The organism is Sphingobacterium puteale, assembly GCF_003627955.1.
GTDB lineage: Bacteria > Bacteroidota > Bacteroidia > Sphingobacteriales > Sphingobacteriaceae > Sphingobacterium > Sphingobacterium puteale.
Genome location: NZ_RBWS01000016.1, coordinates 1 through 57,671, shown reverse-complemented (window position 1 = coordinate 57,671; position 57,671 = coordinate 1). Strand labels below are relative to the sequence as shown.

Annotated in this window: 56 protein-coding genes and 1 riboswitch (1 of these 57 running past the window's edge); of the genes, 39 read left to right on the top strand and 17 right to left on the bottom strand. The window is 41.5% G+C overall.

Going from position 1 to position 57,671, the window contains the following annotated elements:
• The 3 genes in view from D7322_RS19805 to D7322_RS19795 are tightly spaced (at most 50 nt apart) and all read left to right on the top strand, a layout consistent with a single transcriptional unit that may run on beyond the window.
• Window positions 1-1,724, top strand: partial view of a beta-L-arabinofuranosidase domain-containing protein gene (locus tag D7322_RS19805; protein ID WP_121125968.1) — the 3' portion only. It extends 322 nt beyond the left edge of the window; 1,724 of the gene's 2,046 nt are visible here — the last part of the coding sequence; its start codon lies beyond the left edge, outside the window; its stop codon occupies window positions 1,722-1,724.
• A gap of 28 nt (window positions 1,725-1,752) precedes the next feature.
• Entirely contained in the window at window positions 1,753-3,597 is a 1,845-nt protein-coding gene (locus D7322_RS19800; protein ID WP_245971391.1) for a glycoside hydrolase family 2 protein, read from the top strand.
• A gap of 50 nt (window positions 3,598-3,647) precedes the next feature.
• Complete coding sequence (locus D7322_RS19795) at window positions 3,648-4,739, top strand: family 43 glycosylhydrolase (protein ID WP_245971390.1); 1,092 nt, start codon at window positions 3,648-3,650, stop codon at window positions 4,737-4,739.
• 109 nt (window positions 4,740-4,848) lie between these two features.
• Here the strand turns inward: D7322_RS19795 and D7322_RS19790 are convergent, their stop codons facing one another.
• Entirely contained in the window at window positions 4,849-5,796 is a 948-nt protein-coding gene (locus D7322_RS19790) for an alpha/beta fold hydrolase (RefSeq protein ID WP_121125965.1), read from the bottom strand.
• Window positions 5,797-6,104: 308 nt separating this feature from the next.
• On the opposite strand from D7322_RS19790, the gene D7322_RS19785 reads away from it, so the two are divergent.
• The 8 genes from D7322_RS19785 (at window position 6,105) to D7322_RS19750 (ending at window position 13,573) form a co-directional block, all read left to right on the top strand.
• Window positions 6,105-7,616 carry an ankyrin repeat domain-containing protein gene (locus D7322_RS19785; protein WP_121125964.1) on the top strand — a complete coding sequence of 504 codons (1,512 nt, stop codon included), beginning with the start codon at window positions 6,105-6,107 and terminating at the stop codon, window positions 7,614-7,616.
• Window positions 7,617-7,620: 4 nt separating this feature from the next.
• Complete coding sequence (locus D7322_RS19780) at window positions 7,621-8,106, top strand: DUF2271 domain-containing protein (protein WP_121125963.1); 486 nt, start codon at window positions 7,621-7,623, stop codon at window positions 8,104-8,106.
• A 6-nt stretch (window positions 8,107-8,112) separates the two neighbouring features.
• Window positions 8,113-10,311 (top strand): PepSY domain-containing protein, encoded by a 2,199-nt coding sequence (locus D7322_RS19775; RefSeq protein ID WP_121125962.1) that lies wholly within the window; start codon window positions 8,113-8,115, stop codon window positions 10,309-10,311.
• Between the two features lie 41 nt (window positions 10,312-10,352).
• Entirely contained in the window at window positions 10,353-11,339 is a 987-nt protein-coding gene (locus tag D7322_RS19770) for an FAD:protein FMN transferase (protein WP_121125961.1), read from the top strand.
• 221 nt (window positions 11,340-11,560) lie between these two features.
• Window positions 11,561-12,118: an RNA polymerase sigma factor gene (locus D7322_RS19765; RefSeq protein ID WP_220700129.1), complete on the top strand. Its 558-nt coding sequence runs from the start codon at window positions 11,561-11,563 to the stop codon at window positions 12,116-12,118.
• A gap of 10 nt (window positions 12,119-12,128) precedes the next feature.
• The gene (locus tag D7322_RS19760) at window positions 12,129-12,467 is read left to right on the top strand and encodes a hypothetical protein (RefSeq protein ID WP_077436740.1); all 339 of its coding nucleotides are present in this window, start codon (window positions 12,129-12,131) and stop codon (window positions 12,465-12,467) included.
• Window positions 12,468-12,718: 251 nt separating this feature from the next.
• Window positions 12,719-13,012 (top strand): hypothetical protein, encoded by a 294-nt coding sequence (locus D7322_RS19755; protein WP_121125959.1) that lies wholly within the window; start codon window positions 12,719-12,721, stop codon window positions 13,010-13,012.
• A 108-nt stretch (window positions 13,013-13,120) separates the two neighbouring features.
• A complete protein-coding gene (locus D7322_RS19750) occupies window positions 13,121-13,573 on the top strand; it encodes an Hsp20/alpha crystallin family protein (protein WP_121125958.1) in 453 nt (150 codons plus the stop codon).
• Between the two features lie 82 nt (window positions 13,574-13,655).
• Here the strand turns inward: D7322_RS19750 and D7322_RS19745 are convergent, their stop codons facing one another.
• Window positions 13,656-14,237: a DUF4126 domain-containing protein gene (locus D7322_RS19745; protein WP_121125957.1), complete on the bottom strand. Its 582-nt coding sequence runs from the start codon at window positions 14,235-14,237 to the stop codon at window positions 13,656-13,658.
• A gap of 268 nt (window positions 14,238-14,505) precedes the next feature.
• Between D7322_RS19745 and katG the strand changes: the two genes are divergently transcribed.
• Complete coding sequence (katG, locus tag D7322_RS19740; protein WP_121126063.1) at window positions 14,506-16,785, top strand: catalase/peroxidase HPI; 2,280 nt, start codon at window positions 14,506-14,508, stop codon at window positions 16,783-16,785.
• A 228-nt stretch (window positions 16,786-17,013) separates the two neighbouring features.
• Here the strand turns inward: katG and D7322_RS19735 are convergent, their stop codons facing one another.
• Window positions 17,014-17,754: a YqjF family protein gene (locus D7322_RS19735; protein ID WP_220700128.1), complete on the bottom strand. Its 741-nt coding sequence runs from the start codon at window positions 17,752-17,754 to the stop codon at window positions 17,014-17,016.
• A gap of 204 nt (window positions 17,755-17,958) precedes the next feature.
• On the opposite strand from D7322_RS19735, the gene D7322_RS19730 reads away from it, so the two are divergent.
• The 20 genes from D7322_RS19730 to D7322_RS19635 all read left to right on the top strand — a co-directional run bounded on the left by D7322_RS19730 (window position 17,959) and on the right by D7322_RS19635 (window position 34,606).
• Complete coding sequence (locus tag D7322_RS19730; RefSeq protein WP_121125956.1) at window positions 17,959-18,357, top strand: hypothetical protein; 399 nt, start codon at window positions 17,959-17,961, stop codon at window positions 18,355-18,357.
• A gap of 89 nt (window positions 18,358-18,446) precedes the next feature.
• Window positions 18,447-18,791, top strand: coding sequence for a hydrogenase maturation nickel metallochaperone HypA/HybF (locus D7322_RS19725; protein ID WP_121125955.1), 345 nt, complete (start codon window positions 18,447-18,449; stop codon window positions 18,789-18,791).
• 13 nt (window positions 18,792-18,804) lie between these two features.
• Window positions 18,805-19,533 (top strand): hydrogenase nickel incorporation protein HypB, encoded by a 729-nt coding sequence (gene hypB, locus D7322_RS19720; protein WP_121125954.1) that lies wholly within the window; start codon window positions 18,805-18,807, stop codon window positions 19,531-19,533.
• 99 nt (window positions 19,534-19,632) lie between these two features.
• The gene (locus D7322_RS19715; protein WP_183078777.1) at window positions 19,633-20,094 is read left to right on the top strand and encodes an urease accessory protein UreE; all 462 of its coding nucleotides are present in this window, start codon (window positions 19,633-19,635) and stop codon (window positions 20,092-20,094) included.
• Window positions 20,084-21,085 carry an ABC transporter substrate-binding protein gene (locus D7322_RS19710; RefSeq protein ID WP_121125952.1) on the top strand — a complete coding sequence of 334 codons (1,002 nt, stop codon included), beginning with the start codon at window positions 20,084-20,086 and terminating at the stop codon, window positions 21,083-21,085. The genes D7322_RS19715 and D7322_RS19710 overlap by 11 nt, the downstream gene beginning before the upstream one ends.
• A gap of 29 nt (window positions 21,086-21,114) precedes the next feature.
• On the top strand, window positions 21,115-22,098 hold the full coding sequence (locus D7322_RS19705) for a FecCD family ABC transporter permease (protein ID WP_245971389.1): 984 nt from the start codon (window positions 21,115-21,117) through the stop codon (window positions 22,096-22,098).
• A complete protein-coding gene (locus tag D7322_RS19700; protein ID WP_121125950.1) occupies window positions 22,095-22,922 on the top strand; it encodes an ABC transporter ATP-binding protein in 828 nt (275 codons plus the stop codon). Before D7322_RS19705 ends, D7322_RS19700 begins: the two co-directional genes overlap by 4 nt.
• Before the next feature lie 70 nt (window positions 22,923-22,992).
• Window positions 22,993-23,574 carry a GNAT family N-acetyltransferase gene (locus D7322_RS19695; RefSeq protein WP_245971388.1) on the top strand — a complete coding sequence of 194 codons (582 nt, stop codon included), beginning with the start codon at window positions 22,993-22,995 and terminating at the stop codon, window positions 23,572-23,574.
• A 293-nt stretch (window positions 23,575-23,867) separates the two neighbouring features.
• Window positions 23,868-26,306, top strand: coding sequence for a TonB-dependent receptor (locus tag D7322_RS19690; protein WP_220700127.1), 2,439 nt, complete (start codon window positions 23,868-23,870; stop codon window positions 26,304-26,306).
• A 157-nt stretch (window positions 26,307-26,463) separates the two neighbouring features.
• Window positions 26,464-26,829, top strand: coding sequence for a hypothetical protein (locus D7322_RS19685; RefSeq protein WP_121125949.1), 366 nt, complete (start codon window positions 26,464-26,466; stop codon window positions 26,827-26,829).
• A gap of 160 nt (window positions 26,830-26,989) precedes the next feature.
• Window positions 26,990-27,292 carry an urease subunit gamma gene (gene ureA, locus D7322_RS28985; protein ID WP_077435612.1) on the top strand — a complete coding sequence of 101 codons (303 nt, stop codon included), beginning with the start codon at window positions 26,990-26,992 and terminating at the stop codon, window positions 27,290-27,292.
• An 18-nt stretch (window positions 27,293-27,310) separates the two neighbouring features.
• Window positions 27,311-27,685, top strand: coding sequence for an urease subunit beta (gene ureB / locus D7322_RS28980; protein WP_077435610.1), 375 nt, complete (start codon window positions 27,311-27,313; stop codon window positions 27,683-27,685).
• The gene (gene ureC / locus D7322_RS19670) at window positions 27,682-29,403 is read left to right on the top strand and encodes an urease subunit alpha (RefSeq protein ID WP_121125948.1); all 1,722 of its coding nucleotides are present in this window, start codon (window positions 27,682-27,684) and stop codon (window positions 29,401-29,403) included. The genes ureB and ureC overlap by 4 nt, the downstream gene beginning before the upstream one ends.
• Window positions 29,404-29,558: 155 nt before the next feature.
• A complete protein-coding gene (locus D7322_RS19665) occupies window positions 29,559-30,143 on the top strand; it encodes a hypothetical protein (protein ID WP_121125947.1) in 585 nt (194 codons plus the stop codon).
• Between the two features lie 9 nt (window positions 30,144-30,152).
• On the top strand, window positions 30,153-30,698 hold the full coding sequence (locus tag D7322_RS19660) for an urease accessory protein UreE (protein WP_121125946.1): 546 nt from the start codon (window positions 30,153-30,155) through the stop codon (window positions 30,696-30,698).
• A 13-nt stretch (window positions 30,699-30,711) separates the two neighbouring features.
• A complete protein-coding gene (locus tag D7322_RS19655; RefSeq protein ID WP_120258490.1) occupies window positions 30,712-31,401 on the top strand; it encodes an urease accessory protein UreF in 690 nt (229 codons plus the stop codon).
• A gap of 11 nt (window positions 31,402-31,412) precedes the next feature.
• Window positions 31,413-32,051 (top strand): urease accessory protein UreG, encoded by a 639-nt coding sequence (ureG, locus tag D7322_RS19650; protein WP_077435600.1) that lies wholly within the window; start codon window positions 31,413-31,415, stop codon window positions 32,049-32,051.
• A 2-nt stretch (window positions 32,052-32,053) separates the two neighbouring features.
• Entirely contained in the window at window positions 32,054-32,845 is a 792-nt protein-coding gene (locus D7322_RS19645; protein ID WP_121125945.1) for an urease accessory protein UreD, read from the top strand.
• Between the two features lie 43 nt (window positions 32,846-32,888).
• Window positions 32,889-33,779, top strand: coding sequence for an urea transporter (locus tag D7322_RS19640; protein WP_121125944.1), 891 nt, complete (start codon window positions 32,889-32,891; stop codon window positions 33,777-33,779).
• A gap of 26 nt (window positions 33,780-33,805) precedes the next feature.
• Window positions 33,806-34,606, top strand: coding sequence for a DUF2490 domain-containing protein (locus D7322_RS19635; RefSeq protein WP_121125943.1), 801 nt, complete (start codon window positions 33,806-33,808; stop codon window positions 34,604-34,606).
• Here the strand turns inward: D7322_RS19635 and D7322_RS19630 are convergent.
• The 12 genes from D7322_RS19630 to D7322_RS19575 form a co-directional block, all read right to left on the bottom strand.
• Window positions 34,603-35,490: a helix-turn-helix domain-containing protein gene (locus tag D7322_RS19630; protein ID WP_121125942.1), complete on the bottom strand. Its 888-nt coding sequence runs from the start codon at window positions 35,488-35,490 to the stop codon at window positions 34,603-34,605. The two genes, D7322_RS19635 and D7322_RS19630, sit on opposite strands and share 4 nt — an antisense overlap.
• 426 nt (window positions 35,491-35,916) lie before the next feature.
• Window positions 35,917-36,447, bottom strand: coding sequence for a DUF1572 family protein (locus D7322_RS19625; protein WP_121125941.1), 531 nt, complete (start codon window positions 36,445-36,447; stop codon window positions 35,917-35,919).
• Between the two features lie 227 nt (window positions 36,448-36,674).
• Window positions 36,675-37,418 carry a GIN domain-containing protein gene (locus D7322_RS19620; RefSeq protein ID WP_121125940.1) on the bottom strand — a complete coding sequence of 248 codons (744 nt, stop codon included), beginning with the start codon at window positions 37,416-37,418 and terminating at the stop codon, window positions 36,675-36,677.
• A gap of 231 nt (window positions 37,419-37,649) precedes the next feature.
• Window positions 37,650-38,303 (bottom strand): thiaminase II, encoded by a 654-nt coding sequence (gene tenA, locus D7322_RS19615; RefSeq protein ID WP_121125939.1) that lies wholly within the window; start codon window positions 38,301-38,303, stop codon window positions 37,650-37,652.
• On the bottom strand, window positions 38,287-39,129 hold the full coding sequence (gene thiD / locus D7322_RS19610; RefSeq protein WP_121125938.1) for a bifunctional hydroxymethylpyrimidine kinase/phosphomethylpyrimidine kinase: 843 nt from the start codon (window positions 39,127-39,129) through the stop codon (window positions 38,287-38,289). Before thiD ends, tenA begins: the two co-directional genes overlap by 17 nt.
• Complete coding sequence (gene thiE / locus D7322_RS19605; RefSeq protein ID WP_121125937.1) at window positions 39,126-39,758, bottom strand: thiamine phosphate synthase; 633 nt, start codon at window positions 39,756-39,758, stop codon at window positions 39,126-39,128. The genes thiD and thiE overlap by 4 nt, the downstream gene beginning before the upstream one ends.
• Window positions 39,748-40,551, bottom strand: a complete 804-nt coding sequence (gene thiM, locus D7322_RS19600; RefSeq protein ID WP_121125936.1) for a hydroxyethylthiazole kinase — start codon at window positions 40,549-40,551, stop codon at window positions 39,748-39,750. Before thiM ends, thiE begins: the two co-directional genes overlap by 11 nt.
• Before the next feature lie 79 nt (window positions 40,552-40,630).
• A riboswitch (TPP riboswitch) is annotated at window positions 40,631-40,723 on the bottom strand.
• A 173-nt stretch (window positions 40,724-40,896) separates the two neighbouring features.
• Window positions 40,897-41,739, bottom strand: a complete 843-nt coding sequence (locus D7322_RS19595) for a VanW family protein (RefSeq protein ID WP_121125935.1) — start codon at window positions 41,737-41,739, stop codon at window positions 40,897-40,899.
• 54 nt (window positions 41,740-41,793) lie between these two features.
• Window positions 41,794-42,957: a hypothetical protein gene (locus D7322_RS19590; RefSeq protein WP_121125934.1), complete on the bottom strand. Its 1,164-nt coding sequence runs from the start codon at window positions 42,955-42,957 to the stop codon at window positions 41,794-41,796.
• A gap of 133 nt (window positions 42,958-43,090) precedes the next feature.
• On the bottom strand, window positions 43,091-43,834 hold the full coding sequence (locus tag D7322_RS19585) for a dienelactone hydrolase family protein (RefSeq protein WP_121125933.1): 744 nt from the start codon (window positions 43,832-43,834) through the stop codon (window positions 43,091-43,093).
• A gap of 111 nt (window positions 43,835-43,945) precedes the next feature.
• Window positions 43,946-44,800: an NAD(P)-dependent oxidoreductase gene (locus D7322_RS19580; RefSeq protein ID WP_121126059.1), complete on the bottom strand. Its 855-nt coding sequence runs from the start codon at window positions 44,798-44,800 to the stop codon at window positions 43,946-43,948.
• Between the two features lie 152 nt (window positions 44,801-44,952).
• Window positions 44,953-45,579, bottom strand: a complete 627-nt coding sequence (locus D7322_RS19575; protein WP_121125932.1) for a Crp/Fnr family transcriptional regulator — start codon at window positions 45,577-45,579, stop codon at window positions 44,953-44,955.
• Window positions 45,580-45,986: 407 nt separating this feature from the next.
• Between D7322_RS19575 and D7322_RS19570 the strand changes: the two genes are divergently transcribed.
• From D7322_RS19570 to D7322_RS19560, 3 genes are all read left to right on the top strand, one after another.
• On the top strand, window positions 45,987-48,584 hold the full coding sequence (locus tag D7322_RS19570) for a TonB-dependent receptor (RefSeq protein WP_121125931.1): 2,598 nt from the start codon (window positions 45,987-45,989) through the stop codon (window positions 48,582-48,584).
• Window positions 48,585-48,686: 102 nt separating this feature from the next.
• Window positions 48,687-49,070 carry a hypothetical protein gene (locus D7322_RS19565; RefSeq protein ID WP_121125930.1) on the top strand — a complete coding sequence of 128 codons (384 nt, stop codon included), beginning with the start codon at window positions 48,687-48,689 and terminating at the stop codon, window positions 49,068-49,070.
• 81 nt (window positions 49,071-49,151) lie between these two features.
• Window positions 49,152-50,339, top strand: a complete 1,188-nt coding sequence (locus tag D7322_RS19560) for a tetratricopeptide repeat protein (RefSeq protein ID WP_183078776.1) — start codon at window positions 49,152-49,154, stop codon at window positions 50,337-50,339.
• Window positions 50,340-50,552: 213 nt separating this feature from the next.
• On the opposite strand, the gene D7322_RS19555 is transcribed toward D7322_RS19560, so the two are convergent.
• Together D7322_RS19555 and D7322_RS19550 are read right to left on the bottom strand one after the other, a co-directional pair.
• A complete protein-coding gene (locus tag D7322_RS19555) occupies window positions 50,553-51,410 on the bottom strand; it encodes a prephenate dehydrogenase (protein WP_262707654.1) in 858 nt (285 codons plus the stop codon).
• Window positions 51,411-51,556: 146 nt separating this feature from the next.
• Window positions 51,557-52,717 carry a pyridoxal phosphate-dependent aminotransferase gene (locus D7322_RS19550; RefSeq protein ID WP_121125928.1) on the bottom strand — a complete coding sequence of 387 codons (1,161 nt, stop codon included), beginning with the start codon at window positions 52,715-52,717 and terminating at the stop codon, window positions 51,557-51,559.
• 270 nt (window positions 52,718-52,987) lie between these two features.
• Between D7322_RS19550 and D7322_RS19545 the strand changes: the two genes are divergently transcribed.
• The 4 genes from D7322_RS19545 (at window position 52,988) to D7322_RS19530 (ending at window position 57,512) form a co-directional block, all read left to right on the top strand.
• Complete coding sequence (locus tag D7322_RS19545) at window positions 52,988-54,811, top strand: ABC transporter ATP-binding protein (protein ID WP_121125927.1); 1,824 nt, start codon at window positions 52,988-52,990, stop codon at window positions 54,809-54,811.
• A gap of 133 nt (window positions 54,812-54,944) precedes the next feature.
• The gene (gene mqnE / locus D7322_RS19540) at window positions 54,945-56,144 is read left to right on the top strand and encodes an aminofutalosine synthase MqnE (RefSeq protein ID WP_121125926.1); all 1,200 of its coding nucleotides are present in this window, start codon (window positions 54,945-54,947) and stop codon (window positions 56,142-56,144) included.
• A 17-nt stretch (window positions 56,145-56,161) separates the two neighbouring features.
• Entirely contained in the window at window positions 56,162-56,788 is a 627-nt protein-coding gene (locus D7322_RS19535; protein WP_121125925.1) for a histidine phosphatase family protein, read from the top strand.
• Window positions 56,781-57,512, top strand: coding sequence for a menaquinone biosynthetic enzyme MqnA/MqnD family protein (locus D7322_RS19530; protein WP_121125924.1), 732 nt, complete (start codon window positions 56,781-56,783; stop codon window positions 57,510-57,512). Before D7322_RS19535 ends, D7322_RS19530 begins: the two co-directional genes overlap by 8 nt.
• Window positions 57,513-57,671 lie beyond the last annotated feature (159 nt).

The following is a 57,671-nucleotide window of genomic DNA, read 5'->3' as shown; positions in this document are numbered from 1 at the left end:
AAGTTCCTTACTGGTTAAAAGGCTACGCAAATCTGGGCTATATTCTGAAAGATCCAAAAATAATCGCGGAGTCAAAAATATGGTTGGAGGCAGCCATGAAGAGTCAACGGCCAGATGGCTACTTTGGCCCCCTGATCCTGCGCAACAATAAACCCGATTTATGGGGAAATATGATTATGCTCTGGTGTCTACAATCCTATTACGAATATAGTGCTGATCAACGTGTGCTAACCTTAATGACAAACTACTTTAGATGGCAGGCGAGTTTGCCCGATAGCTTTTTTCTAAAAGACTACTGGGAAAATAGTCGCGGTGGGGATAATTTATTATCAGTCTATTGGCTTTATAATCGGACTCAAGGGAATGAATGGTTGATGGACCTCGCCGATAAAATCCATCGTAATACGGCCAACTGGAGGCAAAAAGATGACTTGCCCAACTGGCACAATGTCAATGTTGCACAATGTTTCAGGGAGCCGGCGACTTATTATCTCAAAAGTCAGTCCGCTGAAGATCTGAAGGCGACTTACAATAATTTTCACTTTGTCAGACAGGTATTTGGCCAAGTGCCGGGCGGAATGTTCGGTGCCGATGAAAATGCCCGTCCGGGATATACCGACCCTAGGCAAGGAGTCGAAACCTGCGGTATGGTCGAACAGATGGCCTCCAATGAGATCCTTCTGGGAATCACGGGCGATCCTTTTTGGGCAGATCATGCGGAAGACGTGGCCTTCAATACGTATCCGGCAGCGGTAACAGCTGATTTCAAAGCGCTACGTTATATCACTAGCCCCAATATGAGCATTAGTGATAGTCACAATCATGCTCCGGGCATTGATAACAACGGCCCGTTTTTGATGATGAACCCTTTTAGTTCACGCTGTTGCCAGCACAACCATAGTCAAGGATGGCCATACTATGCAGAACACCTGTATATGGCAACAAACGATAATGGCGTTGCTGCGGTACTTTATGCTGCATCCAACGCGGATATCAAAGTCGCAGATAACAAAAAAATTCAGATTCAACAAAGCTCCAATTATCCATTCGAAGAATCGATCCGTTTCGCAATAGGAACGAATGGAAAGGCTATTGATTTCCCATTCTACTTGCGGGTTCCTGCCTGGGCAAAACAGGCACAGGTCAAAATTAATGGAAAGACACAGAACGTAGCAGCTGGCGCGAAGTATATTCGGATTGACAGAAAATGGAAAGATGGAGATCAGGTTGAGCTTTTGTTGCCAATGTCCATTGAGTTGAATACCTGGACAACGAATAAAAATGCCGTGAGTATTCAACGGGGCCCATTGACCTATGCCCTAAAGATTAAGGAAAATTACGTACAAAAGGATAGTAAAGCTTCGGCAATTGGTGACTCAAAATGGCAGGAAACTGCTGATCCGACCAAATGGCCTTCTTACGAGATCCTTCCGGCAAGTGATTGGAATTATGGCCTTGTTCAAGATCAATTGCTTGCTCCGGATCAATTGAAAGTAGTCAAACGGGCCTGGCCAAAAGATGCCTTTCCATTTGAAGCAGATGCGGTGCCCATTTCTATTTTGGTAAAAGCGAAACGAATTGATGGTTGGAAAATAGATGAAAATGGATTGACAGGGGTATTGCCCTTGAGTCCGGTCGAAAGTCAGGCAGCCGTAAAAGAAGTTGAATTGATTCCAATGGGGGCAGCCCGTTTGCGTATCGCCGCATTTCCGACAGTAAAGTAATAAAGATATAAATGATATAACGATTTTTATGATGAAGAAAACATTGTTTTTTGCCAGTTTGATGATGGCTGCACAATTGAATTTTGCACAGGAATGGAAACCGGCTGGGGATCACATATTGACCTCATGGGGTGAAAAAGTGACTGCACATCAACCCCATCCGGAATATCCGAGACCACAACTGGTACGAACAAATAATTGGCAAAATTTAAATGGTTTATGGAAATATGCCATTACTCCTGTCAATGTGAAGGACATACCTCAACAATGGGATGGAGATATTTTGGTTCCCTTTGCGATTGAATCCGCACTTTCTGGAGTCGGTAAGGAAGTGGGTAAGGATAAGGCATTATGGTATACCAATACCGTTACCTTGGACAAGTCGGTCAACAAAAATAATGTCTTGCTGCATTTTGGAGCCGTGGACTGGCAATGTGATGTGTATGTAAATAGTCAACTGGTCGGTAGGCACGAAGGCGGTTTTGATCCTTTTTCAATGGATGTAACCCGTTTTCTCAAAAAGGGAGCCAAACAGGAAATCGCTATACGTGTATGGGATCCTACGGACGATGGTCCACAACCTAGGGGTAAACAGGTCAATCGTCCGAATGGTATTTGGTATACACCAGTTACCGGGATATGGCAAACAGTATGGCTGGAAAGTGTACCACAATCCTATATTGTGACTACAAAGCAGACGCCGTACTTGGATGAAGGAGTACTTGCCTTTCAAGCAACAGTAGCAGGTAGCCGGGCCGGAGATGAAATTAAAGTGCGGGCACTAAACGGGACTCAGGTTATTAAAGAACAGGTGGGGCAACCAAATACGCTTTTCGAGCTTGCCGTACCGAATTTGGTTGCCTGGTCGCCCAATAATCCGAAGCTTTATGATTTAGAAATTCAGTTAGTCCGGAAAGGGAAGGTCATTGACCAAGCAAGAAGCTATTTTGCGATGCGTAAAATTTCAATGGGAAAAGATGAAAACGGAATACAGCGGCTCCTATTGAATAATAAGTTTACCTTTCAATATGGACCACTTGACCAAGGCTGGTGGCCCGATGGCTTGCATACAGCACCTACGGATGAAGCGTTAAAGTTTGATGTGATCAAGACAAAAGAAATGGGTTTTAATATGATCCGTAAACATATTAAGGTTGAACCAGCGCGTTGGTACCGCTATTGTGACAGTATCGGTATGCTTGTCTGGCAAGATATGCCAAGTGGTGACCTGGGGGGAAATCATTGGGATATGCAACCAGGAAAAATATCCGGTGGAAATCGGGACAAAATACGTTCGCAGGAGTCTGAGGGCTACTATAGAAAAGAGTGGAAGACCATCATGGAAGTTTTGCATAATTATCCGAGCATTGTGATTTGGGTGCCTTTTAATGAAGCTTGGGGCCAGTTTAAGACAAAAGAGATTACCGAATGGACCATGGCTAATGACCCATCCCGATTGGTAAATAGCGCGAGTGGTGGTAATTTTATGGAGACGGGTCATATATTGGATATACACAATTACCCGGATGCAGCGATGCCAGACCCAAAATTATTTGGGGCTAACCAAGTGCTGGCACTTGGAGAATTTGGTGGATTGGGCCTTCCGATTGATGGCCACTCCTGGCAGCAAAAAGACAATTGGGGGTACCAGAGCTTTAAAAATAAAACAGAACTTCTCGAACGATATAAGCAACTCATCCGTGATCTGACACGACTTATTCCAATGGGACTGTCGGCAGCAGTTTATACACAGACGACAGATGTTGAGGTGGAAACCAATGGTTTAATGACTTATGATCGTAAGGTGGTAAAAATGCCTGAAGCGGAATTAAATACAGCCCATCAGCCCTTATACCATGCACCAACAAAATAGTATTAAATGGACGCAATGAATGGAAATCGGGATAACATAAAATTGATGAAATGCTGCAGTCGACCTCATTAAAATATTGGAGTGGAGTTTTGTGCCTGTGCCTGTTGAACTCATGTAGAAGTTCTTCAGGTTCAGTCACACAAACTGTTCAGACCATGCGGTCCTCCGTTAAAAACAAGATTTACATAAATCCTGTCTTTGAACCGATACTTGCAGACCCTACAGTTATACGTAATCCACAGAATAAGTTATTTTATGCTTATGGAACAGCTGACAATTGGGGGGATGGTAAGGGGCAGCGTTTAGTTTCTATTTTGCAGTCAAAAGATCTGGTGCATTGGACCTGGATAGGGACGGCATTTTCAGTCAAGCCAAACTGGAAGCCGGAAGGTGGGATTTGGGCGCCGGATGTAGTGTTATTGAACGGGAAATATATGATGTACTATGCTTACTCCACCTGGGGCGATCCTAATCCCGGTATTGGGGTGGCAGTAGCGGACAAACCCGAAGGACCATTTTTGGATCAGGGCAAACTGTTCGATAGTAAATCGATCGATGTCCCCAATTCGATAGACCCCTATTTTTTCAGGGTAAATAACCAGAACTACCTCTTCTGGGGAAGTTTTAGCGATACCGCTGCGCAGGGGACCTATGGTGTACCTTTGGATGACAATGGTATGCAGGTACCCGATCTTAACAAGAAATTTAAGGTTGCAGCCGGTGATTTTGAAGCTGTGGTAATCCACAAAAGAAAAGGTTATTATTACTTTATCGGCTCAAAGGGCTCCTGTTGTGAAGGCGAAAAAAGTACTTACCATGTCCTCGTTGGCCGATCAAAAACTTTGAAGGGCCCTTACTTGGATCAGGAAGGCCGTGATTTGAGACAAAGGGGAAGTGGAACATTATTGCTGAAAGGGAATGATAAATTTGTGGGCACGGGGCATACCTCCCGGATTATAAGCGACGAGCAGGGCAATGACTGGCTACTTTATCACGCCATGGACCCCAAGCGGCCCCGTGTTTCTACAGGGGGAAATCGCCGCATGTTATTATTGGATAGGGTAATATGGAAAGAGGACTGGCCAATGATTGAAGGAGCAACAAGTAGTGTTGTGGAAAAGATCGCCCCTGTCTTTAAATAGTTCTTATTGACATTTGAAGGAAATAGGATTAATATTGCTAATGTATTTCCTCTCTACTAGAAATCCGTGGAGCTACAGTAATGGCTTAGCCCAAATACTTAGGCCACAATTAATGTAAATGCTGGTCAAGCCATTGATCAATGCATTTAAAAACATCTTCTCTGCAATCCTCGTTGAGTATTTCGTGGCGCATTCCTTTGTACAGTTTGATGGTAATATCCGTCTGTCCCTGCGAGCGCAGCTGAGTGGCCGCCTGTTCCACTCCCTTCCCAAAATCGCCAATAGGGTCATCTTGTCCGCTAATAAATAATAAGGGCAAATTTTTCGGAATACCTTTTGTCAGCTTATTGTCTGTCGCACGTAGCGATAGACTCAATACCGTATAAAAGCCATTGTTGGTAAATAAGCCACCACATAGCGAATCTTCGATAAAAGCAATTCGATTCGCTTTGTTGACACTCAGCCAATTGCAGTTATTTTGATTGGGCTCATTTTTAAATCCGGCATTATTACGCTGATCAAATATGCTGTTAATCAATCGGCTTCGTTTTTTAGGTGCAAAGGAGTTGAGAACTGCCAACAGCATACGAAAAGCGGTGGATCCCTTTTGTCGCGCGCCCGTCCCAACGATTATTGCCCCTTTAAAACGATCTCCTGCTTCTTGTAAGGCGCAACGGGTAACAAAAGATCCCATGGAATGCCCTAAAATAAAATGCGGTTGATCGGGATAGCTTTGTTGCAATAAAGTGCTCATTGTTAGCGCATCCTGCACGAGTTGTTCCGCTGGATCAGATTCTTGAAAATAACCTAATCCATTCGCATTCAAGGCCGTTTTCCCATGTCCCAGCTGATCATAGGTGAGTACAGCAAAACCACGGTTAGCCAGATGATCGGCAAGCATTTGATACCGGCCACTATGTTCCTGCATCCCATGAACAATCAATATTGTCCCTCGTACCTTTTGATTCTCAGGTTTAAATATATTATAGAAGAGTTTATGGCTTGGTTTACCCTCAAAAGAACTTATTGGAAAAAGATTGGACGATACCGTATTCATTCTGTTGCTTCCTTAGTGTTAGCTTAAACTAAGATAATTTTGTTGGATTTGCAAGTTGGGCTTGTCGGGTTTGGAAAAAAAGCCTAAAGAGGTATACGATGGGGAAATTTAACCCGTATTAATTTTTTAGTACCGGAATATTTTATAGATTTGCAGTAATTTAGAATTAATTTAAATAAGAGGTTGGTTCTTCGGTTTAATAATAGCATTTAGCTGAGGTTAGCAAGAGCCATCCGATATTCACAAACAGCTAGCGGGAATAGCTATTGTTCATGATGACTTCATTATCAATAAAAAATACGTTTCTAATGAAAAAGACACTTTTAGCAGCTTTACTTTTAGCGGTATCTTACGCACAAGCACAGACAAATTCTTTGATGAATGGTGAGTTTTGGAAAGGTAAACCTACTTTGGCTATAGTTAAGGAGGAAATTACAAAAGGAAATAGCCCTTCACAACCGAATGCGGCATCTTTTGATCCCGTAACGATGGCTATTTTAAATGCAGCTCCGACAGATGTTGTCAAATTCATGATTGAGCAAGAAGGAAATAGTGTAACGAAGAAAACCCACCATAGCCGGAGTTATCTGCATTGGGCTGCTTCAAGTGGTAATGCTGAGTTGGTGGATTATCTCATTGCAAAAGGTTCCGATGTCAATTACCAGGATAGCCATGGCTACCCGATCGTCGCCTATGCTGCGTCGACAGGAAATACCAATACCGCTGTTTATGATGCTTTATTTAAAGCTGGTGTAGACCCAAAACAAAAATATGAAGGTGGAGCTACGTTAATGATGCTGGCTGCTTCTGCGGATAAAGATCTTGCATTGACAGATTACTTTACCAAAAAAGGACTTTCTATACAAGATAAAGATGAATATGGACGTACAATAACAGATTATGCGGCGAAATTAGGTAACATGCCGTTGGTCGAAAAGTTTATCGACCGTGGTGTAAAACCGACAAACAATGCGTTGTTTTTTGCTACACAGGGATCTAGACAAGCATCAAATGGACTGGAGACTTATACTTATTTGGTGGAGAAACTTAAATTGGACCCTAAATATATCAATAAAGACGGTGCGACTTTATTACACACGCTTGTACGCCGTCCAGATATGGCGGTGATCGATTACTTTTTAAATAAGGGAGTTGATGTTGCAAAAGCGGATAATGAAGGCAATACAGCGCTTATGGTTGCGGCGAATGGCAAAGACGCAAAATTAGTGGAATTGCTACTTTCCAAAGCAAAGAATGTGAATGCTGTGAATGAAAAAGGTGAATCTGCATTGACCAAGGCGGTGGGTAATGGTACAGCTGAGATCGCAGCACTCTTGATTAAAAACGGTGCGGATGCCAAATTATTGGACAAGGATGGTAACAACTTAGCTGTTTACTGGTTCAATTCTTTTAGGGAGGCTCCGCAGAGTGGACGTCCGCAACAGGCTACGCAATCCAATAGCCCACAGGTAGATGATTTTAAAGAAAAGTTAGCTGTGCTTAAAGCGGGTGGACTGGATGTGGTCGCACCACAGAAAAACGGTAGCACACTCTATCATCTTGCCGTTGCTAAAGAAAGCACAAACCTCATTCAGAAAGCAAGTGAACTGGGGGTAGATATCAATGCTCAGGATAAAGAAGGAACCACAGCACTACATAAAGCAGCTTTGATTGCCAAAGACGATTCATTATTGAAAACATTGGTCGCTTTGGGAGCAAAAAAAGAACTGAAAACCGAATTTGATGAAACCGCATACGATTTGGCCAAAGAAAATGACTTTTTGTCAAAAGGAAATGTACAGTTGGACTTTTTAAAATAATAAGATGAATACTATAATTAAGATCGCACTGACCACACTTTTGTTTTCTGCAGTTTCTGTCAGCACATTTGCCCAAACAGGTAAGTATAAATGTATGATCCAGATGAACGCCTATCAAGGAGAGGGAGCCTATGTCGTTATTTCACTCATAAACCCGAAGGGAGCGTACGAAAAAACACTTTCCGTATTGGGGCCGGATAAACAATGGTATAATACATTGAAAGAATGGTATAAATTTCAGGCTAAAACCAAAGAAAAGCTGAGTGCAGTGACCGGTGCTTCCGTTGGTGGAGGCGATCGTGCGATGCGTACATTGGAAATAGACGAGTCTAAATTCAACAAAGGGTATAAACTTCGCTTTGAATCTGCTGTCGAAGAACAGAAATATCATACCACAGATGTAGAAATCCCATTAACAAAAGAGGCGATCACTGAAAAAGCGAATGGTAAGGGATACATTAAGCTTGTCAAATTAAATAAAGTACAATAAGAAAAAATGTTGGTATCTGTCTGGAGGTATGCACATTTAGCCTTAGCTCTTGTTTCTTCTGTTTTTTTACTTTTATTATCGGTCACGGGAGTAATTTTAGCCATTGACGCCGTCAATGAAAAAATACCACCCTATCGAATAGAAAATATAGATTCTTTGGATCTTTCGCAGACTATTACTGGTCTGCGAAAGGTTTATCCCGAAATTATTGAAATTTCGGTTGACCACAATGAATTTGTGAGCATTGATGCCATAGATGCTGAGGGAAATACTGTAAAAGGATATATTGACCCGCAAACCGGCAAATATCTGGGTGCGCAAAAGAACAAAACACAGTTTGTTCAATGGACTACGGCCCTGCATCGTTCCTTATTCTTAAAGGTGACAGGCCGAATTATTATTGGCATCGCTTCTTTTCTGCTATTTTTGATTACAATCTCAGGTTTGGTGCTGATTATCAAACGTCAACAAGGCGTTCGACATTTCTTTGCCAAGATCAATCGGGATTTCTTCGCACAATATTTTCATGTTGTTTCAGGGCGGTTGTTTCTGATACCCATTTTAATTTTGGCTTTGACGGGGACCTATTTATTTATGGTCCGAATCGAACTGTTGAAGAAGACAAACCAAACAGTTGAATATCCAGTAAAGGAAAATGAGACCGAGGAACGGACGATATCCGATTTTCCGATCTTCAAGAAAACGAAACTTAACGATGTCGTGAAGGTAGAGTTTCCTTTTATGGAAGGAGATCCTGACGAGTATTATATCCTCAAACTGAAAGACCGGGAGTTGACAGTAAATCAATTGAACGGTGCTGTACATAAAGAAGTCAAGTATCCCTTTACTGCACTTGCAGAACAATTTTCGCTCGATCTTCACACGGGTAAGACCAATATGATATGGGCCATCATTTTGGGGCTTGCATCATTGAATATTGTGTTTTTTATTTATACAGGTTTTGTCATTACCTTCAAACGTACACGAACAAAGATCAGGAATAAGTATCAGGTGGCCGACGCTGAAATTATTATTCTGGTAGGTACTGAGAATGGAAGTACCTTGTTTTTTGCCAATCAGATTCACAAACAGCTGTTGGCGGACGGTAAAAAATCACTTTTGCTCGGGATGAACCACTATCAGTGCTTTCCAAAAGCAAAACATCTTTTGCTGTTTACGTCCACCTACGGTCTAGGGACAGCGCCTTCCAATGCGACTCAGTTTGAAAGAAAGCTTTTAGCCTATCCACAGCAGCAAACGATTAATTTCTCTGTGCTCGGTTTTGGATCGAAAGCATATCCTGATTTTTGTGCTTATGCGTATACGTTAGACAAGTTGCTCGGCGAGCAAGCATGGGCGTCCCGACTGATAGACCCACATACGGTCAATGACAAAAGTGTTGATGAACTGATTTCATGGGTACATCATTGGAGTGAATATACCAATATTGCCTTGGCTTCTGCTCCAGCGATATACAGCTCGAAAGTTGTTGGATTGAAGAAATTTAAAGTGATTGCCCGATCAGCTGTTTCGGAGAGCAACAGTACCTTTACACTTTTATTAAAGCCACTTGGAAAAATGAAAGCACAGTCCGGAGATTTGTTGGCCATCTATCCGGCGCAGGATCAACGGGAACGTTTCTATTCCATTGGATGTAAGGATGGGATGGTTCAATTAGTCGTCAAGCTATTTCCTGATGGTTTTGGTTCGGGATTTCTATACCAACTAAAAGCTGATCAGGTTCTGGAGGCACGTGTCATGGTCAATCCAAGTTTTCATTTTCCAAAGGCAGCACCTGCTGTGGCCTTGATTGCAAATGGAACCGGTATAGCACCATTTTTGGGTATGATTGCGGAAAATCAGCATAAAATACCTGTCAAACTCTATGCAGGCTTCCGCAAAAAAAATGAAATGACGGCAGAATACCTGGAATTTACCGACAAACAAAAAAAACTGGGGCAACTGAACGATGTACAGCTGGCTTTTTCACGTGAACAGCCGGGGCAGTACGTGATGGATCTGATCCGTCAGGATGGTAGATATTTTGTTGAATTGCTCGAACAGCAGGGTTGTATCTTATTATGTGGTTCACTCCGTATGCAACAGGATGTCGAAGCAACGTTAAACGAGCTACTGCTGGCAAGTGCAGGCAAATCGATCAGCGTCTACAAAGAAAATGGACAGATCCTGACAGATTGTTATTAAACATGACAATCTTATGCTATCATTTATTTTGACAATGTGTAATGAATTATTATAAGCAGTATCTACTGATTTCAATATTTTGGTTGATAGCCGCCGCTAACGGTTTTTCACAGGTAAAGCTCAAAAAGCAGGTGACCCTTATGGGGTCTGTTTTTGAGATCACCCTAGTTGATCGGGATAGCGTACAGGCTAACCAGCATATTGTCGAAGTCATTGCAGAGATTGAACGTATCGAAAACCTGATTTCGGAGTGGCGTCCATATACGCAGATTTCGGAGGTCAACCGCAATGCAGGGATTAAACCTATTAAAGTTGACCGCGAAGTATTTGACCTGACCAAAAGGGCAATTCAATACAGCCGGAATTCACAAGGAGCCTTTGATATTAGCATTGTTGCTTTAGATAAAATATGGAAGTTTGATGGCAGTATGGATACGATGCCTTCTGCCGATGTGATCAGAAGTTCGGTTGCCAAAGTTGGCTATAAACATATTGTTTTGGATAGTGCTGCTTCGACTATTTTCTTGGAACTTCCGGGTATGAAGATTGGCTTTGGCTCAATCGGAAAGGGGTATGCGGCGGATCGGGGAAGGGAGATCATGAAAGCCCGTGGAATCACTGCCGGAATCGTCAATGCTTCAGGAGATCTATCGACCTGGGGCAGCCAACCCAATGGTGAGCCCTGGAAGATTGGAGTGAATAACCCCTTCAAATCACATCAGATGGTCCGGGTTCTTCACTTAAATGAAATGGCGGTAGCGACCTCAGGCAGCTATGAAAAATATGTCGAAATCAATGGGAAACGTTATTCCCATATTATTAATCCCATCACCGGATATCCAGCTACCGGACTGACTTCGGTAACAATCTATGGACCATCGGCAGAAATAGCCAATGCCCTGAGTACGTCCATTATGGTACTCGGTGAAAAAGAAGGGAAAAAATTAATCCATAATTTTCCAAATTATCGTTTTATCTTTATTACAGACAAAGGGAAGGTTGTCTGGGATAAGCGGAAGCATGAGTAAATGAGTTCAGGAACACAGCTAAAAAACAAATTGTGAATGAATAATCACAAAGAAAGTGAATAACCGAGCGAAACTAGTTTATGAATGCCGCTTAAAACATACAGGCGATGAATAAATCTGATAGCTGTATCACAGGAACAAAATATACAGATGCAAATAATTTAGAGTAAAAGCGTTGTTGGTTCGTCTATGTAGCTATGGACATTGCATACCAAAATCATATGGCAGAAAAAAACTCCAGATCATTTACAGACATCGTCAAGACTTATGGGGGGCAGTTACTGCGTTTTGTAAAAGGAAAGGTCAAAAAGACCGAAGATGCCGAGGATATCTTGCAGGAGGTCTGGTATCAATTCAGCCGTTTGACCAATATGGACGAACTTGAAAATGCGGGGGCATGGTTGTATGCTGTCACGCGAAACAAGATTACCGATAGCTACCGAAAAAAGAAAGATGAATCGCTTGATGATTTAATGGGGGATGGAGAGGAAGCTGACACTGCTTTCCCGATACGTCAGTTTTTGCTGTCCGATGATTCGAACAATCCTGAACTTAAATTATTCAAAGACATTTTCTGGGATGAATTAATGAAAGCCCTCGAAGAATTGCCCGAGAAACAACGTCGGGTTTTTATGCTCAATGAAATTGAAGATAAAACCTTACAGGAGATTGCCGACATGGAAAATGAAAATCTGAAAACGATCATAAGCAGAAAGGGCTATGCTGTAAAACATCTGCGTTTACGTTTGCGGAACTTGTATGAAGAATTAAAATTTTAAAAATAAAGCTATGAATAGAAGAATGAGAAGACAGGGAAAAGGTAAATTTGCTTTCGTATTTGTTGCCATTATCATTGGAGTTTTCTTGCTGGTAGCCTTGTTGCAATATCTGTGGAATACATTGATGTGTGATATTTTCAGTTTAAAGGCAATCACGTATTGGCAGGCGTTCGGCCTGTTTGTGCTATCACGCATTCTATTTGGACGTGGATTTGGTAAGCCGGGAAGAGGCGGGTTCCGTAAAAATTTCCCCCCTGATATGGGCCGCCATGAAGATCTTTCAGAAGAGGAAAGGGAGCGCTTGCGGGAGGAATGGAAACGTCGTTTCAGTGGACGATGCGGATTCTAAAAAAAAGTAAATTTTTTAAAGTAAAAACCTGATACAGGCGTCTTCTTCTATAAAGGCGCCTTTTTTTATGCCAAAAGCTAAAGAAACACTGTAAAGGTAATGACAGGACGCGATGATCTGTTACTAGCGATATACAACAATTATACGGGTTGAGAAATTGACAACGAAAGAAGTATATCGGATAAGGAATAGGATTACCAATAGGTGGATTGACAGATTTTGGGTTTAAAGAACAATTTAATTAAAGAAAAATGAAAAATAAAATTCGATTTATATTACCACGCTTGATTGCATTGACGGTAATAGTGGGTTTAGCCAGCTTGATTATGGGAGCGATCTTTAAGCTGTTGTTGGTTGCAACGATCTTATTCGGAATAGGAAGCTTTGCAATGGCCAAAATGCGTAGGAGAGAAATGCATTCATTTAAAATGGACAGGGCTCCGGTCCATCCCGGAATGTACAGTGCGTCGAGGACGAATACTGCAATCGTTCCTTTACACAAACAACAACGCGTTAAGAATGCGACAATTGTTCCGGTATACTAATATCAGGACTTGGTATAAAACCAAATAACATAAAATAGCGGCAATAGTGAAGTCCCTTGGACTGCTCATTGCGCAATACACAATATTCATTACTTAAAAAATAAAGACATGTTTAAAAGAGATCATTATTCCAGCAGATATTCAAATCAAAATAGATTTTGCGGTCAACATTTCAAAGACCGTTTTGAAAAATTTCAACAGCATTTTTTTGAAGGCGAAGCAGGACAGCGCGGAGAGGGGCAGCAATTTGTTCCTGTAAATATTTCTGAAAATTCTGAGTTCTACGAAGTTCAGGTATTTGCTGCCGGCCGAAAGAAAGAGCAATTTCAGGTGAGTATAAATGAAGGAATCTTAACGATTTCCTGTACAGAAAATACAAACGATGCGACAGCTTATATCTATAAGGAGCATTTGGGTACTGCATTTGAGCGTGAATTTCAATTAAATGAACAAGTGCTTACAGATAACGTACATGCCAGTTTCGAAGATGGTGTATTAACTGTCATTCTTCCCAAGGATCTTGACAAGGTAAAAAGACCACAAGAGGTTATCATTGACTAGGTGAACAAACTATAACGGCTGATAACAGCCAAAGCAAGGTCCGGATTTTTTGGAAACCGGACCTTTTGTATACCAGCTAATCTCAACTCTTTTTGAACTTCTTTTGCAATTGTTTTTTTCCAAACTTCCCGAAGAAATAGAATAAGGCGAAAACGACCAAAATAGCCATAAAAGGAACGAATACAGCCAAAATGGTTAAGACTGAGGAACCAATGGTCTCCATAGTCGAAATAATGAAATTTCCAAGACCTGCCGTACCGATTGAGGAAGCTGCCCTCGTACCAGCCAGTACGGTACTGATCGTTGCAGCGGTTCCTCCGCCAGCAATAATGGAAGCTGACCAACGAAAAAATGGAGAAATATCGGTAAACTGTATGGCAAAAAGCAGGGTGCCTGCAATCATTGCCAAGGGGATAGAAATTGTGTCCAGGATATTGTCCACACCTGGGATGTAGTAAGCAGCAATTTCAATAATCATTGCTATACTTGTCGTAATCAGGACCAAATTAGAACCTGCCCAAGCCCATTCATTACCTACCTGAAATAATTCCAGACGACAGCCCAGGCTGAGCAAAAACAGAGGCATAAAAACTCGGAAACCTGTTGCCGCAGCCAGACTTATACCGATAAATGCACTGACTAGGTATGTGGATAATTCCCCCATGACAAATGAATGTTAGTTCTTTCTATTTGTAGAATAAAAAAAGCGTGTTTTTTGTTTTTAAAATTCTAGTGAACGGTCTGAATAAATGGGTATCCTGTGTTCGTTGTAACTGTTTGTATTTATAATGTTTAGTTATGTTTATAGATTTTGATTATATTATATCGAGTGATTCGATGAGCAGGGGATCGTGTATTTGTTTAATTTTATGAAAGTAAAAGTCAAACAATTTGATCATTTAAGGTATTATATAAATAAACTTTCTTTTAATATGGACAACAACGAAAAAGACATTAGCAAATGCCCATTTCACAATGGAACTATGCGCAACGCCGTTGCGGGAGGGGGAACCCAAAATCAAGATTGGTGGCCAAATAGACTTCGTGTGGATCTTTTGAGACAGCATGCGACACAATCAAATCCAATGGATGAAGGGTTTGATTATGCTGAAGCTTTCAAACAGTTGGATCTGGAAGCCGTTAAGAGAGATTTGCATGCATTGATGACAGATTCACAGGACTGGTGGCCGGCAGATTTTGGACATTATGGCCCCTTATTTATTCGAATGGCCTGGCACAGTGCAGGAACCTATCGTGTAAGTGATGGCCGTGGTGGTGCTAGTACCGGACAGCAGCGTTTTGCTCCTTTAAATAGTTGGCCAGACAATGTGAGCTTGGATAAGGCCCGTCGATTATTGTGGCCGATCAAACAAAAATATGGTAAGAATATTTCCTGGGCAGACTTATTGATCCTAACGGGAAATGTTGCATTGGAATCAATGGGATTTAAAACCTTTGGCTTTTCAGGAGGGCGTGTGGACGCTTTTGAACCAGAATTGGATGTATACTGGGGATCGGAAAAGACCTGGTTAGGTGGTGATGTACGTTATGCACATGGCTCTGAAGGGGTTGCTGAATCGCATGGTGTTTTATCAGCGGACGATGACGCAGATGGCAAACAACATTCCCGCAATCTCGAAAAACCTTTGGCAGCCGTCCAGATGGGACTGATCTATGTTAATCCAGAAGGGCCAGATGGAAATCCCGATCCTATAGCAGCGGCAAAAGATATCAGAGATACGTTTGGTCGTATGGCGATGGACGATGAAGAGACTGTTGCGCTAATTGCAGGTGGACACACTTTTGGAAAAACACATGGTGCAGGACCAGCCGATAATGTTGGTAAGGAGCCTGAGGCTGCTGGGATTGAACAACAAGGGCTCGGATGGAAAAGCAGCTATGGTACAGGGGTCGGTACTGATGCCATTACCAGCGGCCTGGAAGTTATCTGGACTCAGAAACCCACAGAATGGACGAACCTCTTTTTTAAAAACCTGTTTGAAAATGAATGGGAGCTTACAAAAAGTCCCGCCGGCGCACACCAATGGGTAGCCAAGGGAGTGGAAGCCACTGTTCCTGATCCTTTTGATCCAAATAAAAAACGTAGACCGACGATGTTGACAACAGATCTGTCTTTGCGCTTTGATCCCATTTATGAAAAAATTTCCCGTAGATTCTATGAAGATCAGGATGCTTTCGCGGATGCTTTCGCTCGTGCCTGGTTCAAATTGACACACCGTGATCTAGGTCCACGTGAACGCTATCTTGGAGCTGAAGTGCCAAGTGAAGAATTGTTATGGCAAGATCCTATTCCAGCTGTGGACCATGTCTTGGTCGATGCACATGATATTGAAGATTTAAAAGCGACTATTTTGGCTTCAGGTCTTAGTATCTCTGAGTTGGTGACGACGGCATGGGCTTCGGCTTCAACATTCCGGGGATCTGATATGCGTGGTGGCGCAAATGGAGCTCGAATTCGGTTAGCGCCACAACGTTATTGGCAGGTTAATAACCCAACCCAATTACAAAAAGTGCTAACTGTACTGGAAAAGATCCAACAGGACTTTAATGGTAAGCAACAGGGGGGTAAAAAAATATCTCTAGCCGATTTAATTGTCCTAGCCGGTGCCGCAGCAGTCGAGCAAGGGGCAAGAGCTGGTGGACACGCGCTTAAAGTTCCGTTTAATCCGGGACGTATGGATGCTTCTCAAGAACAAACTGATGTAGAATCAATGGGATATTTAGAACCTATTGCTGATGGCTTTAGAAACTATCGGAAGGGTTCCTACACAGTCTCTACAGAATCATTATTGATTGATAAAGCACAATTACTGACCTTATCTGTTCCTGAATTGACCGTTTTAATCGGTGGTATGCGTGTACTTCAGGCTAATTTTGATGGCTCTCAGACAGGTGTGCTGACCGAACGCCCTGGACAGTTGACCAATGACTTTTTTGTGAACCTATTGGATATGGGGACAGCTTGGACCGCAATTTCTCAAGATCGGGAGCTCTTTGAAGGAACAGACCGTAAAACGGGCGCAAAGAAATGGGTTGCTGGACGCGCAGATTTGGTATTTGGTTCTAACGCTGAATTAAGAGCTGTTGCTGAAATCTATGGTAGTGCTGATGCGAAAGAAAAATTCGCTAAAGATTTTATCGCTTCCTGGAATAAGGTGATGGAGTTGGATCGTTTTGATCTCCATCGGTAGTCAGTATGGCAATTGACCCATGAGGTAAGTTAAAAAAACAGAAATGGAAGCTTAAAAACCGACAGTAATAGGAGGGGTTGTACTTTTTAATAGGTGCAAGCCCCTTTTTTTGTTCGGTATTTGATGTGAGAGATAACACATCTTTAGATAGAAAATATAAATCTCTCCCTCGAGGTTTGCATTTCAGTAGATTAATTTGTCCAGAAAACGTGAATGTAGGTACTAATGTTATCGTTGCTGAGGCTTGATTGTTACAGCATCCCAAGCCAGGACTTGTACACCTGGAGAGTAGTGTATCAACGCAATATTTTCATTATGGAGATGAATACCTCCTATCGTATAGCCCAACTGACATTCTTGCAATTGTACTGAAAACAAGGGCCATTCCGGATGATGGATGTCAAAACAATATATCCCATCGCCTTTGTCCAGGTAAAGGCAATAGCGTTCGGTGAGCCAGCTGTCAAGACTTGATTTTATTTTAATCTCATCGGTCACCTCAAATATCGTTTTCAACCTAAATCCCTTTCCTTGGTTAAGATTCTGGTATCCTTGTGCATCCCTTAGTATCGTGGACTTTTCGTAAGGTAGACCAGACAATTTCTTTGCAACCAATGCGGACAAGTACTTACTTGCTTCAATATTGATGAAATAAACACCCTTTTTACCATCCTGATCGATATAGGTACGTACGTTGATCTCATAAAAGTCCGAGAGCGGTGGGAATGCAGGCAAATTTCTGGGGCGGATATTTTTCATCTTGAAAGCAACCAAAGAGACATAATAGCTCCCTTCGTGCTGATCGATTTTCAAGTCGGCAGGCACTAATGACCGGAGTAGATCATAATCGACTTGGAAATGTAAAAAAAGTAGATCAAGCCATTCCTGATAGTATCGCCAAGGGCGAGTTGGTATAGGCCATGGACGATGATTATAATCTCTTAAAATTGCTTTAATTTTTTGCGCCAAAATTGTCAATTTATGCCTCTAAGATCATTTTAATCTTGCTTTAACCAAATTTTAATTTAATATATGAAGAATTATGGAATTTTCTTTGGGGTTTTCCTATTTTGTGAAATAAAATTCAAGATTTGTGCTACTTTTTGTTGTTTGATCGGTAGTAACTTTGTGTTGTTTTCAAGGGGAAACTTGTTACTTTGTTAGTTTACAGCTATGTGGAAGCACTTTATTTTTCTAATTACAGTTCTGTTTGTTTCATTTAAAAGTTTAAATGCAAACAGTATTGTACCGAAAAGTGATAGTTTTCACTGCGAGATTTCTTCCCTAAGAACCGAACCAAATAAGGCTGATTTCCCGCTTTCAACCTTATTAAAAATAGACAATCCAGATTTAGATCCTTTATATCCATCGATGCAATCTATCGCCGAATTGGACGTCGAGAATAATCAGGATTGGTTGACAGATCGCTGGGTAGTTATCGTCGATTTGCTATGGCACGAATTACTGCCTTCAGCATCGCAGAATGACTACCGTTATCTGCATATTTTGGATATTGAACCAGTTCCCATAGCACGGTTCCTGCTTTTTGAGCAAATAAAAATTCCATTTTAGCAATTTTGAGCTTTCATGCTTCACGGAAATTGAACAAAAAACCGTATTGCTTTTCTAAATTTATTTTATTGATTTCTTAAAATATACCCATGCACGAGCTAAGTATAGTAAAAGATATCTTCGATACCTTGACCTCGCATTACGAGACTAGAGTGGAGGATATCCAGAAAATCCAGGTGACAGCGGGACTATTGTCCAATGTACAGCCTGTGTTGATCCAAAATGCTTTTGACGCATTTATCACTGAAAATACCCATTATAGGGATATGGAAATGGAGGTTGTGGTAAATGATATCATCGCCTATTGTGAGCACTGTCAGAAGAATTTTCCAGTTCATTTTCACCGATTTGTCTGCGGTTGTGGGCAGCCTTCGAGTACAATTGTTCAAGGAAATGAACTTTATATTTCCAAAGTAATTTTTAAACACGATTAAAAAATCATTTATTATGTCAGACAATACTCAAAATCCTAAAAGTCTAGGTAATCGCGTCGGTTCGGTTCAATGTGAAAATACAACCCTACATTTATTAAAAGCCAATGATTTTGTCGCCAAAAGTATCCGCGACAGACTAAAAGATGTATGTGTGGTTAATGTATGCTCTTCCCCGGGTTCCGGTAAAACAACGCTGATGCAAGAGACTGGAAAGCGCCTTTCCAAAGACCTAAACATTGCCGTGTTGGTGGGGGATCCTGAAACCGAACGTGATGCTGTCCGTATGCGAGAGGTGGGAATCAATGCTTTGCAGATTGTTACCGGCGGTATGTGTCATATTGAAGCTCAAATGATTCTACAGGCACTGGATCACATCGATATAGAAGGCATTGATTTGTTATTTATCGAAAATGTCGGAAACTTACTTTGCCCTTCGGCTTTTGATCTAGGTGAAGACTATCGGGTCACTTTATTAGCAACTACAGAGGGTGATGATAAGCCAAAAAAATATCCACGTATGTTTTTGACCAGTGAGTTGATGCTTGTTTCAAAAGCAGACCTATTACCTTATGTTCCATTCTCCGTAGACGCTGTGACAAAAGATGCACGTGAAGTCAACCCAAACCTGGAGGTGATCACGATCAGTACTTTGAATGGAGATGGCTTAGATAGCTGGTGCGATTGGTTGAAAGAGAAAGTTCAACTGAAAAAGCAACAACATAAAGTAGCTGAAGCGAAATAGTAAATGCACGAAGTCAATCAATCATCAGTCAGAACGATGATTGATTTCAGCGCAGAGTGTGATAACATACACTATATGACAATGAATAGATTGCCTATAATGATAGATACGATTGTGCCTCAGTCGCAAGTCAGCACTGATCAGGTAGATCGGGTGTACATCGAATGGTTTGAAATAAATAAACGTCGTTTGACCAGAGATACCTCGTCAGGTAATGCGATACTGATGCAATTGGAGCAGGGGCAGGAGTGGCATCATCGAGATGCCCTATATCACAATGGGCAACTACAGGCAATCGTCATTGTTAAGCCGACCTTGGCGATTAGGTTTAACCCTTCGGATTTTGTCCAACTGGCAGATTTTGGTTATTTCGTTGGTAATCGACATCTACCGATATTCAAGGTGGATCAGTTAGAATCTCTCCATTTGCCCTACGATGGTCGACTCTATGAGCAAATTGCAGCAAAATATGGTGCATCTATCCAATTGGAGGAAGCGATATTGCTATCCGAGAATCGAATTCGCCAACAGTTAAAGAATAGCAGAAAGCATGAAAATTAGAATATATACATTGCTGTTGCCATTGGTCTTTTTAGTATGCTTACAAGCCTGCCAAAACCAACAGGCCAATGCAAGTAAAAATGGGGTGAAGGCCATGGATAGCCGCGGCAAGGAAATCACATTGGAGCGACCGGCCCAACGTGTTGTTGTCCTGTATCCCTCTTTGGTGGATGAGGTTTATATGCTACAGGCTGGCGACCGATTGGTGGGCATTCCTGAGCAAGTCTATCAAATGGAAGATACCTATGCTTTTTTATCGAAATTGGACCCACGTATCGTTCAGAAAAGTATCGCTACACCAACTTTTGGTGGTCAGGCCAACAATGTAGAAAGCATCGTAAGCCTGAATCCCGATCTTGTTCTGACATTCAATACCGATCAGGATAATATCACACAGCTCGAAAATTTGGGTATTCCTGTCTTTACTTTTTCATCGAAAGATGAAACCAGTATCTTTAACGAATTGATCGGAATGGGAACGCTTTTGGACAAGAAAACTCGGGCTGAGGAAATTGTGAAATTTGTCGGCGATGAGGTCAAAAAGATGGCCGTTCCGCTCGATCAACCACAAAAGAAGGTCTATTATGCCTGGTCCAAAGGACGTGTACTTTCGACCTCGGGAAGAGGTAGTCTCATCGATATGGCCATCCGCCTATCGGGGGCGGCAAATGCCTGTCCCTTGGAAATGGAAGCGCCAAATGTAGGGGCTGAAACGATCTACAAGTGGAATCCCGATCTCATGATTCTATGGAATTCCAAAAGTTCTGATGTTTATAATCTGAAAGAATTGGCCGCACTGCCTGCCGTAAAAAATAAACAGGTATTTGTGATGTCACCGTCCTTTCCTTTTGATCCACATACCGTGAAATTTATGCTCTTCGCCAAACAGGTGCGGCATTGGTGTTTCCCGAGTTTTACTAAGGAGCAGCTCGATCAGGATATGACAATGGCTTTTGAAAAATTATACGGAAAAGCGGGGCTTCTGCAATGATACTTCAATTAAAAAAGCTTTTATTGTTGGTGATATTGCCACTAGTGCTACTCCTGCTTTCGTTATTGATTGGCTCAAGTCAGCATATCGGTTTTATTGAACTCTGCCAACGTATCGGATTGGAATTAGGGCTTTATAAAGGGACTGATACGACGGTATCGATGGGCAGCATGGATACCATTTTGTGGCAAGTACGTTTGCCACGGATTTTATTGACCTTTATGGTTGGTGCGGCTCTAGCCTCATCAGGGGGGACTTTACAAGCTATTTTTCGGAATCCTATTGTAGATCCATTTACGTTGGGAATATCTTCTGGTGCTGCTTTCGGTGCCGCTTTAGCCATGCTGTTTCCACTATTGTCTGTCAATGTTTCGGCATTCCTATTTGGTGTCTGCGCTGTGGCCTTGACTTACTTTGTATCCAATGCCGGTTTAAAAACATCGATCATTGGGATGGTTTTGGCAGGAATGGTTATTTCAGGGGTATTTACAGCAATGCTTACGCTGTTACAATATATCAGTGATCCGTATAAGTTGCAGGCTATTGTGCAGTGGACGATGGGAAATCTCCATACTGCATCCTGGTCAAAAGTGCAGAACGCCTTTTTACCCATATTGATCGGATTGATCATATTGGTCTTATTGCGATGGAAATTAAATTTGTTGGCATTGGGAGATCAGGAAGCAATTGCGGTGGGTGTAAATCCAAAACTATTGAAATTTGTGATGATCGGGGTTGCGACAATGATCACCGCATCAGCTGTTGCTGCAGTAGGCGTGATTAGCTTATTTGGTCTTATTGTCCCACATATCAGCCGCATGATTTTTGGACCCAACAACAATATTGTCGTATGGGCGAATATCAGTGTCGGTGGGTCATTTCTGTTATTGATTGATGATTTTTCACGTGCAGTCATGCCTTTCGAAATTCCGATAGGGGTATTTACAATGATTATTGGCGCTCCACTCTTTATCTACCTGATGCGCCGGAACGAAATTAACTGGAACTCATGAGCAAATCCATCCATATCGAAAATCTATTTTTTGCCTATGGTAAGGATACAATTTTACGAGACGTGAATGTGTCTTTTCCCGAAGGAAAGCTTTCGGTTATTCTGGGCCGGAACGGTAGCGGTAAGTCGACCTTGTTCAATGTTATTGCCGGATTGGAGAAACACTATCAGGGATCGGTATTGATCGGTGAAACGGAACGTAGAAACTGGAAGGTCGGTAAATCAAATACGCTTAAACTGGGTTTCTTAAACCAGTTTCATCAGACGACTTTCCCTTTTAAGGTGGCGGATGTTGTTTTAACAGGACGTGCATCGTTCTCCCGCTTTTCACCGCGCCGTGAAGATTTTGAGGCTGTGGATACAATCCTGGAGAAATTTAATCTCGCACATTTAAAGCATAAATCATATACATCCCTGTCAGGAGGGGAGCGGCAGCTGGTCTTGCTTTGTCGTGTATTGGTGCAACAGCCTGATCTGTTGCTTTTGGATGAACCGACAAACCATCTTGACCTGAACTATCAGATTACAGTTTTGCAGACTGCTAAAGAACTGGTCAAGGAGGGAACAACAGTGCTCTGTGTTATGCACGACCCCAATATGGCCTATCTTTTTGGCGATCACTTTTATTTGATGCAGGACAATACACTGGTGGATCTACAGGGGATGAACAGAGAGCAGGTTCGGAAAGTATTGGAACAGACCTATGAGTTGCCATTGATCAGTTTGGAAAACCAAGGGAAATGGATGTTTGCACCCATGCTTCATGCACATGACTGGGCTCCGATAAAATCCCTTGAACTGGAAGGCGTAAATAATAAGCTATAAAGGCTGTAAACAATGTGCGGATAAGGTAACAGATCCTAGTGGCGGCATGGACGCTAAAAACGAAAATAGTATGAATAAAATAGGCATGCAAAGGACAGATTCAATCAGAAATATCGCGATAAGTGCAGTCACTGTTCAGGATCTGGAAACGGTGTTACCTTATGTTATTGAATTTCGCAAACAGCTGTTTCCCATGCTTGACCCACAAAAGGTTCCCAGCGATTTGCTGAACTTTAAACAGCTGTATCTGGATGAAAAAGACGGGACATTTTTACAGGCAAGGGACAAGAGCGGAAAGCTGGTTGGTGTGATCGGTATGCTCACTTATGACTATCGTTTTCCGCATCTAGATTTAGACGCCAGGAAGACTGTCGAAGTCGCGCGTCTTTTTGTCGACCCCGATTACCGTCGTTCTGGACTTGGAACAGCACTTTTCCGCCAATTGACAAAGGTGGCCAAGGAGAAAGCGGTCGAAAGACTGTACTTACACACCCATCCTTTTTTGGACGGAGCTTATGAATTCTGGTTAAAACAGGGATTCTATCTCAAAGAATGCTGCGATGAATCGGGCTTCCCGACAATTCATATGGAGCAAGTGTTAGAACAGCGCACGGATCAGAAATATTTGGTGGAACAGGAATTGACAAAATAAAGGTTTTCAGTTTTGTGAACAAAATTCGCACGGAATACAAGAAATAAAATAATTCAGCAATAGAAGATAAAAATAATTCCAGAGGAACTGCTCTGTTTAGAATCTTATTTCAATAAGATCATCATAGGTGAGTTTTAAGCAGGGTATGTGCCATCTGATTAATGAACAATATACAGATGAAACCATCATGATTTATTCAGACCGAGCAAAGCGAGCTTATGACTGCCGCATAAAACATACTCTCGATGAATAAACCTGATAGCTTCATCACAATTGAAAAACAATTTATACAGATGAAAAACACAATGAAAGCACTCGCTTTCGCATTATTGGCAAGTGCTGTCACACCAGTGGCTGTTTACGCCCAACAGAGCTTTATGATTTTTGGGAAGATACAGGACGAAAACGGAAATCCAATTCCAGGAGTGACTTTGACACTTGAAAACCAGGGACAAAAGATCAGTACTGCGACGAATGGCGAATTTGCTTTTACTACCGCGACAACCTTTCCGGTACAATTGCGTGCCGAAGCGATCGGTTATAAATCACAGCTTATTCGTATTGATGAGACTACATGGAATCCGAAAAAAGGAATTCGACTCATGATGGAGGAGGGCGGGCGGACCTTGGATGAAGTATTGGTTACCGGCCGTCGTAATAATTCCTATTTGACCAACAACATGGAGTTGGGCGGTAAGTTTGCTGGAAAGCTGAAAGATCTACCGCAATCTGTGGCTGTACTGAGTAAGGAATTTATTGAAGATAAGCAGGCATTTACAACTGGAGCTCTGGTGCAGGACCTTGCGGGTGTCACTGAAGCTTCATCTTATGATGATGTGGTGATCCGTGGTTTTAAAAGCGGTTATGAAACTGGAGTCCGTTTGGTGAACGGTCTACGTTCAGGCTATGGCTACGGCAATAGTTATTATAATTCCCCGTTAACAATCAATCTCGAAAACCTTGAGGTGCTGAAAGGTCCTGGTGCTTCTCTATTTGGCGATATTGTACCCGGTGGTACCATCAATATGACGACGAAAAAACCTTTGGAAGATTTTAAAGGTCATGTCAGTTTTGCTGCCGGAAGTTTTGAAACGATGCGCACCACCGTAGATCTGGGTGGTCCGTTGGATAGTGCAAAACGAATTCTCTATCGTTTTAATGCTGGATATGAGGATACCAAAACCTTTCGCGATGTGAACCGTCAAAAACGGATGATGTTGGCACCTTCATTTACATTTAAGCCCATTGCAGGGACAACCGTAGACATCGATGTGGTATACAATCAATTCAACGGTTACCTGGATCGGGGAATGGGAATAAAGGAAAATAATTTTTATGCCCTCCCACGTTCCTTTACTTTAAGTCAGCCTTCTGATTTCTATAACTCCAAGACTTTTTCATTGAGTGGTCGACTGGCACAAAGACTGGCAGAAAATGTGAGCCTGAATCTGAGCTATATGAAATCCATCTATCAGGAAGATGTTAATGAGCATCGTACGCTTAATACTTTTGCGGATGCCCCACATAATACCATTATGAATATGCGTTTCTTCGACCGTCATGGTCGTGATTATACCGACAATATTGTCGGATATATCAAATGGGATCTGCTAGGGGATAAAGTTGACCATCATATTGTTGCTGGAGTCGACTTCGCACAGTATCGTGGTGACAAAGAAAATCAGTTACGGGAAGCCAGACAGCAAACTGTGGACGGAAAAGTGGTGCCATTGACTTTCGACATGAACAATCCCACCTATACCACACATGATCTGACTAACTACGTCTGGCGTACACAGGTCGCATATCCTTTTTTGAGCCCCTATAAAACGACCGGTAAATATATACAGGATCAGATCAGCATTGCGGATCGTCTCAAACTAATTGTGGGACTGAGACATGAACATTATGCTTCGGAAACTATTGATGGCCAGAATCGTTTTCATGCGACACAAAATGCATTATTACCCCGTTTCGGTCTGACTTATGGAATCAACAAACAGATGAATTACTTCGCAAGCTACTCGCAGGGCTTTGTACCAGTAGGCGCTAATTTTATCCAGAACTATAAAGACTATGGTGCCGATAAACCTTTTGAAGCTGAACGTAGTTTTCAAATTGAAACAGGGCTGAAAACGGACTTTTTTAAAGATCAGCTGCAAATGGATCTTTCCTTGTTTCAGATCGAGCGCAGAAATATGCTTATAGCGACAGGAGCAATCAATGACTCAGGATTACCGGAGTATAGACAATCTGGAAAAGCATTGTCACGGGGAGTTGAGTTAGATGTTCGCGGGCAGCTGACCAAAGAATTCCAGGTGATGGCAAATTATACTTTCAACCATACCGAAGTAAAGGCCTCTTCCGTTGCTTCTGAAGTCGGACAAGCGCTACCGGGAGCACCTAAAAATATGGCCAGCGCCTGGTTAAAATATGTATTCTCCAATACTTCCTTAAAAGGACTCGGCTTTGGTGCCGGTGTTTATTATGTTGATAGCAAACGTATGGACAATAGCATTGGGAAGGATAGCGAAGGAAATGCCCTTTGGGGACAATGGCCTTCATATACGACAGTTAATGCGGCCGCTTATTATCATATCGGTGCCATGAAAATGGCACTTAACTTAAACAATGTATTTGATAAATACTATTTTTTAGGGGGATTTGACTATACACGTGCCTTCGCTGGCGCGCCAAGAAACATTATGGTTTCAATTGGTTATTCCTTTTAACTAAAAAAGCAATCAAAGCAGGTCTTTCGACAAATTTAGACTATTTAATTCAAGATTTGTACTAGTGAAGTGCCTGCTTTGGTTGTAAATTTGGGCAACAAATAATAGAATTGTGAATTCAATGATTAGGCATAGTTTAGTATTTTTAGTTTTTCTTATGAGCGTCCTGCTCCTGAAAGGAATGACTATTTCTGAACAGCTCAAAGTTCATAATTCCTCAGGTACATATCTTGGTTTGTTCAGCACACATAAACAAATTGACAAAGCTGTTGATCAACCCGAAAGAGAAAATATAGTTGCTGCTATACACGATCATGACCTTTATGATGTCAGTGAACAGGTTGATCTAAAAGATGAATGGAGTAAGCTCCTTGGTTTGAGCGTATTGTATATTTGTCTTTTTATATTTTGCTATCCTGTATGTCTCAACATGCGGAATAACAGAACACCTTACATGGATCGATTGGTCCTGCCACCAAAATACATTCTTTTCCAAAGTTTAAAGATCCCATTTCAGGGATAATCTTTTCCTTTTCTTACAACGCTGAGAACTGAAACGCTATGCCGTAAGCATTTGCTATGGGCTTCGTCTATCAGGTTTTTCGAACGACTTTTTTTAAGTCGTCAGGGCTTGTACTGACTTATTTTCGACTGAAATAACAACAATTTAAATAATATTTTATATGCATTTATTACCTAGAGAGACAGAGAAGCTATTGCTTCATCTTGCCGGTGAACTAGCGAAAAAACGTAGAGCTAGAGGACTTAAACTAAATTATCCGGAGTCTATTGCATTGATCAGCAGTGAACTTCTGGAAGCTGCACGTGATGGCCGTACTGTGGCTGATTTAATGCAGTATGGCGCGACATTATTGACACGTGAAGATGTCATGGAAGGTGTGCCCGAAATGATTCACGATGTGCAGATTGAGGCGACCTTTCCGGATGGGACCAAATTGGTAACCGTTCATAATCCGATTCGATAATTGTTAAAAATAGAATTTATGATTCCAGGAGAATTTTTTATAGCGGATGGCCATGTCATCTGTAATGAAGGTAGAGAAGTTACGACGATTACCGTAACAAACACAGGAGACCGACCAATTCAGGTAGGTTCACATTTTCACTTCTTTGAAGTGAACAAGATGATGGAATTTGACCGTGCAAAAGCTTTTGGCAAGCGATTGAATATTATCGCAAGTACAGCAGTGCGTTTTGAGCCGGGAGAATCCAAAGATGTAGAATTGGTTCCTTATGCAGGTGCCAGAAGAATCTACGGGCACAACGACTTGGTAAACGGTGATACCGAAACCGAAGTCGCGAAAGAAAATGCAATGAAAAAAGTGAAAGAACAAGGCTTTAAAAACAAAGTATCATGAGTTTAAAAGTTAGCAAAGTAAATTATAGTGCCATCTTTGGTCCGACAAGCGGCGATAAAATCCGTTTAGGCGATACCGATATCATTATCGAAGTTGAAAAGGACTACGCTTATTATGGCGATGAAGCAAAATTTGGTGGTGGTAAGACCGTACGTGACGGTATGTGTCAATCTTCGGTTCACACACGTGATGAAGGTACCTTGGACATGGTAATCACAGATGCTATCGTGATTGACCACTGGGGAATTGTGAAAGGTGATATCGGTATCAAGGATGGTAAGATTGTCGGTGTCGGCCGTGCTGGAAATCCGGACACAATGGATAACATTACGCCAAATATGATTATTGGTGCTTCTACTGAAGTGCATGGTGGATCTGGCTATATCCTAACCCCTGGTGGTATAGATACCCATATTCACTATATCAGTCCTACACAGGTCGAAACAGCCTTATACAGTGGTATTACCACCATGATCGGCGGGGGTACCGGTCCAGCGGACGGAACAAATGCCACCACCGTAACGCCAGGAAAATGGAATATCCGTCGTATGATGCAAGCGGTGGAAGATCTACCGATGAACTTTGGCTTCTTTGGAAAAGGAAATGTGGGGACTGAACAGCCCATTATAGAACAGATTGAAGCCGGAGCTCTGGGGGTTAAAATTCACGAAGACTGGGGCGCAACACCCGCAACAATTGATAGAGCATTAACGGTAGCTGATAAATACGATGTACAGGTTGCCATTCACACCGATACATTAAATGAAGCGGGTTTCTTAGAAGATACGATTCAGGCAATCAACGGTAGGGTAATCCATACTTTCCATACGGAAGGTGCCGGTGGTGGTCACGCTCCAGATATTATCAAATCGGCCATGTATCCAAATGTACTGCCCGCTTCCACAAATCCGACACGTCCTTTTACAAAAAATACGATTGATGAGCACTTGGATATGTTGATGGTTTGTCACCACCTGAGCAAGGAAATTCCAGAGGATGTGGCTTTTGCCGATTCACGTATCCGTCCGGAGACAATCGCTGCTGAGGATGTATTGCAAGATCGTGGTGTATTCAGCATCATGAGTTCAGATTCGCAGGCAATGGGCCGTGTAGGTGAGGTTATCACACGTACATGGCAGACAGCGGACAAAATGAGAAAACAAGTGGGGCCGCTACCTGAAGACGAAGGAAAAAACAACGATAACTTCCGTGCACGTCGTTATGTCGCAAAATATACAATCAACCCAGCGATTGCACATGGTATCTCAAAATACGTAGGTTCTATCGAACCAGGTAAAATCGCGGATATGGTTATTTGGCGGCCAGCCTTGTTTGGTGCTAAACCGGAAATGATTATCAAAGGTGGTATGATCATCGCGTCCAAAATGGGAGATGCCAACGCATCCATTCCTACACCACAACCGATTATCTTACGTACAATGTTCGGCGGATTGGGAAAAGCTGTTCATAACACCTGTTTCAACTTTGTTTCCAAAATTTCATTCGAAAACGGCATTAAAGAGGAATATGGCTTAGCAAAAGGGGTACTTCCTGTAGAAAACTGTAGAAATATCTCCAAAAAAGATATGATCCACAACGATGCTACACCCGAAATTATCGTTAATCCGGAGAACTATGAAGTAAGTCTGGATGGAGAAATTTTGCGTTCTCAGCCAATTGATACCGTTTCTTTAGGACAGTTGTATTTCTTGTTTTAATCTGAATGGAGACTACCAGGGCTTGATCTTGCATCAGGCCATATAAATGAAAAACACATGAATAAAGCGGTCATGAGCCAAACGTAGCGCTGATGATCAATGAGCAAAGGAAGGCTCATGATCGTTTTATTGCCCTTAAAAACAACGATATATCAATGAAAAATTTAAAAACATTTTTGGGATGTTGTCTGGCAATAGCATGCTTTTCGATACAATCGGCCTCTGCTCAAAAAGGCGGAATCATGCTGTATGGTTCGCTCAATTACCATGAAACCACCGCTGGACACCAATTTAGTGCAGCACCAGTGGGCGTAGGCTATTTTTTTAATGACAACATGAATGTGGGGATAAATTATGGGTTCAACAACGCTTATACGAAGGCGCTTGACTTTACAGATCATTCCCATGAAGTTGGTCCATTCTACAGCAACACATGGCCGTTAGGAGAACATTTTATGTTGATCGGTCAAGTGGATGCACATTACATCTGGGGTGACCAGCATGTTGTTAATGCATCCGGAGGCATAGTGGATGGAAGCTACAATGGTTTCTTGTTCAGAGTGTATCCGTTGGTGGGTATTGATCTCGGAAAAGGCTGGGCTTTGAAAGCAAAAGTCGCGGAGCTCTCTTACAAGAAGAAGCATGGCAAGGATGCTGTTATTCCAGATGATCACGAAGTGATTACAGGGATCAATGGATCAACTGTGGGATTGGGATTGTCAAAAAATCTATTTTTTTAAAGCACGAAAATGATTATCACAGAAATCACAAGGAATATCAATCGCGAGCGGACCAATAAGCGTCATGATCTGCTGTCGATTGAATGGTATGAATCCACCAAACGCATTCAGCGTCTTCGTACAGCGGAGGGGATGGATATCGCTGTGAAATTATTGGGCAATACTTCCTGCTTGCAGGATGGCGATATCTTGTATGAAGATGAAGAAAAAGTTGTTGTGGTTACCATCAAACCTTGTGATGTTATCAAAGTGATGGCAATTGATTTTCTTCAGATTGCTTTTGTCAGCAGTGAAATCGGAAACAAACATTTGCCTCTATTTGTAGAGGCAAATGAATTGCTGATGCCCTACGAACGCTCCATGTACGAGTGGTTGACAAAAAATGGATTTGACCCTGTGTGCTGTATGCAGCAGCTGCTGAACCCACTCCATGCAAACGTAGACCCAAAGCCTCATCAAAAGTTGAAATTTTCGACAAAAAATATCCCGCTGTTCATTCAGGAGAAAGAGGATACTGGTATTGCGTCGACGGTCGCATCAACAAATAATGAATAAATAATTTATGTCAATGAAAAATACTTTTCTGGGCAAGTTGCTCCATCTCGCAGATCCGACGCTACCGATCGGTGGATTTACCCATTCAAATGGGCTGGAAACCTATGTGCAGCAGGGCTTAGTCTGTGATAAAGCAACTACTGACAAATATGTGCGCCATAATTTATGGTACAATCTAAAGTATAACGATGCTGCGCTGATGAAATTGGCCTACGAGGCCACCACATCCGAGGATTTAAATGCATTGATCGCTTTGGATCAGGAGTGTACAGCATTGAAGAGTCCAAAAGAGATCCGGGAAGCCAGTAAAAAACTGGGCGTACGCATTTACAAAATATTTAGCCGTTATCAACAACAGGATTTTGTTGTTGCCTGGGGCAAATTGATTCAGAAAAAGGAAGTAGATAGCCACTATTGTCTGATGTATGGTATGCTGGCTTCGTTATTGGAAATTCCTTTGGAAGAAGCATTACATGGCTTTTATTACAATGCGGCCATCACCATGGTGACGAATGCCGTGAAACTCGTGCCGCTCGGACAGCTCGATGGTCAGGATGTTCTTTTTGGCCTACACGATGATATACTTGGGCTCTGTCACGAGACTTTAGCAGTTGAACGAAATTTAGTGGGGCTGTGCAATATCGGATTTGATATCCGATGCATGCAACACGAACGATTATATTCTAGAGTTTATATCTCTTAAAATCAAATACAATGGAAAATAGAAAATATGTTAAGATCGGTGTCGGCGGTCCTGTGGGTTCCGGCAAAACAGCGTTATTGGAAAGATTGAGCAGACGTCTGGCAAATGAGTTAGATTTGGCGGTTATTACAAATGATATCTACACCAAAGAAGATGCGGAGTATATGGCAAAAAATAGCTTATTACCCCGTGAACGTATTATCGGTGTTGAAACAGGAGGTTGTCCACATACCGCAATACGTGAAGATGCGAGTATGAATCTGGAAGCTGTAGACGAACTGGCTAGCCGTTTTCCTGATCTGGAACTTATTTTGATCGAAAGTGGAGGCGACAACCTCACTTCAACCTATAGCCCAGATTTGGCAGATATCACCATTTTCGTCATTGATGTCGCTGAGGGTGAAAAAATGCCGCGTAAAGGTGGTCCGGCGATTACACGTTCGGATCTCTTATTGATCAACAAGAAAGACTTGGCACCTTATGTGGGCGCGAGCTTGGAGGTCATGGAACATGATGCCCGTATGATGCGCAAAGGTGCTCCATTTTTGTTCTCCAATTTGAAAACTGGCGACGGTCTGGAAGAGATTGTGGGCTGGATCAAAAAATATGCATTGCTTCAAGATATTGAAGAACCTAATTTACTTCGTTAATTATGATTTGTTCTTTAGCCGTCAAAATAGCACATCGTGAAGGGAAATCCTTTATGAAGGATGCTTATGTCACTCAACCTTTTCGCATTGTCCCTGTCGGTCAATATCAAAAAGACAATGCGGCTTATTTGATGATCATGAGTTCCTCACCGGGATTGTTGGATGGTGATGATCATCAGATCAAAATTGATATTGCGCCGGGAGCAAAATTACAGTTGCAGACGCAGGCTTATCAGCGTCTGTTTCATATGAAGGGGCATTCTTCGCAAACAATGCAGGTGACACTGGGCGAAGATTCCGTGTTTTCCTATGTGCCCCACCCAGTGGTGCCACAGCATTCCTCTCATTTTTTGAGTCACAACATTATCCATCTTGCTTCCAATTGCCATCTACTACTGAGTGAAATCGTGACCTGTGGAAGGAAAATGTCGGGGGAGGAATTTCAGTACAATCATTTTCAGAACCTGACGAAATGTTATGTGAATGGTCGACTGGTTGTAAAAGATAATGTGCTGTTACAACCGGATCGTATGCCCATTCAGGGATTGGGCATTCTGGAAGGATATACACACCAAGGAACACTGATCTATCTGAATAGTGCCGGGGTCAGTCCAGACGAATGGATCGAAGCATTCTATGAGAAATATGGGGAAACCAAGGATGTTGCCTTTGGTATCAGTGCTTTGCAACATGATGGTTTTATGGTGCGTGTGCTGGGCTATGGTGCCGAGCAACTTTACCTTCTTTTTAAAGAGATGCAAAGTGCTCTATGGGAAAAATTATTCCTGAATTAAATAACGGGGATTGAATACAATTTTTAAATAACAAATTATTCTAATGAAAAATAACATCCTGACTTTTGTTAAAGCTGTTTTTAAGGGATTCGGACAGATTATGTTACAGGGTAATAGCTGGACTGGAGTCCTGTTTATTGGGGCTATTATTTATGATTCCGCACTCATGGGATTTGCTGGGATACTGGCGAATCTTGTCGGGGTAATCACAGCGAAATTGATGAAGTTTGACGAGGAGCATATCAATGATGGGCTCTTTGGATTTAATGCCACATTATATGGGATTGCACTGGTCTTTTATTTTCAGGCTAATATCTGTGTATGGGCCTCCTTGATTATCGGTTCTGCATTGACTACGATTTTAATGGGCTTTGCGCTAAAGAAAAATATTCCTGTATTCACCTTTCCATTTATCATGATCACCTGGATTGCACTATATGTATTGAGTATTCCAGAATTGGCTTTACGGACGGTTCCAGAGCACTTTGTGGATATTGAGGAAATGGACGATTTCCTTATTGAGGGACATGCCTTTGGTCAGGTTATTTTTCAGGGTAGCTTAGTTGCGGGATTAATCTTTTTCATTGGTGTTTTTATCAGTAAGCCAATCGCGGCGTTATATGCTTCTGCCGCTGTAATTATTAGCGTTTATATCTCGCATCATGGGCATGAATCAACCGATATGACCAATAACGGGATCTTTAGTTTCAACGCAGTTTTATGTGGGATTGCTTTGAGCGGGCAACGCGTTAGAGATGGTATTTATGTACTCATTGCGGTTATTATCGCAACCTATTTTGACCATTTTCTGATCCACAATGGTTGGACGACGCTAACGTTTCCTTTTGTGATCGCGATGTGGGCAATTGAGCCTGTCAAACGACTGGACAATTGGTTGGTAGCTAAATTTTCCGCGACAGCGGAGACTTCCTAGTCTTTTTTTTGCTAAAATTTTATCTGATGTTGAAATTTCGTTTTATAAATCTATTCCCAATAATGTTGTTATTGGGAATCCATATAAACACTGTATATGGGCAGGTAAGTCCGCCTGGGCTTGGTAAAGCCAAAACGGCCTCCTGGTCGGTGTTGGGCCTGCGACGCAAGCTGGACAGTGCCGGAACAAAGGAAGCACTGACCTATATCGGCCTGGGAACCAAAAGTACACCCGAGGACTCTAATCCTTTTCATAAGCAGGCCATCTGGGTGTTGAATCATGAGGTCTATCACAAATTTGCGCCAAATCAGCAATATAGTTATGCGCTGAGCTACAGGCGTCAAAATGTATATGATGAAAAAGCACCCTACCACAATGAAGGAGTTGAACAGGAATTCCGATTGTATGGACGTTATGCATATACCTTTAAGCTGGCTGAGCGCTGGAAATGGAAAAATACACTACGACAGGAGTTCCGGAAATTTTTTACTGCAGACTTTCACAAAGCGGAAGAGAATTTTCAGTTTAGAACCCGACTAAAATCGCAGGTGAATTTTAAAATATCCGATAAAAATAAGCAGGAACTGGCGCTGAGTGCCGAAGGTCTTTTTGCAATCAGTAAACTGAACGAACCGGATGCTTGGTCGAGCTTTGGTTACAAGGAAACACGTTTGGGTTTTTACTATATGACAGATATCCCAAAGACGCCTTTACGACTGGATGTAGGCTACATGAATGATCTGATCAAAGGCTATGATCAAGTGGATTTTGGTGTGCATTATCTGGCGGTTGACCTCATTTGGAACCTGCCTTACCATAAACATTAGTCTGCCATAAACTTATGTTTTCGATAATCACTGGGTGAATACCCGGTGATTTTTTTAAATAGCCTGGTGAAATAGGAGGGCGATTGGAACTTCAATTCAAAAGCTATCCCCGCGATATCTCTCGTGGCGTCCTGCAAGAGGATCTGACTATGCAAGATGCTGATTTCAGTAATCCATTGCTTGGGTGGCTTATTGGTTGCCTCCTTCACACATTTGTTCAGGTAGTTTTCGGAGATATGCAATAGATTGGCATAAAACAATACATTTTTATGGTCAATATGAAACTTTTGGACATATTCCCGAAAGCGAAATGCAATATCAAGTTGCCTACTCATCGGTGCCTTGGTTTCGATATCCGATTTTATAACCTTCAATAAGATGCACTGCATCATCGAGATACATACCTCCATCACGCGGCCTTCAGTAAAAAGTTCTTCCTCCAAAAGAATCAGCATTTGCTGAATCCAATGGGCAACATGTGACTTTAGCGTAGTAAATGGATGAGAATTAAAAAATTTGATGTCATTGATTCCAAGTTCGATATCAGTAACAATTTCGTTTTCATACACCACAAAAAAACCTTCAACATCATCCGATATTGCCAATGTTGCGGTGATATTCCCTTGCTTGATATTGATGACTTGGTGTTCAGTCAGCGTATAGGAAGCTGATTCCAGATGTTGAGTCAGGGAACCTTTCGTTACGAAAATTAGAAAATTGAAGGTAGTACGATAGGGAATGACCGGCATTAAAATGCTTCGAAGATAATTTTCAATTCGATAAACCTGGATTTTACTTTCATTAAATAGATTATGTTCAGAAACATCAGGTAAGAATAACTTTTTATATTCGTAATTGTTGATGATCTTAATCGAATTTTTCATCGGTATAAATTTGTTTATTCATTAATCAATTTTCTCTTTAAGGCATTATTCATAAGCATTTATTTTCAATGGTATTCATGAGCTCGCTTTGCTCGGTAATTCAATCCCCAATGTGATTAAATAAATCATGATGGTTTCATCTGTAAATAATTATAAATTGCCTGTCTACGCTCTGGATCAATGAATTTTCCGTACTTGCTATCTGTTTTACACCTCTAAACAAACTAATCCCAATGGGATTGAATCGTAAAGGAATTAGTAATGGTAGATCACACAAATATAATCAATTCTTTGCTAAAGAACACCTAAAACAGTGCCTTGCATGTAACGTTTTAAACGGATTTGTGCGGCACGATTACAATTGAAAAATTTAGACGAAAACGCTGCCCAATCGACAATTGGGCAGCGAAAGTCGATCGCTATCAGTTATACTTTTTTGCTTTGACCAAATTTTTCCCGGTTAAAATCTGCAGATTTTCCCTTTGGAATGGATAGCGAAGTCCATTGCTCATCCTGGCACATTTTTCCGATGTAGACGATCTGTCCGACATGATAAGGGTAGTGGGCTAGCTGACGATGGATGGCCGCCAATACGCTATGGCCTTCGCCCCGGATAAAGATTGTTTTTGTCAGATCTTGCTCATTTAAAGATTCAAGTGCTTGAAATAAACAATCCCAGCCTTCGTTCCACAGTGTGAGTAGTTGTGCTCTACTCATCTCGGTATGCTCGAATTCCATGTCGCGGTTTCTTCCTTCTTTTTCACCGTCGGTATTTAAAAAATCAGTCCAACGCGAAAGCATATTCCCGTGAAGGTGTTTCACAATGAGGGCGATACTGTTGCTGGAGGAGTTGAATTGCCAGAACAATTGTTCATCCGTCAATTGAGTAAAAGTCTTGTCCCCCAAAGATTTGAATTCCCGAAATTGCTTGAGGCTACTTGCTAAAAAATTTTCCATTGGATTATGTGCTATGTATGCTTGTGTTTCTTAGCACAAGATACGAAAATACCAGGTGATATCCGTTGAATTGGCTCCCGTTAACAGGTTATTAGGGGGAGCCCAAGTCATTTTCTGGTCGATGAAGGTAGGGCAGAGAAAAAAAGGTGACACTGGGGAGGGTGCCACCTTTAGCTAACTAAACATTAAACATAAATAAACAGTCTTTTTAAAGACCTAAACTAAAATTAGATAACAATTCGGCCACTTGTCGATTTGTCAACTTGGACATTTCGTGGCTGATTTTTTAAGGAGATCTTTGCCGAGGTAGAAACTTTACCGCGCAGATTATCCTTAACACTTAGGGTTACACCTGAGGATGTGCTGGCATTGACCTCTGCATTGCTTGTTGTAAAGGAAGCCATGTCCACTGATGCGGAAGAGTTGGTACTTAAATCCAAATTCGTCGCACTTCCAGCAATTTCTTGTTTTGACGAACTTGTTGAATTTACCGTTAGATTCTTTGCACTTACCTCCGCCGTTAATCTGCTTGAGGAACTTGTCGAAAGCGCAATATCGTCGGCAATTAATTTTTTAAGCGAAATACGGGCGGATGAAGAAACGTTAACAGCTATTTTGCTAGCTTTTATGGTCTCGTTGCTGTAGATTGATCCACTCGAAGAAGCGGAAAAACTTGTCGGAATTTTACTTGAATATACCGTTACGCGGTTGTTTCTTGCATTTCTGATCTGTGAATTCCGTTTGTATTGTACATGTAATATACCATTCTTTACATTTGTTTCTATCAGTGACAGATGCTCCGCATTGTCTGCTTCAACCACAACTTCGTTTCGGTTGGAGTGAATATAGTCAACACGTAACGAAGTAGCTGCGGAAATGCCATCCGGAGCGGAAATCTTACGGATCTCACGCTCTTGAGCCTGAGCTACATACAAAAATGAAATAAAGGCGATGGTTAAGATTCTTTTCATGGTTTTGTCTATTATTAGTTTTTAATTTTAAGCAATTATAATTTCTATTTTAGTTTTCATTTCGAAAAGCAGCCTCATTTCCTGACTTACTAATATAATAGTGGTGCCAAAATGTAAAAACTATGTAAAACACTGATAGACATGCTTTTTTGTTTTATTGCATTTTTATCTATTGCCCATTTATGAACAATTGGTGTTCATTACCGAACAGTTTATTGTTGTTTTTGGTGGCTACCACATTCTCTTTTCGTAAGCTGCCTGCCAGAAATGATATTCCAATCGGGAGGCTGTTATAAATACTTGTCGCATTTTCTCCCGATTTGTTGCACTACTTTGTTCAGAAATTTGATCAACATAATTTTTGGCTTTTTTCACGCCCTCGGCGAAGTCCTCACCACTATAGGTATCGATCCATTTGGAATAGGGATTTTGGTTGCCACTGGCGATCGAAACGATGTGGTCGCCAACTTCTTTATAAATCCAAAAGCAGGGTAAAGTTGCGGCCATAGCAACTTCAATAGGTTCAAAGGCAGCTACACTTTTTAAAAAATGCACGTAATGGTGGCAAACGGGTTCTATCTTGTTGCCGTCTTCCGGATCCAGACCAAATTCTTTAAAATAGTTTTCATGCAGCGCTTTTTCGACGATAAGCGCATTGCGTCCAAATTCAAAATAATCCAGGGCTTGCTGATTGTCTGCACTCTTTGCACCGATAAAAGCTAAAACACGTCCAAATTCCTCCAGATAGAAAGCATCCTGACGCATATAGAATTGAAATTTGTCCAGCGGTAGACTGCCATTGCTCAGTTCAGAAATAAAAGGCATGGCTAGGATATCAGCATAAATTGGTCTTATAGCATCCCAGGCTTTATCGCTCCATTTCATGAAAAATAAGTTTAGAAGGGTTGTGGAAATGATTAAGTGGCCCATTTCCTTTGCCAATAACGAGGTCTTTGCTTGCCTTAATTGCCTCGTGGACATAATCTAAAGCGGTAGCGACAGCTTCAGCAAGAGGGAATCGCTGCGCTAACTGGCTCGCTATTGCTGAAGAAAGAGAACAACCGGATCCATGTGTATTTTTGCTGTCAATTTTTTGGGATTTAAATACCAATGGAGCTGTATTTTGCTGGAAAAGGAGGGTGGTCAGTTCGCTACTTTGAAGGTGTCCACCTTTGATAAGGACAGATTGACATCCTTTTTCAAGCAATGCGAGGCCTGATTTTTCCATTTCTTGTACATTGTCGATGGTGCTTCCCATCAGTACGCTTACTTCATCTAGATTGGGCGTGATAATGGTTGTTTCCGGAAAAAGTAAGTCCACGCAAGCCTGTATCGTATCATCATGAATCAATTTGTGACCACTTGTTGAAACCATCACCGGGTCAAATACGATTGCCCCTGGGTAGTCTTTTAAATAGGATGCGATCAGCTCAACAAGTTCAATGTTATGAACCATTCCGATTTTAATTGCGTCCGGATAAATATCGTCGAAAATCGCATCCAACTGCTCACGCACGGCTTGAGTCGGTATTTCATAGATATTCCGCACCCCTTGTGTGTTTTGTACGGGTAACGCTGTCAGGACATTCATTGCATAGCATCCCAGGGCCGATATGGTTTTTGTATCCGCTTGGATGCCAGCTCCGCCGCTGCCATCAAATCCCGCTATACTCAGAATGGTGGGAACTGTATATTTTTTCGTTGTGTTCATGTTAATAATTCCTTTAGTTGAGCGCTACGCTCCCTTGGTTTTTTACTTTGGCAAATTGCCGATACGACCGCTACGGAATCTGCACCGGACAGCCAGGCACTTGCGCTGGTATCCAGATTCATGCCTCCGATGGCGACCAGGGGTTTTTCGGTTAAATTCCGTAGCTCAGCCAGCCCACTGATTCCCCAAGCTGTAATGGTGTCTGTTTTCGTTTTTGTTGGAAAAATTGGGCTGACACCAAGATGGTCTACTGCGGCCATCTGTTTACTGTCAAGTTGTGTCCGATCTTCAAGCGACCAGCCAATTTGAAGACGCTGCCCGTATTTTTCCCTTATTGCTATAGGCGGACGATCGTTTTGTCCTACATGTACCCCCCATGCCTCGATTTCAATCGCAATATCCACGGCATCATTGATGACTAATGGGATTCCATAGCGATCGGTAAGCTGTTTTAGCTTCTTGGCTTTTTCCAGAAACCCTGTCGGCGTTTCGTTCTTTTCGCGTAACTGAATAATATCCACACCGCCGATTATGGCTTCTTCGGCAACATGGAGCCAAGATTGTGGGTAGCAGTCCTGTTCGGAGATAACCAGATACAAAGGGTAAGGAAATAGGGGATTAATTGCCATAATGCTTCAAGTTGAGATGCATCCGGATACGCTCTTCATTCAGTAGATAAAGCTCATCATAGAGATTCATCTGTAAGGAACCAGGACCAGCGGATCGCGTTGTTGCCAGTTCACCTGCTAGGCTCAAAAGGGACACACCGACGGTCGCTGCTTCATAAGGTTGGTCTGTGACCGCTAAAAACGCACCGATGAGTGCAGTTGCGCTACAACCAAGTCCAGTGACCTGAGTCATTAAGGGGTGCCCATTGTGTACCTCAGCGGTATGCTGTTCGGACAGGATATAGTCTACCTTTCCGGAGATGCAGATGATAGATCCTAATTGTTCTTGTAATGCTTTACCAAAGCCGACAGCGGCCTTGCTGTCGGCGGTGCTGTCTACTCCTTTGGTATTGACCTGGTTGAAATTGTAAAGGCTCATGATCTCTGATGCATTTCCCCGTATCACAGTTGGCTTTAACTCCAGGAGATTTGCCAATAGGTCATTGCGAAAAGCGGATATCCCTGCGCCCACCGGATCCAATACCCAAGGGCGACCAATGTTATTGGCGTGTTCTGCTGCCACAAGCATGGACTCGGCGGTAAGTTCACTCAATGTGCCGATGTTCAGTACCAACGACTGGGCAAGATCAACAACCTCGCGCACTTCGGATGGACTGTGAACCATGACTGGGGAAGCTCCGAGAGCAAGGAGTGCATTGGCGGTGCTATTCATCACTACCAAATTCGTAATATTATGTACAAGTGGTTTTTGCCGTCTGACCTGTGCTAACAGATCGATAATTAAATCTTCCATTCCTTTTTGTTCGCTATGTTTGTACGTGGCTTTGACAGGAAGAAATGAGACAGATGGGCTGTCCGGTATATTTCAATATACCTAAGCGGTTGCTTTTCCCTACGCCGGTATAAACCGGATCAGGTTCGAAGGGACTATCTCAATTCTATACAGAATACCCCCAAAGCCATATCAAATTTAGACAAAAAAAAGGACTTTTTATAACCCCTGTTTTATTCGGTCCCGGAATAGTAAAAATGACTGCGAGCGATTTGACCGACATTTTCAGTATGAGTAGGGAAATAGATTGAGCCGACAACGAGTAGAGGATGATGTCAAAATGATCTCGTGCAGCTAAGCTGCTTGTTAAGAATTTATATTGTCTTCAGCTGGCAATTCCGTGTAGTCAGGAGGGGTATAAGTGACGCGGGCAAAATTTTTCGTTAGGAGTTCCGTATCAACAACCTTTCCACCCTGAAATTTTAGGAATTTTTCTCGCCAGATTTCATTTTTTCGATAAAATTGATCACCTATTTTAAGGAATTGATGCTCCTTTTCAATGACGTGATAGGCAAAATCGAGCTCCTGATCGATCCTCAGTTCACCTTCAAGGCATTTTTCGGTAAACCAGAGATTGATCTGAAATGTATAGGGTGTATTGTTGGTAAACTGATAGTCGCGATAGTTGTAAAATACCGTTGCACCGCTCCCGAAAGGTAATACACGCCCATCATCGGGAAACGGATCAAAAGAATGGTGATAACGCTCCGTGACTGTTAGTGGGCTATGGATAACAAGCCAATGGATCAGATTGGAGATCTGGCAGATTCCACCACCGATACCTGCCTGTGCTTCGCCGAAAGACAATTCCATCCCTGGAAGATAGCCCTTTTTTTGTGTGGGTTGACCGACCAGTTTACAGAATGAAAAGGTTTCGCCGGGGTGGATCAGCACACCATTGATCTGCTTTGCTGCAATCTTTAGATTGGTCACTTTATTGATCTGCAGTTGCATATTGTTTTCTCCCAGCTTCTTTAATAAAACGGACTGGTGTTTTTTGATGCGGTACTGCAACGCTGTTGTAGACTTGATTTTTGTGTACTTTTTATTATCCAGTAACCAAATGGCTTTTCTTTGTGTCCTTCTTGCCCAGACTGCGAGAAAATACAGTAAAGGGTGACGTTGACTTATTAATTTCCGTTTTTTCACTAATGACAGATGATGGTTTTATTGCTTCCTTCTATTTCAGTTTGCGCGTTTGAATTATTGAGAAGTGGAGGAACTTTTCTTTGTTTGTATTGTTTTAGAGGTGATTTTATTCTGCTTATCAAATACAGTGCTCTCGTATTGATCGTCGCCTAAGTCTTTTGATACTATTTTCGTTTCCAATGTACCATCGCGATAAAATAGATAGGTCGTTTCGTTGCCCAGCACAGCTATTTTGGATTCAGCACTGAGCTTTCCCATTGCGTCAAATACCTGCCAGGAAGAGAAATTGTTTGCTTTTGGGTCATCATAATGATACAGTCTACGGTTTTCGATGACGTCATTTAACCCTGAAACTTCCTCAATAAGCTGCCCATTTTCATTGTAACGGTGGTCGACCCAATGCATCCGTTGGTAAACGAAGTGGATAGACTCCTCCCGGACCACTTGATATTGATCATTTATATGATGGATGGAGACGGACCGCCGCTCAGGGTCGGTAATGAGAATAGCATGTGGTAAGTATTGATAAATTGTACTAGAGGACCATTTGCTGTTTTGAAGCTGTTGTATCGAATCGATTAATCCCCATTTGTTGTAAAAATATTTGGTGTAAAAATTGATCCCATTAGACAAATTGTTTGCCGAGAGTTCTTTGCCTTGCTGATAAACGGTTGTTATAATGCCGCTGGGTTTTTTGAGGTTCTCCCCTGTAAAGGTCTGCGAAATATACGTTCCGTTATATTTGCCTTTTTTTTGCGTGGAGTAGATCGGAAGATTGGACCGCGAAATGATGGCGGCAGCATATTGCCTGGAGGGTTTAAACGGAATAGCAGCTATTGAATCGAAGAATAGTTTCCCATCGTATTTATGCATTTTTTGGGGTGTATTTGTCTGCCTATTATTTGTCAATATAGGCTTTGCGGCCTGGAGATAGCTTTGACTGTCATAGATCACTTTCGGTCGGCTCTGACCATCAAACAGGATCATGGCATTTCGTTGTTTGAGGGTCGGTACATCAACTGTCCACTTATGCTTGTTGACAACAAAAGTGATTTTTTGGGCATCTGTTTTTGAGACCAGGAGTTTGGTGGTACTATAGGGAACCTGTCTAATAATTTCATTTGCCTTTTGATCATGGAGGCGCATCGCGAAATCCGTTGATTTATCGGATTCATTGGTAACGAACAGGATCGCTTGGGTAGGTGCTCCGATTTCCATTGATTTTATCGTTTGGGATCGTGCCACAGTCGCACAGAACAAGAGTACCAATAACTGGAAAATAATGGGATGGGGCGCTATTGATCTGGAATGACAGTTCATTTAAATAGGGGAAGCTTTGTCTTTATATGTTTTAGTTTAGTACTTCTTTTAGGAATAGTAAAGTATGCTTCCAAGCACGTTTGGCCATGACAGGATTATATTCAGGTGATTCCGGATTGGTAAAGGTATGGCCAGAATTGGCATAGGTAATGATCTGCCAGTCCGCTTTTCCTTCATTAAGTTCCTTAACCAATCCATCATAATCTTCTTTTGATACACTTTTGTCAGCGGCGGGATGTTCAACCAATACTTTCACATTGATCGCTGCATTAGGTCTGTCGGCTGATTTGGAGAGTCCACCATGAATACTGACCACCCCTGCCACAGGAAAACCAGCGCGTGCTGTTTCCAGTGCTCCGGTTCCGCCAAAACAGTAACCGATTACTGCAATTTTTTCGGGATCAGCCCCAGCTTCCTTCAATTGTTTCAGAGCAGCCGCAATGCGCTGCTGATAGGCCTTGTAGTCTGCTTTATAATGGCCGGCGATTTTCGAAGCCGCTGTATTGTCTGTGGGGATATTTCCTTCACCATAGATATCGGCAATGAAAGCAATATAACCTTCTTTTTCAAGTTGCAATGCGGCTTGTTTCGCCTCGTTATCTATGCCTTTCCATGCGGGTAAAATAAGGACAGCGGGTCCTTTTTTGTCGGCGTTGGACGTGATAAGTCCGTTCAGTTGCTGTGTTCCGTCTTTGTAGGATACTTGTTTTAACTCCTGTGCTTTCATACCCATGGTAACCATAGTTAATAGAAAAAATGTCAAAGCTGTTTTCATCTGTTCTTAATTTTATTAGCCGTCAGATGGGCTGTGTGATTAAAGATACCTTTATGTCCTGTGAAAGTCCTTATTGCGCTTGATAAGCAAAATTGTGTCAGATAAACAAACTTAGACTCCGGATGGTTTTATTGATTCAATAATTCCGATCACATCTAATTGTCCCAAACCGTTGTCATGTGCCTTTTGATAGGTTTCGAGCAAGGTGTCCAGTAGGGGATAGGCTGCTCCCGCTTGCTGTGCCAGCCGGATATCTTTTAACATCAGATCCAGTGCAAATGCTGCGCTGTAATTTCCTTCAACAAGCAGAGGCGTTTTAACTTTCGTTGCTCCGCTGCCGCTGGCACTATCGTTGATAATCGCTAGCATTTCACTACGTTCAATTCCTAATTGATCGGAGAATAAGATGGTTTCGGCCAGCCCTTGATAGAGGATTGATAGAAAGTAATTGATAGCTAGTTTTGCGGCAATACCTTTGCCATTTTCACCAAGATGTTTAACGGATTTTCCCATCTTTTCAAGGTAAGGTCTGGCACGTTCGAGGTCAGTTTGTTCTCCACCCACCATAATGATCAATGTACCTTCTGCAGCAGGTTTGGTGCTTCCGGCAACTGGAGCATCCAGAAATGCAGCGCCTTTTGCTTTTAGCTTATTGGCAAGATTGATACTCACATCTTGAGCGATGGTACTCATATCCACAAATAATTTTCCGCTGATAGGCTGTTCGAGAATTTTACCATAAACTTCTTCGACAGCTTCGTCGTTTGTCAGCATGGTGAAAACAACATCACTGGCCTCGATCAGATCCGTGACTTCACTATAAACAGTTGATTGTGCTGCAAAGTCTGTCGTTCTGGCGATGTTTCTGTTGTAAACGGCAAGTGGAAAACCTGCTTTTTCTAGGTTTTTTGCCATGGGATTCCCCATGTTCCCTAATCCTATAAATCCTATGTTTTCTCTTTTCATTTTAAATTGTGTCATGTGAATCGAACATTCAGCTCACGATAAAGGTACAAATGTTTTTGGATCCATGGGGTACAAAGCTATGACAACAGCACAGGTATTGAAATCTGTCTCTGTAGACTTTATATCCGCTGGATATGAATTTATTTTTGTTGCTAAATCAATACCCTGATCTCATTCCTTAGCAATACGATTTTGTCTTCATTCTCCAGTTTTTTTAAGATCCGCGAAACGACAACGCGAGAAGTATTCAGATCGGATGCAATATCCTGATGAGTAAGGGTAAGGATTCGGTCGTTGGTCAGATTTACTTTTGCTTTTAGGTAATTGAGGATACGTTCTTCCATATTGGAGAATGCAAGATTATCTATGGCCTGTAACATTTCATTCATCCGGCTGGAATAGCTTGATATAATGAAATTGCGCCAGGAGGGGTATTTTGCCATCCAGTCATTGACCTGTTCATTGGGGATCATGGCTACGGTTGTGTCCTTTTCAGCCCGGGCACGAATTTCACTTTTTTTATTACCCAGACAACAGGCGATAGACATGGTACAGGTCTGTCCCTGTTCAAGATAATAGAGTAGGAGTTCGCCTCTGGCTTCATCCTCGCGGACGACTTTGATTGCTCCCGCTAGCAAGAGGGGCATTGCTCTGATGTATTGATCGGTATCGATGATGATATCGCCTTCACGGAAAGTTTTGATGTGGGCGTTCTGTATAATTTCTTCAATCAATGCAGGTTCAAGAACACCTGCGTAAGCTTGTTCAATGGACAACATAGTTTATTGTTATTAATTTAAATATAACGATTTCAATTGTATTGAAGATGCATGTCCACTGAAATGATGAGAGTTGATCGTAAAAATCGGTCAGTGTAACCAAGAGTAGAGGTGTTCATCATAAAATACGGAAAAGAAACCATAATTTGAGTTATTCAAATAAGACAAAATTTTATTTTGATTATTTTTTATGTATTGATATAAATAGGATATTTTTGTTGTGGTTGTGTTAATGGTGTGGCTTATCTGTTGAGTTTTTTGTTTTAAAATCGAATTTAACCTGTGGAAGATTAAAATCTGAAAGGAATATAAATACGGTATTTATAGCCCCACTAGTGTTAAAATTAGTTAAAAAGACAATCAATTCCTAATTTTGCGGCACAAAAAACAAAACAATCACATCTAACATGAAAAAGTCTTTACTTTTTTTTGCGCTTGTTTTTGCTAGTTATGGAGCGGTTCATGCACAAACGGCAAATACAAGTTCGGTTTCAGGAGTTGTAAAAGAGGCTACTGGACAAACAGTTAAAGGAGCAACCATTAAAATCACCCACCTCCCAAGTGGAAAAGTAGTAAGCGGCTCAGCTGATGCTCAAGGAAAGTTTCAAATTTCAAATCTTCAGGAGGGAGGTCCCTACAAAGTGGAAGTGACATACATCGGAGAAACTCCAGTGGTCATTGAAAACATCCTATTGAAATCGGGCGAATCGTTGAATATCAATCCGACATTTTCGGAAGACGCTTCAACGAATTTAGATGAGGTTGTTGTTGTTGGTCATGGTGTTGTTGACATAGCGGTAGGTAGAAAAACGCCTATTGCGGTTTCAACGATTCATAGAACGGAAATTGAAGAAAAAGTAGGTGCGCAAGATATCACGTCAACTTTAGCAAATACGCCATCAGTTTACATTACGGGACAGGCGAAAGGTTTCGGGGAATCTTCAATGACTACACGTGGTTTTGACCAATCCAATACCGCATTTTTATTGAATGGTCAGCCTGTTAATGGAATGGATAATGGCCGTGTATATTGGTCTAATTGGTCCGGTCTTACAGATATTGCATCTTTGGTACAGATCCAACGTGGCTTGGGGGCCTCCAAACTAGCGATTTCATCTGTGGGGGGAACCATCAACTTTGTAACCAAGTCCACGGATATGAAAGAGGGTGGTTTTGTGCGCACTACAGTCGGTAATGACATGCTGATGAAAGGAACAGTTGGCTATAGTACCGGAATGATGAAAAACGGTTTTGCTGTTTCAGCAATGTTTACACATTGGTCCGGTGATGGATACGTGAATGGTACAGAAGGGCAGGGACAAAATTATTTCTTGTCTGTGGGTTATAAAGCGAGCGAGAAGCATAACTTTAATCTGATGGTAACTGGTGCTCCACAATGGCATAACCAAGGTTTCACTTCGACATTGGATAACTACCTGAAAAATGGACGTAGATACAATAGCAATGTCGAGACCGTTAATGGTGCTGAAGTTAACTACCGTAAAAATTACTACCATAAACCGGTAGCCAATTTTAACTGGGATTGGACCATCGATGATAAATCCTCATTATCTACCGTTGTTTATGCTTCCATAGCAAGTGGTGGTGGCCAATCGAAAAGATCAGAGAAAACCAATAAGGGACCTTATTTGTCTGCGGATGTAAACAATCACCAATGGTATGGTATCGTTTCCAACTATAATCGTAAATTAAATGAGAATTTAAATTTCAACGTTGGATTTGACTTGCGCGATTATAAAGGCGAGCACTATCGTCAGGTAACGGATATGTTGGGGCAGTCATCCATTGCAAACGTAGGTAACGTAAACTTGGGCAACAATGTCTTTATTACAGAGACTTATTCAACCAATCCATGGAAGGCTTTCTCAAGCCAGCCTAAATCGACAGAAAATAGATTAGCATGGGATTATGAGCAGATGATCCGTTACGGCGGCTTATTTGGTCAATTAGAATATGCTAAAAATGGTTTTACCGCATTTTTCCAAGGATCAATTTCACAACAGCAAAATAGCCGTAGAGAATATTATCTAGAGAAACCCGAAAACTCAAAATCAGAAAATGTCAATAATTTTGGATATAATACCAAAGGAGGTGTAAGCTATACGCTAGGCAAACATAGTCTTTTTGCTAATGCTGGTTACTATTCACGTCAGCCTTATCAGAACAATATCTTTATGAATTATAGAAATGACGTGAACCCTTATGCGGAGAACGAGAAGATCTTAGGTCTTGAATTAGGGTATAAATTCGTGTCAAGGTATATTGATGTGAATGTGAATGCCTATAAAACGACTTGGGAAAATAGGGTAACTGGTAACTCAAAAAATGCTGTAAAAGCAGATGTTGAAAAATACAATCCCACCAATGATCCGAACATCTTAGTAGAGGGAGATTATCTTTATTTCTCGAATTATGGTGTAAAACAAAACCACAAAGGGGTGGAGTTGGATTTTGCTGCCCGTCCTTTCAGCGGATTTACCCTGAAAGGTTTTGCCTCTATCGGTGACTGGAAATATGATGGAAAATCCGTTACGATTGTCCGTAATGAAGACAGAGTGGTGTTGGCAACAGAAGAAACCGATCTAACAAATGGAAAAGTTGGAGATGCTGCACAGACAACCTATGGTTTAGGGGCCAAGTATTTTATCACGAAAGGTTTATCTGTTGATGGAGACTGGAGATCCTACGATCGGTTATATTCTTCAAGACAAGCTGGTGAGGGCAAAGTATTGGAATTACCATCGTACCAACTTGTTGATGCAGGTGTTTCTTATAAAATAGATATCACTGAGAAGAATGCAATAAGTTTTAGATTTAACATCAACAACTTATTCAACAAATTCTATATTTCTGAGGCGACTACAAATATTTTTGAAAACAAGAAGGGTGAAACGAACGAATATTGGAATGGAATCAATACCTCTAACACTGTATTGATCGGTCTAGGTAGAACGTGGAATGCTTCTGTGAAGTTTACATTCTAATAAAATATCCTATTTAGTATTAAGAAGACTCACATTATTGTGGGTCTTTTTTTGTTTTTTAATAAAAACTTAATATTTTTAGGTGATCTAACTGCTAACCTGATGTTGCATAAATTAATTTGTCTGGAAAATTTACAGATAGGCACCGTTTATTTTTCCGCTTTTGTGGTAAACCTGGATGGTGGAAGTATCGGTTTTGCTTTATTTATTAACCAAGAAAATGACCCGATTTTTATTTTTCGAAAAGAGAAGAAAAATGAAGTGTCTTTCCATGTGAATGAAGATCAATTTTTTTGGATTGTAAAAAATAGTCAATTTACTGCTGGTGAACGCCAAAGCTTTTTCGCAGAGTTTGTTGAATTTTTACGTTTAATGGAAGACAAAGTTTCCAATTATGTCTTTAAACGTGAAAAACTTGTCAGATTTACAAATTCGAGGGATATCGTTCGGTACAAATATCTCTATTTGACCGGTGAACTGAATTAAATTGTTCCTATTTAAGCAAGATTGGGAGACGGTTAAATTTTTTTTGTATCGAAATTTAGTTTAGTTTTGAGTATGAAGCGAATGATGTCAAATCTATCTGTTACCCTTTGGGACAAAGCTGTTACTGAATCGGATTTTAAACTTCCGTCTCCTGTATTACTTGCTAAGTTTTCTTTTTTGCCCATTTCGTCATTTTTTCCAACGGATATCATTTCTTTACCCCAAGACCGCTTTGATCACATCCGGAGAGAAGACATCAAACTCCTATTAAAAGGCTTTTCGATGGGGATTATTGCTGATAATGATCCCGTGCAAGTCTTGGAAGAGGTCATCGCGCTGTCGAACAGTGTATTGGCATACAGTTACCTTGGGCTCTATTATTTTAAAATAAAAGCCTATGAAGATGCAATCGCTGTCTATAGCAGGGCAATTGAATATTTTAAAGAGGAACCCTATTTTTATGCAAGCCGATGCTTGGTCTATCGCCTGACTGGGGAAGATGAGGGAGCATTTTATGATTACCAGATTGCCAAAAGGTTAGACTTTAATTACCATAGCGTCTTGGAATGGCAAGAGAATCAAGCTGAAGTCAGTTATTTTGAAGCAGAAAATCTGGTCATTCAGGAGCTGGAATCTACGTCCAAAGAACTCAGTACGGATGAGCTGAATTCATTAGGGCTTGAATATGTACATTGTTATAATTATCTGAAGGCGATCGAATTGTATACCTCGGCCATTAATAAAAATACAACAGGAGATAGTAACCTCTTTGTTTTCAGAGGAAGTCTCTATCTAAAATTGACCTGCTTTGAGTTGGCTTTAAATGATTTTAATCGGGCGATCGAGCTGGATGAAAATCAAACGGCTGCCTATGTATTCCGTGCCAAGGTGTTTGAATCCTACCGTTATTCAGAAAAAGCACTTAAGGATTACGCGAAAGCGGAAGAAAATGACAGCAACTCATCTATTGTGTATGAGGAAAGAGCTTCCTTATTTGAACGTCTGGGCTGCCTGCCCGAAGCCTTGTCTGATTTTGACCGTTTGGTCGAATTAAATCCCGACGACTTTTATGTCTATTCTTTACGAGCTGATCTTAAGGAAAAACTGGCAGATATGCATGGTGCATTGAACGATTATTCAACAGCTATTGAGCTGAATCCTTATTATTCGGACTTATATTCCTATCGGGCTGCCATTAAAGAAAAACTCGGTGATTCCGTAGGAGCGAAGCTTGATTTAGATAAGTTTGATGAATTGGAAGATGAATAAAAAGAGTAAAGGCATTCAAAAGAAAAATACGTCCACCCGAGAATAGAATAATTGAAGCTAATTAGGAGGACGAATAGACGAATAAAATTAAATAGCAACGGGGCGGTCCAAAGTTTGGACTGCCCCGTTGCTATATTAGCTGAGCTCCCATCGAAGTATGGAATTGTTCTTCTTTAAATCTGCACGATGGCCGATCTAAAAAGAATTGCTGCTTTACTTGATGATGCGCTTAATTTTATTTGAACGCTTGATCAGTTTATGCAATTTGTCATAGTCTTCACTGGCAATGGAATCATGTAACGACTGTAGTTGTTTGATATGTTCTTCCAGAACTTCCAGTACATTTTCCCGATTTTGTTTGAAGATGGGGGTCCACATATCGGGTGAACTTTTGGCCAGGCGTACCGTGGATTCAAAGCCTGATCCTGCCAGCTCAAATATACGTCCCTGCGATTTCTCCTTTTCCAATACCGTTAATGCTAGGGCAAATGAAGTAAGGTGGGAGATATGCGAAACATAGGCTGTATGTACATCGTGTTCATCCGCATTCATGAAGCAGGTGCGCATTTCCAGTTGATCGGTGATTGCATCGGTGATTTCGAAAGCGTCTTCATCTGTTCTGAAGGCTTCAACATAAACCATCATTTTGCCTTTAAAAAGACCGGCAACAGCAGCTTCCGGGCCAGAATATTCTGTACCTGCCATAGGGTGGGCAGCGATATAGCGCCCTCGATTTGAATGATCTTTGATTTTGTTGAGTATGTTGGTTTTAGTCGATCCCATATCTATAACAACTTGATCGGTGACCTGATCAAGGATCTGAGGAACGACCTGCAAAATCGCATCAACAGGAATAGTCAATATAAGTACCTTACATGTTTTTATTGCTTCTTCCAAGGTCATTGCTTCGTCGATAAAGCCAATCTGCTTGGCTTTGTCAAGATTTTTCTCGCTTTTATCTACGCCAATAATCTTACTGCAGAATTTTGTTTCCTTTAGGCGAATGGCAACTGAGCCGCCAATTAAGCCTACGCCTACGATGGCAATATTCATATGTGAATAATTATTAATTCGTGTTGATTGTATGTATTAATGCTTTACATTTATTTTACGGGCTCTTGAAGCCTGATCTTTTTTTGCCAAATGAAATAGCTGTTTTATTTTTCGTCATCACGGCTATTTCATCTGAGACTGATATGCTATATTGAAATTTGCTGTTAGAAGCTTTCTTTGATGCGTTGGATGGATGCTTCAAGAACTTCCACAGTGGCGCAGAGACTGATGCGGATATACTGATTTCCACCATCTCCAAAGATTCCTCCTGGTGTGATAAACACACGTGCGTTGTTCAATGCAGCATCGCTCAATGCATAACCATCGTTGTAGGTATTCGGGATTCGTGCCCACACAAATAAACCCACCTGATCTTTTTGGTATGAACAGCCCAATAGGTCCATGATTTCATATACCTTCTGACGTCTAGCAGCATAAATTTTGTTTAAATCCTGATACCAGGACGCATCAAGTTGCAGGGCTTTTGCTGCTGCCAATTGAACAGGCAAAAACATTCCGGAGTCCATATTGCTTTTAAAACGTAACACCTGATTGATACGCTCTTCGCTACCAACCAATACTCCGACTCTCCAGCCAGCCATATTGGAAGATTTGCTCAAAGAATTTAATTCGATTGCGACCTCTTTAGCGCCTTCTACGCTCATGATACTACGTGGTTTATCAGTCAGGATAAAACTATAGGGATTGTCATGACAGATGAGAATGTTGTATTCCTTTGCAAACGCAATCAATTCCCTATAGAACGCATCTGAGGCCGAGGCACCCGTAGGCATGTGCGGATAGTTGATCCACATCAATTTGACGTTTGACAGGTCATGTTTGCGAAGTTCGTTAAAGTCAATCAGCCAATTTTTTTCCTGTGTAAGCTTATAGGTTATTGCTTCTGCTCCGCTTAATCTTACGGCCGCAGCGTAGGCTGGGTAACCGGGATTAGGGATAAGCACTTTGTCCCCTTCTTGGAGGTAAGTCATGCAAATGTGGACGATTCCTTCTTTCGACCCAATCAGTGGTAAGATTTCCGTATTGGGGTTAAAAGTAGCCTGATAATAGCGTTGATACCAATCTGCAACAGCTTGCCTTAAGGCCGGAGCTCCTTTATAATTTTGATAGCCATGTACATTTGGAAGTTGTGCATTCTCACTCAGTGTCGCGATTACCTCCGGGTGAGGGGGTAAGTCAGGACTTCCAATTCCTAGATTGATTACACGTGCACCCTGTCTGTTAAGCTCATCTATTTCCCTTAATTTTTTTGAGAAATAATATTCTTCAGTGTGCTGCAATCTTTTGGCAACGTCTATTTGCATTTTATTTTTAATAATTTTGGTACTTGAATGAAGCTAAATTAGGGAATTATCTATAAAAAGCAGCTATTTTTGTCGTTTTTTCAATCCAACATCCCGTTTTGTGTTTATCACTGAGGTGCAACAATTTTATTGAATAAAAGTGTATGAGTGCTTTTCTTGATTAATTTGTTATTTTTGTTCAATTTCCTCGCTTAACAGAATTTTAATGGAAGAGGAGAGGTCGACAAATTATTTTTTTGTATCAAATTAATTTGTCTTAGTTCAAAATAAATGAAAACATATTTTAGGCTCTTATCATTTGCTAAACCCATTGAGAAATTTGCAATTCCGTATGTAATTTGCACCTTGATAGCGGTTGTTTTTAGCACATTAAATCTAGCATTACTCGCTCCATTACTTCATACACTTTTTAATACAGGGGAAGCTACTGTCGAAACAGTAAAACCTGAGACTTATACCGATATTTTAGCTTGGTTTAATTACTATGCTAGTATAGCAAATGACCAATTGGGAGCTTATGGCGCATTGAAGTATGTTTGTATCGTTATTGTAATTTCTGTATTTATAAGCAATCTTTTCCGCTATTTCTGCCAGCGGATTATGGAGAATTTTCGGATACATACTTTGTTAAAACTCCGTAGAGCAGTATTTGATAATGTAATGGATTTACACGTTGGCTATTTTACGGGGCAACGCAAAGGAGATATTGTCTCAAAGGTGGCATCCGATGTACAAGTTGTGCAGTATTCGGTCACAGGTACATTGCAAGTGGTATTCAAAGAACCTTTGCAATTGATCGCTTATATCGTGATGCTGTTTAATATTTCAGCAAGACTGACCTTCTTTTCGTTGCTGGTCATTCCGATTTCTGCATTTTTTATTGCCCGGATTGTAAAGAATCTAAAAAGTCAGGCGCGCTCGGCACAGGAGTCCTATGGAAATATGATTTCCTATCTGGACGAAGCATTATCAGGTGTCAAAATCATCAAGGCCTTCAATGCAGTTTCTTTTATCAAAAATAGATTTCACAATGAGAATGAACGTTACGCTAATATCGGGCGTGCGATGGCTAAGCGGCAGCAAATGAGTTCACCTGTCTCGGAGTTATTGGGGGTCATCATGGTAGCCATCATCTTGTTATATGGTGGCCATTTGGTGCTTTCAGGAGATCAGAGTTTGACTGCTCCCGCATTTATTGCTTACATTGCTATTTTTTCACAGGTGATGCGTCCTGCAAAAGCATTGACCGATGCCTTTAGTGGTATTCACAACGGTCTTGCTGCAGGAGAGCGGGTATTGGAACTGGTCGATGAGCGGAGTGAAGTGACCGACAAGCCTAATGCGAAAAAGGTTGATAGCTTTAAACAGAATATTGTTTTTAAGGATGTGAATTTTGCCTATACGAAGGATAAGAAAATACTTCAGGGGATAGACCTGACGATTGAAAAAGGAAAAGTAGTGGCTTTGGTTGGTCCTTCAGGTGGAGGTAAATCGACATTGGTAGACCTTATACCTCGATTTATGGATGTCACTGATGGTCAGATTCTTTTTGACGGTGTGGATTTGAGAGAGCTGGATCAGGATTCTTTGCGTAATATGATCGGTGTAGTCAATCAGGAATCGATTTTATTTAACGATACCATTTTTAATAATATTGCATTTGCTAACTTGTCCGCCAGTCAGGAGGAGATAGAAGCTGCAGCAAAGATCGCCAATGCACATGAGTTTATCCTAAAGACAGATCATGGGTACCAAACCAATATTGGTGATCGAGGCGGTAAATTATCGGGTGGACAGCGTCAGCGGATCTGTATCGCACGTGCTGTGCTGAAAAACCCACCGATCATGCTACTTGATGAGGCGACTTCGGCTTTGGATACCGAATCTGAGAAACTCGTGCAGGATTCACTCTATAAATTGATGGACAACCGGACAACAGTTGTCATCGCCCACCGTTTAAGCACCATTCAGAGTGCCGATAAGATCGTTGTGATCGAAGCAGGAAAGATTGTTGAAGCAGGGAGCCATAGTGAATTGCTACAACGTGATGGCTTGTACAAGAAGTTGATCGAGATGCAGCAATTTACCGACTAAGCATGTCGTTTTTAGGAAGTTTTGTTTGTCTTTCCAGGACTAAACATGACGCAGTCCTGAATAAGTGTTATCACATTTTATTATAACTTTTGTCGCCTTTTAGGTACATTTGTCTAAGATAGGAGATACATTAATGAACGCAATAGATAAATTAAATTTCTTGATCAATGATAAAAATTTAGCCGTTGAATTAAGAAATATTGCTGAGAAAGTTTTGCGAGAGGAGCGTATCACTTTTGATGAGGGAGTTCTTTTATATGAAAAAGGTGAATTAGGCTATCTTGGTGTTTTAGCCAATTACATCCGTGAGAAACGTCATGGAGACTATACCTTTTTTAATCGTAATTTTCACATAGAGCCCACCAATGTCTGTGTATATGACTGCAAATTCTGTTCCTATTCCAGACTGATCAAAGAGCGTGCTGAAGGTTGGGAAATGGAGGTTGATGGCATGATGGATATTGTGAAGAAATATGACAATGAAGCCGTTACCGAAGTGCATATTACAGGTGGGGTGGTGCCGAAACAAAACCTTGAGTTTTATGCAGATTTCTTTAGAAGATGTAAAGCACATCGGCCAGAATTGCATATTAAGGGACTCACTCCAGTAGAATATTATTACATCTTCAAGAAAGCAAAGTTGAGCCACTACGACGGACTGAAATATTTACAGTCTTGTGGTCTGGATTCGATGCCCGGAGGCGGGGCTGAAATCTTCCATCCGGAAATCAGGGAACAGATTGCGCACGACAAATGTACCGCTGAACAATGGCTTGACATTCATGAGCAGGCGCATCGTCTAGGGATGCATACAAATGCAACGATGTTATACGGTCATATTGAGCAATTTTGGCATAGGGTGGACCATATGGAACGTTTGCGGCAGCTTCAGGATAAAACCGGCGGCTTCCAGACTTTTATTCCATTGAAATTTCGGAATAAGGAAAACCAAATGTCGCATATCCCTGAGGTTTCAGTTGTCGAAGATTTAAGGAACTATGCGGTTGCGCGGATCTACATGGATAATTTTGATCATATCAAAGCGTATTGGGCCATGATTTCGAGAGACACTGCACAATTATCGTTGGCTTTCGGTGTGGATGATATTGATGGCACCTTGGACGATACAACCAAAATCTACAGCATGGCCGGTGCCGAGGAGCAAAAACCCGGTATGACAACACAAGAGGTCGTGGAATTGATAAAAAAGGTAGGCCGCCATCCCATCGAGCGGGATACCCTGTATAATGTGGTAACAGACTATAAAGATGTTGTCTTTGACGAGGATTCCAAAAAGAAAAGTTATTACGCACTACCTGTAGTGAACTCATAAATTAGACTATACCCATTTTGAAAAAGACATTTTATTTTATACGACACGGACAGACTGATCTAAATTTAAAAGGCATTGTGCAGGGGAGGGGGGTTAATTCTCCATTAAATGAAACCGGAATGGCTCAGGCTCAGGCTTTCTTTGAACGGTACAATACAGTGCCATTTGACAAAATATACACCTCGACCTTATTGCGGACACATCAGACAGTAAAAGGCTTTATTGACCAGAATTTGCCTTGGGAACAGCTCGTCGGATTGGACGAAATTAGCTGGGGAATCTACGAAGGAAAGGAGCAGACTCCCGAGTTATTGTCGGGTTTTGAACAACTGGTTGCTGCATGGCGCAACGGAGAATTGGATGTCAGTATTGAAAATGGAGAGTCTCCCAACGCATTAATGGAACGCCAGCAGGCTGCATTGGATCATATGCTAGCCCAAGCAAATGAAGAAAATATCCTCGTTTGCATGCATGGTCGCGCACTGCGTATTATGCTTTGCCTGATGACTGGTATTGATGCCCGATATATGGACGATTTTCCGCACACAAATACTGCTTTATATAAATTGCTGTACGATAATGGTCAATTTGAAATCATAGATCATTACAATACAGATCACTTAGAAGCATTGATGAATGAATAAAATTAGAGTTTCAGCCGTATCTTACACAAACACATATCCGTTTTTGAACGGAATACGTAAATCAAAGGTTATGGATCAGATTGATCTCAGTGTCGATTATCCAAGTGCCTGCGCTCAAAAAGTAATAGATGACGAGGCCGATATGGGAATTATTCCAACGGCCGCACTATTAAGTCTTCCCGAATATTACATCAATACGGACTTTTGTATTGGAACCGAAGGCGCCGTTGATTCGGTGTTTATTTTTTCCAATAAGCCCATTACGGAAGTGGAAACCCTCAAATTGGACAAGCAATCGCGTACATCGAACGGTTTGGCCCGCGTGCTTCTAAAAAATTATTGGAAAAAAGATATTCAGTTAATTACTGACGACGGCGGGATGGAGCCGGATGCCTATGTCCTGATCGGTGACCGCACCTTCGGTAAAAAGAATAGCGTACCCTATGTTTATGATTTGGGAAAGGAATGGTTCGATTTTACTGGATTGCCTTTTGCGTTTGCACTCTGGGTAAGCAATAAAAAGTTGCCCGAATCATTTGTGAAAGATTTCAATGACGCGCTCGCCTATGGCGTAGCAAATGCGACCGATGTCATTGCCGGACTGCCCGAATTTGAAGGATTTGACTATACAAAATATTTAACGGCACATCTTGATTTTCACCTAACGGATAAAAAACGGGAAGCTGTACAACGTTATCTGGGCTATTTAAAAGATCTGGACTGATCAAATAAAACTTAAGCTGTTAGCATAAGAAAAGAGGTTTGTTGTAGATATGCCCCAAAAAGTTAGGGATATTCAGAAAAACCCCAACTATTTGATAAATAAATAGTTGGGGTTTTATTATCTTCGTGTATTCCCCCGAATAATAAGGTTAGCGGCCAA

Excerpts from the sequence above, each read along its gene's own strand:
- D7322_RS19800 (WP_245971391.1), top strand. The coding sequence starts at position 1,753 with ATGATGAAGAAAACATTGTTTTTTGCCAGTTTGATGATGGCTGCACAA.
- D7322_RS19795 (WP_245971390.1), top strand. The coding sequence starts at position 3,648 with ATGCTGCAGTCGACCTCATTAAAATATTGGAGTGGAGTTTTGTGCCTG.
- D7322_RS19790 (WP_121125965.1), bottom strand. The coding sequence starts at position 5,796 with ATGAATACGGTATCGTCCAATCTTTTTCCAATAAGTTCTTTTGAGGGT.
- D7322_RS19785 (WP_121125964.1), top strand. The coding sequence starts at position 6,105 with ATGAAAAAGACACTTTTAGCAGCTTTACTTTTAGCGGTATCTTACGCA.
- D7322_RS19780 (WP_121125963.1), top strand. The coding sequence starts at position 7,621 with ATGAATACTATAATTAAGATCGCACTGACCACACTTTTGTTTTCTGCA.
- D7322_RS19775 (WP_121125962.1), top strand. The coding sequence starts at position 8,113 with ATGTTGGTATCTGTCTGGAGGTATGCACATTTAGCCTTAGCTCTTGTT.
- D7322_RS19770 (WP_121125961.1), top strand. The coding sequence starts at position 10,353 with ATGAATTATTATAAGCAGTATCTACTGATTTCAATATTTTGGTTGATA.
- D7322_RS19765 (WP_220700129.1), top strand. The coding sequence starts at position 11,561 with ATGGCAGAAAAAAACTCCAGATCATTTACAGACATCGTCAAGACTTAT.
- D7322_RS19760 (WP_077436740.1), top strand. The coding sequence starts at position 12,129 with ATGAATAGAAGAATGAGAAGACAGGGAAAAGGTAAATTTGCTTTCGTA.
- D7322_RS19755 (WP_121125959.1), top strand. The coding sequence starts at position 12,719 with ATGAAAAATAAAATTCGATTTATATTACCACGCTTGATTGCATTGACG.
- D7322_RS19750 (WP_121125958.1), top strand. The coding sequence starts at position 13,121 with ATGTTTAAAAGAGATCATTATTCCAGCAGATATTCAAATCAAAATAGA.
- D7322_RS19745 (WP_121125957.1), bottom strand. The coding sequence starts at position 14,237 with ATGGGGGAATTATCCACATACCTAGTCAGTGCATTTATCGGTATAAGT.
- katG (WP_121126063.1), top strand. The coding sequence starts at position 14,506 with ATGGACAACAACGAAAAAGACATTAGCAAATGCCCATTTCACAATGGA.
- D7322_RS19730 (WP_121125956.1), top strand. The coding sequence starts at position 17,959 with ATGTGGAAGCACTTTATTTTTCTAATTACAGTTCTGTTTGTTTCATTT.
- D7322_RS19725 (WP_121125955.1), top strand. The coding sequence starts at position 18,447 with ATGCACGAGCTAAGTATAGTAAAAGATATCTTCGATACCTTGACCTCG.
- hypB (WP_121125954.1), top strand. The coding sequence starts at position 18,805 with ATGTCAGACAATACTCAAAATCCTAAAAGTCTAGGTAATCGCGTCGGT.
- D7322_RS19715 (WP_183078777.1), top strand. The coding sequence starts at position 19,633 with ATGATAGATACGATTGTGCCTCAGTCGCAAGTCAGCACTGATCAGGTA.
- D7322_RS19710 (WP_121125952.1), top strand. The coding sequence starts at position 20,084 with ATGAAAATTAGAATATATACATTGCTGTTGCCATTGGTCTTTTTAGTA.
- D7322_RS19700 (WP_121125950.1), top strand. The coding sequence starts at position 22,095 with ATGAGCAAATCCATCCATATCGAAAATCTATTTTTTGCCTATGGTAAG.
- D7322_RS19695 (WP_245971388.1), top strand. The coding sequence starts at position 22,993 with ATGAATAAAATAGGCATGCAAAGGACAGATTCAATCAGAAATATCGCG.
- D7322_RS19690 (WP_220700127.1), top strand. The coding sequence starts at position 23,868 with ATGAAAAACACAATGAAAGCACTCGCTTTCGCATTATTGGCAAGTGCT.
- D7322_RS19685 (WP_121125949.1), top strand. The coding sequence starts at position 26,464 with ATGAGCGTCCTGCTCCTGAAAGGAATGACTATTTCTGAACAGCTCAAA.
- ureA (WP_077435612.1), top strand. The coding sequence starts at position 26,990 with ATGCATTTATTACCTAGAGAGACAGAGAAGCTATTGCTTCATCTTGCC.
- ureB (WP_077435610.1), top strand. The coding sequence starts at position 27,311 with ATGATTCCAGGAGAATTTTTTATAGCGGATGGCCATGTCATCTGTAAT.
- ureC (WP_121125948.1), top strand. The coding sequence starts at position 27,682 with ATGAGTTTAAAAGTTAGCAAAGTAAATTATAGTGCCATCTTTGGTCCG.
- D7322_RS19665 (WP_121125947.1), top strand. The coding sequence starts at position 29,559 with ATGAAAAATTTAAAAACATTTTTGGGATGTTGTCTGGCAATAGCATGC.
- D7322_RS19660 (WP_121125946.1), top strand. The coding sequence starts at position 30,153 with ATGATTATCACAGAAATCACAAGGAATATCAATCGCGAGCGGACCAAT.
- D7322_RS19655 (WP_120258490.1), top strand. The coding sequence starts at position 30,712 with ATGAAAAATACTTTTCTGGGCAAGTTGCTCCATCTCGCAGATCCGACG.
- ureG (WP_077435600.1), top strand. The coding sequence starts at position 31,413 with ATGGAAAATAGAAAATATGTTAAGATCGGTGTCGGCGGTCCTGTGGGT.
- D7322_RS19645 (WP_121125945.1), top strand. The coding sequence starts at position 32,054 with ATGATTTGTTCTTTAGCCGTCAAAATAGCACATCGTGAAGGGAAATCC.
- D7322_RS19640 (WP_121125944.1), top strand. The coding sequence starts at position 32,889 with ATGAAAAATAACATCCTGACTTTTGTTAAAGCTGTTTTTAAGGGATTC.
- D7322_RS19635 (WP_121125943.1), top strand. The coding sequence starts at position 33,806 with ATGTTGAAATTTCGTTTTATAAATCTATTCCCAATAATGTTGTTATTG.
- D7322_RS19630 (WP_121125942.1), bottom strand. The coding sequence starts at position 35,490 with ATGAAAAATTCGATTAAGATCATCAACAATTACGAATATAAAAAGTTA.
- D7322_RS19625 (WP_121125941.1), bottom strand. The coding sequence starts at position 36,447 with ATGGAAAATTTTTTAGCAAGTAGCCTCAAGCAATTTCGGGAATTCAAA.
- D7322_RS19620 (WP_121125940.1), bottom strand. The coding sequence starts at position 37,418 with ATGAAAAGAATCTTAACCATCGCCTTTATTTCATTTTTGTATGTAGCT.
- tenA (WP_121125939.1), bottom strand. The coding sequence starts at position 38,303 with ATGAAATGGAGCGATAAAGCCTGGGATGCTATAAGACCAATTTATGCT.
- thiD (WP_121125938.1), bottom strand. The coding sequence starts at position 39,129 with ATGAACACAACGAAAAAATATACAGTTCCCACCATTCTGAGTATAGCG.
- thiE (WP_121125937.1), bottom strand. The coding sequence starts at position 39,758 with ATGGCAATTAATCCCCTATTTCCTTACCCTTTGTATCTGGTTATCTCC.
- thiM (WP_121125936.1), bottom strand. The coding sequence starts at position 40,551 with ATGGAAGATTTAATTATCGATCTGTTAGCACAGGTCAGACGGCAAAAA.
- D7322_RS19590 (WP_121125934.1), bottom strand. The coding sequence starts at position 42,957 with ATGGAAATCGGAGCACCTACCCAAGCGATCCTGTTCGTTACCAATGAA.
- D7322_RS19585 (WP_121125933.1), bottom strand. The coding sequence starts at position 43,834 with ATGAAAACAGCTTTGACATTTTTTCTATTAACTATGGTTACCATGGGT.
- D7322_RS19580 (WP_121126059.1), bottom strand. The coding sequence starts at position 44,800 with ATGAAAAGAGAAAACATAGGATTTATAGGATTAGGGAACATGGGGAAT.
- D7322_RS19575 (WP_121125932.1), bottom strand. The coding sequence starts at position 45,579 with ATGTTGTCCATTGAACAAGCTTACGCAGGTGTTCTTGAACCTGCATTG.
- D7322_RS19570 (WP_121125931.1), top strand. The coding sequence starts at position 45,987 with ATGAAAAAGTCTTTACTTTTTTTTGCGCTTGTTTTTGCTAGTTATGGA.
- D7322_RS19565 (WP_121125930.1), top strand. The coding sequence starts at position 48,687 with ATGTTGCATAAATTAATTTGTCTGGAAAATTTACAGATAGGCACCGTT.
- D7322_RS19560 (WP_183078776.1), top strand. The coding sequence starts at position 49,152 with ATGATGTCAAATCTATCTGTTACCCTTTGGGACAAAGCTGTTACTGAA.
- D7322_RS19550 (WP_121125928.1), bottom strand. The coding sequence starts at position 52,717 with ATGCAAATAGACGTTGCCAAAAGATTGCAGCACACTGAAGAATATTAT.
- D7322_RS19545 (WP_121125927.1), top strand. The coding sequence starts at position 52,988 with ATGAAAACATATTTTAGGCTCTTATCATTTGCTAAACCCATTGAGAAA.
- mqnE (WP_121125926.1), top strand. The coding sequence starts at position 54,945 with ATGAACGCAATAGATAAATTAAATTTCTTGATCAATGATAAAAATTTA.
- D7322_RS19530 (WP_121125924.1), top strand. The coding sequence starts at position 56,781 with ATGAATAAAATTAGAGTTTCAGCCGTATCTTACACAAACACATATCCG.